This window comes from Streptomyces sp. NPDC086989 (assembly GCF_044745505.1).
Taxonomy (GTDB): domain Bacteria; phylum Actinomycetota; class Actinomycetes; order Streptomycetales; family Streptomycetaceae; genus Streptomyces.
Window position 1 is genome coordinate 342,037 of sequence record NZ_JBIVAL010000005.1, and the last position, 44,092, is coordinate 386,128.

The window sequence follows — 44,092 nt, forward strand, 5'->3', positions numbered from 1 at the left end:
GTCGAGCAGCCAGGCGGAGAGGTCCCGTACGTCGACGACCTGGGTCGGCGCCGCCGGTACGGCGGGAACCAGCATCGGCCCGTGCGGATCGCGTGCGGCGCGCGCCACCCAGTAGCCGGAGCGGTCGCTGTGGTCCCCCGGGCCGCCGATGAGGCCGGCGCGCGCGATGAGCAGGCGCTCGCCGAGCGCGGCCGCCGACGCCTGCTCGCAGGCCACCTTGGCCTCGCCGTACAGTTCGCGGTCGACGGTGCTCCGGTCCGTCGGAGGAAGGAGCTCGGCGGACTCGTCCGCCCCCGGTGCGGCGTGGGAGGCGTAGGCGCTGACCGAGGAGACGTAGGTCCAGTGCCGGGCCCTGCCGCCGAGCGCGTCGAGCGCGCCGCGGACGAAGCCCGGCTGCCATGACACCTCGACGACCGCGTCCCAGTCGCGGTCGAGCAGCGGCCCGTACGCCGCGGGGTCCTGCCGGTCGGCCGTCACCAGCCGTGCCCCGTCGGCGACTTCGCCGCTCTCGCCGCGGGCCAGGCACGTCACCCGATGGCCGCGCGCGATCGCCTGCCGGGACAGCTCCCGGCCCAGCCATGCCGTTCCACCCAATACCAAGATCTCCATACCGGCACCCAAGCACCGGGGCCCTCGAACATCCAGCCGGATTCGCGGACGGCGGACAGCGCAGCGAACGGTGGACGTGGACGGTGGACGCGAAAGGTGGACGTGGACGGTGGACGCGAACGGGCCGCGGCCCCGTGTACCGCCGGGCCGACCGGTCGGTGGCCGAGGGCCGTCCCGTGATCCCCGGCGGCCACGCGACGCCGGATGCGGCACCTCGCCGCGTTGTCGGAACGCCCGGACACGCCCGGTGTGCGGTCGCCCCTCCGCCGTGCGATCCACCGCATCCGACGCCGCGCGCTGATCCACCGGGGATCACGGGACAGCCCTTAGCCTGGGCTGCATGAACAGCTCCGCTGATTCCGGGCCCGCCCCCGACCGGTACACCGTCGTGCTGCGCCCGGGGCTCACCGAACCCGGCGCCGCCGCCTCCGCCCGCCGTGGCGTACTGCGTACGGCACTGGTCGAGGCCACCGGCGCGTACGGGGCGTCCGGCTACCCGCGGTACGAGGGCGAGGGCGTCCAAGCCGACATCGACCCCGAAACCCGGACCGTGGAGGCGGTGACGGTGGACGGCGCGGAACTCCCGTACGGCTGGGTGGCCCAGGTGACCGACCCCTGAGCCGCGGGGCGATCGCCGGACCCGCGTCCCCGACGGCCGTCCCGCGGCGGCGTCCCCCGGCGGCAGAGGCCCGGAACCGGGGCGGGCGCGCGGCATGCGTCGTGCGTGCGTCGTGCGTGCGGGGGGTGGGAGGGGCTGGTGGAATGGTCTCTTCGGCTGCCGGGCCGGGGAGGTGCCGTGTCGGAGCATGACGGGGGGTCCGCCGGGCCCCCTGGGGAGTACGGGGCGCTGCTCGCGCGACTGCGCGTGACGGAAGCCGCGGCCGAGCAGATCGGCACGGGGCTCGACGAGGGTGCCACCTGCCGCGAGCTGGCCGGCTTCCTCTTCCGGAACCTGTGCGACGCCGTCGCGGTGGACCTGCGTGCCGAGAACGGCCGCCTGGACCGTGTCGCGGCGGCCGGCGCGGTCGGCCTGTTGGAGGCGCGGGCCGAGGCCTCCCCCTCCGTGCGGGCCGTGGACGGGGGGCATCCGCTGTCCGAGTGGACGGCGCTGTCGGCAGGCACCCCCGTGCACCTGCTGTCCGTACCGTTCCAGGCCCGGAACCGGGTGCACGGCGCGGTGCTCGCCGTACGCGCCCGCGGCCGGTTCAGCGACCACGAGGCGGCGACGATCCACTTCACGGTCCGCCTCGCGGCGGTGCACCTGGGCCACGCCCGGGAGCTGGCCGCCACCGAGGAGACCGCGATGCACCTGCAGCGGGCCCTGGTGTCGGAGCCGGGCCGGCCGCACCCCAATCTGGAGACGGCCAGCCGCTATCTGCCGGTCGGTTCCGGGGCGCTGGTCGGCGGGGACTGGTTCGAGACGGTGCGGCTCCACTTCGGCCGCACCCTGCTGGTGGTCGGGGACGTGATGGGCCACGGGCTCGACGCCGCGGTGGACATGAACGCCTACCGCTCCACGCTGCGCGACGTGGCCGCCACGGACCTCGCCCCGCACCGCGTGCTGCGCCAGCTGGACGCCCTGGTGGCCGGGGACCCGGCCCGCCGGCCGGCCACCTGCCTGCTGGTACGGGTCGACCCCACGCGCGGCGTCGCGGACTTCGCCAGCGCCGGCCATCTGCCGCCGGCGGTCTTCGCAGGGGACGGCTCGGCCGCGCTGGCCGAGGTCCCCGTCGGCCCGCCGCTGGGAACCGGTATCGGCGGCTACGAGGGCGTCACCCGGCCGGTCACCACCGAGGAGACCCTGCTGATGTTCACCGACGGGCTGGTGGAGCGGCGCGGCGAGGACATCGACGTGTCGCTGGCCCGGCTGGCCGGGCTGCGGCTGCCGGTGGGCGCGGCGGTGGAGCAGCTGGTGGACGCGGTGGTGGCGGGCCTGGACGCCCGCCACGCCGAGGACGACGTCGCCGTCCTCGCGGCCCGCATCCGCCGGCGCAGGGCGTAGGCCCGCCGGCGTGCCCCCGGAGCCCGAGCCGGCCGAGCACCGCCCGCACCCGGACGTCCGGCCGACCGGGCTACGGGGCCCGCGGCCTTGACCTCAAGCCCACTTGAGGGCGCAGAGTGATCCGCATGCATACCGAAACCGAGGACATCGAGGCCATCGAGCGAGTCGTGGCCACCGTCGAGCGCACGCAGCGCACCAAGGACGTCGAGGGCTTCCTCGGGCTCTTCCATCCCGACGCCCTCTGGACCACCGCCCACGGCAAGGTCCTCATCGGCTTCGACGAGATCGCCGAGTTCACCCGCGCGGTCCTGCCGAACGCGAGCTGGGACGGCGAGGTCACGTACGAGACCGTGCACACGCAGTTCCTGGGACCGGACGTCGCGGCCGTCAAGGTCCGGCAGGTCTACCACGCGGCGGCCGGTGACACGGAGGGCGCCCCGCTCTACGTCATGACCCGGCAGCCGGACGGAACCTGGCTGCTCCACGCCTGCCAGAACACCGAAGTCCGGGTGGACTAGGTTCCGCGAGCGCGGGCTCCACGGTGGCTGGATCCGTCCGGTCCACGCCAGTTCCGGCGCGTAGCGGCCCCTGCGGCTGATCGCGGCAACGCAGCGCATCCGACCGGGTCATCGACGGCGTACGGGCGGCCGTGCTGCGACGGGACGCCCCGCGACCGCTCCCGGGACGTGCCGGGCCGGGGTGCGGCGGGCCGGGTGGTTCGGCGGTCGCAGGCCGGCCCCTCACTCGTACCGGTACTTCAGTGAATCCGCCTCCGCCCGCTCGATGTCGGCGAGCGTCAGCTCCGGCATCCGCAGCTGGGCCAGCGTCACCTCGGCCGAGGTCGGCTGGGCGTCCGCCGGCAGCCACTGCTCCGGCTTCCAGGCCGCGCTGCGCAGCAGCGACTTGGGGCAGTGCGGGTAGACCTCCTCGATCCCCAGCACCAGCGCACTGGCCGGTGGCCTGCCCACGGCGGTCAGCTGCGACAGCAGCTCCGGGCGGGTGGAGACGCAGGCCCGGCCGTTCACCCTGAGCGTGGTGGTGCGCCCCGGGATGACGAACAGCAGCCCGGCCCGTCCGGTGGCGACGACGTTCTGCAGGGTGTCCAGACGCTTGTTCCCGGTCGCGTCCGGTACCGCCACCGTCCGTTCGTCCAGGACGGCGACGAACCCGGCGGGGCCGCCGCGCGGGGAAACGTCACAGTTGCCCTCGGCGTCCGCGCTCGCGACCAGGACCAGGGACGAGCAGCCGATCAACCGCCGGGTCTGCTCGGTGAGTTCTGTCATCTGCTTGCGCACGGCGGCCTCGCCGGGGAGTGCGTAGGCCCGGCGCAGCGCCTCCTGGTCGGGCACGGCGTCGAGGCGGAGCGAGTCGAAGGCGCTGCCGGCGAGGGGTGTCGTCATGCCCCGACCCTAATGGGCGGCTCTGCCGTCGATCCCGGTCGGTGACCCAGGAGAACGCGTCCGCCCAGGCCGCGGCCGGGGGCGTCACGTCCACGGGCCGGTCGAGGTCCCGGCCGGTGAAGCCGGCCGCCTCGTACACTGCGTAGCCCGTGATCCTCGAACCGGGCCGTCCCGTCCCCGTACGGCCGGGGCCGGCCGCTCCGCCGCGGGCCGTGGCCCCGAGGCCGGCGGCATCAGGAGCCCGTCAGGGTTCGTGCGCCCGGCATCAGAGGACCGTCAGCGCGGCCGCCCGGGCCCCCGCGCCACCGTTCCATGGAGGCCCGGGTGAACAGAGCAGGAAGGCGGAACGGTGCCAGGACGAATCGTGGCGGGCACGTGCGGGTCCCTCGGCAGCCTCACGGCATTGCACCGGGCACGGGCCGAGGCGCGCGCACGCGAAGCCGAGCTGTGGGTCGTACTGGCCTGGCAGCCGCCGCTGGACGGCCCGGGCGCCCGGCGCGGCACGGGCGGTACGCCGCTGCTCGCCGCCACCAGGGACGCGGCGGTGGCGCGGCTGCAGGACGTGCTGGACGGCGCCTTCGGCACGGGCGCGCCCGGAGTGACGCTCACCGGACTGGCCGTCCGGGGCACTCCGGGCGCCGCGCTGCTGGAGGCGGTCCGCGACGCCGACGACCTGCTCGTCGTCGGTACGGGCGCGCGGCCGCCGCTGCTCCGGGTCCTGCGGCCCTCGGTGGCCCGGTACTGCCTGGCCCACGCCCCCTGCCCGGTCCTTGCCGTGCCGCCCAGCCCGCTCCGGGCCGATCTCGACGCCGTACGCCGGCGCATCGCGTGGCACAGGCCGCTCGACACCACGGGTCTGCCGTCCCCCGCACCACACCGGCCCGGTCCTCCGCGTTCCTCCCCGGCGCCGGCTCCCTACAGGCGGTCCGGCGGAACGGCGGCATAGGCCTCGCGCAGCGCGCCGACCACCGGGTCGTCCGTCCGGAACACGATGTCGTCGACCGCCGCCACCGCCCGCACACCGATGCCGGTGCTCGTCGCGAACGCCGCCCGCATGGAACGCAGTCGGCCGTCCGTCACGGGGGCGCTGACATGCCCGTCCCCGCCGGCCCGGAGCAGCCGCATCGTGATCCCGGGAAGCACCGGGGCCTGCGGCCAGACCACGGTCCCGGCTTCGTCGACGAATCCGATGTTCCACGTGCAGCCCTCGGAGACCAGCCCGTCCACCCCGGTGAACAGCACGTCGTCGAACCCGGCGAGCCGGGCCGCGCGCCGCAGCCGCAACTGCCCGAACAACGCCACGTGTTTCACCGACGGTGCCTCGCGGTGGAAGGCCAGCCGTTGCACGCGCAGCGCGGGCAGGGGCAGCCGGCCGGCACCCGGCGCGGGCCGGGTCGTCACCAGTACGCACGGCCGTCCCGCGCGGTCCGGAGCCGTAAGGTCCAGCTCCGGGTCGAAGACCGTGACGCGCACCATGAACGTCCCGGGCCGCCCCCCGGCTTCCCTGCGTACGCACTCCCGCACCCACTCGGGATCCAGCTCCGCCCCGAACACCGCACGGCAGTCGTCGGCCAGTCGGGCGAGGTGCAGGGCCAGCCCCCGCACCGCCCCGTCCTCCACCGCCATGGTGGTGAAATGGCCGTAGTTGGTCAGTGCGAGGGCCTGCAGGGCCGCGAGGGGGGCGGGGGAGCCGTTCAGAGTCGCCATACCCGCAGTCTGCACGCCCCGGACCGGCACGGCCCCCGTCGGTGGCGGTTCGTGCCGCACGGGGACGGCCGCGGCAGTCGCGGCGGCTACGCGGCAGGCGGGGCGGGGGTTGCGGGAGGATCGGGGGCGGCCGTCCGGGGCATGCGGCCGATCGGCGGGACCGCGGGGCCGGCCGGGAGGAGCCCGGAGATCACGAACGCGACGACGGAGGACAGGATCGCCACCGGCATCGTCGCGGTGCTCCCGAGCACCAGGACCACCAGCAGCACGCTGCTGACCGGCAGTCGCAGCGCGGCCGTGGTCGTGGCGGCCAGTCCGGCGGCCAGTCCGGCGCCGACGCCCAGTCCGGGCAGGGGTGAGAGGAGGACGCCCGCCGCCGCGCCGAGGAACAGCGACGGGAAGATGGGGCCGCCGCGCAGGCTGCCCAGGCACAGCGAGAAGGCGGCGCCCTTGCACAGCAGGACGGCGATCAGCGCGCCCACGCCCCAGGCGTGCGGATCCTTGGCCAGTTCGGCCAGCGTGGCCTGGCCCGACGAGGCGACGTCCACGGGTGAACGGCCGGTGCCCAGGGTGTAGGCGGCGGCGCACACACCCGCGGCGATCCCGCAGAGGGCCGTCATCGTGAGGGGCCGTCGGGCGACCCGGACGGCGGTCATCCGTCCCCCGCGCTGGACGAGGGTCATGGCGGCGCCGAGGACCGCGCCGATGAGGATCCCCCACACCACGTCACCGGCGTCCAGGCGGGGGAAGTCCGTGCCGGACTTCAGTGCCAGAGTGCCGGTCCCCAGGCCGGTCCACCGGCCGAAGCCGGTGAAGACGAGCGATCCTATGCCGCTCGCGAGCAGCGCGGGCAGCATGATGGCGAACAGCTGGAGCCCCCCCACGCCCGCCACCTCCATGAGCAGGATCGCGGCGATCAGCGGGTTCCCGAAGATGGCGGAGATCGCTGCTGCGGATCCGGCCGCGCCCAGCAGCGCCGTGCTCATCGGTGTCTCCGGAGTGCCGGTGAGGTGCCGGAAGGCTATCGCCAGGCCGCCGCCCAGCGCGATGAGCGGGGCCTCGGGGCCGAGGGTGGCGCCGAGCGGGAGACTGAACGCGGCCGCGAGCACCACTCCGGGCAGGGCGGCGGCCGTGGCACCGCCCGGATGCAGACCGGAGGCGGGGACGTGCCCGCCCGCCCCGGGGAACCGGGTGACGATCTGCCCCACGCAGATGCCCGAGACGAGCAGCAGCGGCAGCGGCAGCCACCAGGGCGGGGAGTCGTGGCCGAGGGCGTGCGGGAGGTCCGTCCACACCAGGCGCTGCAACTGCTGGAGACCGGCGAGGAACCAGAAGGCGGCCAGCGAGACCGGGATGCCTATGAGCCCGCAGAACAGCAGCGTCTTCAGGTATCCGGGAGTCCTGAGCAGCTCGCGGAGCTTCTGGGCCTCGCTGGGCTGCGCCGCTCCGGCCGGGCCGCCCGGGGCGGCGCCCGCGGAGGCGCCCGGGGGCGTGCCGGGCCGGCCGGGTTGCGGAGGCGGGCTCGGCTGCGTCGGCTGCGTCATGGGGCCGTTCCTTCCCGTCCCCCGTCCCTCACCGGTGCGTCCGGCGCCGGGTACTCGGTCAGCCGAGGAGCCGGCGCTTCTGTTCGGCGAACTCCTCCTCGGTCAGCACGCCCTGGTCCTTCAGGGTGCTGAGCTGCTTGAGCTGGTCGATCTTGGCGGTCATGTCGTCCGCGGCCGCGGCCGGGGCCGGTGCGGGCGGCGGCGGGGGAGGGGCCGCGACCGGCTGGGCGGCCTCCTGCTGGGCCCACCGGCCGGCCTGCCGCCGGGACACCCGGTTGGACACGGCGGTGGCGGTGCCGGCGACGACGGCGGTACGGGCGACTCCGCGAAGAAGTCCGGGCATGGTGCTCATCTCCAGGGTGTGGCGAAGGAGGTGCGGGAACGGGACTGCGGCCGTCCTCACGCGTCGGCGGGCGGTTCCTCCATGGCGTCCAGCGACGCGAGCAGCGCCTGGACCGGAATCCGGCCGGCCGCCACGAGCTGGGCGCCCCCGCGCCGCAGTTCACGGGCGAACGGCGCCGCCCACGTGTTCTCGTACACGATGATCCCCGCCGAGTTCCCCGGCTCCAGGGCGACGCCGGCTTCGTCGATGTCGCTCTGGTCCAGCAGACCGGACGAAGCCCCCTCGAAGACCGAGAGGTCGACCTCCGAGCCGAAGTCCTGGAGCTCGACCGCCGTCACCGTGCCGTCCAGGTCCTTGCGGACGAAGATCAGGTCGAAGATCCGGATGATGCCGCGGTCGACGAGATCGACGAGGAGGGGGAGTCCCCGGCCCGTCATCCGGTTGCCCGGGAACTCGATCACGACATAGTCCACGGGGCCCATGTCGTCGATGTCGCCGATCCCGAAGGATTCCTCGGCCTCGCTGCTCATGGCTTCTCCTGTCGGGCTGGGGAAGGAGGGACGTCGAGCCGGCCGCCGGTCCGCGGGTGCCGGGCTCCGGTGCACAGCAGCCGGAGCGGACATCACCTAAGCCCATTCCAGCACCGCGCCCGCGCGTTCGCACATCCGGAACCCCACCTGCCGGGACGGCTGACGGCCCGGCGGGCCGGACCGTCAGCCGCTCAGCTGGTAGAGGCTCTTGCCGGTCAGGTACAGGCCGAGCACCAGGCAGATGACGACGATCGCCTGCTGCGCGTGACCCTTCAGCCATCCGCGCAGGCGCAGCAGTCGGGCCTGGGCCATCTCGGGTGCGAACACGAGGTACAGCTCGGCGGCCAGCAGGCTGGCGGTCGCGAGCAGGCAGAAGCCGAAGAGGGCCGCGAACGTCGACGGCTGCGAGGCGTTCGCCTCCAGCACGGTCGTCGCACCGGCCGCCACCATCCCCCACGGCTGGACGAGCACGGCCAGTCCCGCCGCCGCCCAGACCGAACTCTCGTCCAGGCCCTTGGCCACCTCGTCGGCCCGCTCTTCGGGCGTGGCCGGGCCGGGGGGTGCCCCAGCGCCCGCCGGAGCCCCGTCGGCCCGCCGCATGAGGCGGCGGCGGTGCAACCCGTAGAACACGAGACCGATGCCGATGGCCAGCTTCGCGACGAGTCCCGCCACGCCGGGCGGGGAACGCGGCGGCAGGGGCTCACCGCCGGTCAGCAGGAGGACGGCGGCGATCACCGCGACGAAGCAGGCCAGCCAGGCCAGAATGAAGGCGAGGCCCTTCCACACGCCCCTGGCGGAGGACACCACGAGCGCGAACCCCATCAGAGGCAGCGGATCGAGGGTGATGGCCAGCGCGATCAGCATGAGGTCGAGAACCATGGCGCCCCCAGCGTGTGACGACGTACGACGTCGACCCTACGCAGGGAACCCCTCCCCGACACCTTTTCCCCTCCGTCCGCCGACGGCGGTTCGAGATGCCGCGCACCGCGGCATCCTCCAACCTGGACGCACACGAAGGAGAGACCCATGGCGACGACTGCACCGCCGGCGCTGTCATGGGTGTCCGGCCGTCCGCCCCCTTCGCCTTCCCCTTTCCCTTCCCCTTGCTCGCCGGTGCGCTGATGGCGTCCCGCAGGCGCGCGCGCGACGCCACGCATCCTTCGTGGTGGCGGACCCGGTCCCGTGAGGCGTCCGAGCGGGCCCGGCGCCTCCAGCGCGAGGCGGAGGCCCGCTTCCCCGTGATCACCCACGTGGCGGAGCGGATGGTGGAGGTGAACATCTTCGACTCCGCGACGCGGCTGGCCGCGCAGTGCTTCCTGACCGCCGTGCCGCTGGTCATCGTCGTCGCGTCGTTCGCCCCGAAGCCCGTCCAGGACCAACTGGCCGCATCCGTGCGCGCGGTGTTCGGGCTCAGCGGCGACACGAGCAAACAGCTCGACGACGTCTTCGGCGGCGCCGACACCGGCTTCCAGAACGCGGTGGGCCTGGTGGGCGCCCTGATGGTGCTGCTGTCCGCGACCGCCGTCAGCCGCGCCATGCAGCGGCTGTGCAAGCGCGCCTGGGAGATTCCCCGGTCGGGGGTCCACATCGCGATCTGGCGCTGGGTCGCCTGGATCGGCGTCTGGCTCTGCGTGCTGGTGCTGCTGGGACCGGTGCGGGAGGGGTTCGGCCTCGGACTGTGGCTGGGCGTGCCCCTCACCTTCGTCTTCCTGTCGCTGGCGTGGTGGTGGTCCCAGCACCTCCTGCTCGGCGGTCTGGTCGGCTGGCTCCCCCTGCTGCCGGGAGCAGTGCTCACCGCCTTCGGCTCCACCGCCCTGTCGCTCGTCGCCCGCTTCTACATGCCGCGCGCCCTGGAGCGCGCGCTGAGCGACTACGGGTCGGCCGGCTCGGTATTCGTCCTGCTGTCCTGGCTGATCGTGGTGTGCGTGGCCATCGCCATCGGCGTCACGACGGGCGCCGTCCTCGCTCAGGAGCCCTTCCTGGCCCGGCGGCTGGACAGCCCGGTTCCCAAGCGGCTGCGGGCGGAACAAGGCTGAGGTGTCCGGCTCCGGCGCCGTGCCGCACCGTACGGCGCCACCGGGCTGGGAGTGCCATGCTGGGCACCGGGGGCCCGAGCGCCCCGGAGGTGCAGCGATGGCGACACATGCCGCAGGCGGGGAGAACGGCACCCGCAGGCTGTCCGTGGAGGAGCGGGCCGAAGCGGGCCGCGCCGCCCGGCGCAGGACACCACGCTCCCGGAACGCCGAGTTCGAGCCGCCCGCAGACCGGCCCGATCCCCTGGACGTCCTCGAAGGCCAGTCGGCCGACCGGGTGCCGGAGCTGGTGCCGATCCGCTACGGGCGGATGGTGGAATCTCCGTTCCGCTTCTACCGGGGCGCCGCCGCCGTCATGGCCGGTGACCTGGCGAACACCCCCGACTCGGGCCTGCGGGTCCAACTGTGCGGCGACGCACACATGTTGAACTACGGGCTGCTCGGCTCCCCGGAGCGCAACCTGCTGTTCGACATCAACGACTTCGACGAGACGCTGCCCGGGCCGTGGGAATGGGACGTCAAACGGCTGGCCGTGAGCCTGGCCGTGGCGGGCAGGGAGAACGGCTTCAGCGACACCGAGCGCGCCGAGATCGTCCGGTCCACAGGCAGGTCCTACCGCGAGCAGATGCGCCGCTACGCCGGCATGAGCCACCTCGACGTCTGGTACGCGCGCATCGACGCGGAGCAGCTCCGCGCGCTCGCGGACAGCGAACTGCGCTCGCGCGGCCGCAAGCAGGTCGCCGAATCCCTGGCGAAGGCACGCGGACGCGACAGCCTCCAGGCCGCCGGGAAACTCACCGAGGTGGTCGACGGCGAACGCCGGTTCCGGTCGACGCCGCCGCTGGTCGAGCCGCTCTGGGCGATGCTGCCGGACGCGGAGCGCAGCACCCTGGAGGACCAGATCCGCGACATGGTCGACCACTACGGGCAGACCCTTCCGTCGGACCGGCGGTTCCTGCTGCGCCGGTTCACCCTCGTCGACGTGGCGCGCAAGGTGGTCGGCGTCGGCAGCGTGGGGACCCGGTGCTGGATCCTGCTGCTCGTGGGGCGCGACAGTGACGACCCGTTGATCCTCCAGGCCAAGGAGGCCGGCGAGTCGGTCCTCGCCCCGTACGCCGGCGCCGGCGAGTACTCCATGCAGGGCGAACGGGTCGTGGCCGGGCAGCGCCTGATGCAGGCGGCCAGTGACATCTTCCTGGGCTGGTACCGCGCGCAGGGCATCGACGGCCGCGAGCGGGACTTCTACGTCCGGCAGCTGCGGGACTGGAAGGGGAGCGTCGAGCCGGCGCTCATGGTGCCGCGCGGCATGCGGACGTACGGGGAGATCTGCGCCGCCACCCTGGCCCGCGCCCACGCCCGCTCCGGGGACCGGATCGCCATCGCCGCCTATCTGGGCGGCGGCGACGTGTTCGACCGGGCCCTGGTGCGGTTCGCGGAAGCCTATGCCGACGGCAACGAGCGCGACCACCGGGCGCTGGCGGACGCGGTGGCCGCGGGCCGGGTGGCCGCGCAGTCGGCGTGAGCGTGTCCGCGGCGCCAGTCGGCTGACCTGGACGGCGAGCCGACACGTGGTCCTCCGGAGCCGTGGGAGGCTCCGTCCATGACAGCCGAGGCACACCCGACACCCGCGGCCGGGGAGGCGAAGGACGCACGGCTCGTCCTGCTGACCCTGGCGGCCGGACAGTTCCTGATGGCCCTGGACAGCTCCGTCATGAACGTCTCGATCGCGACGGTGGCGGAGGACATCGGCACCACCGTCACCGGCCTGCAAGGCGCGATCACGGCCTACACGCTGGTCATGGCGATGCTGATGATCAGCGGTGGCAAGGTCGGCGCGCTCGTCGGCCGCAGACGCGCCTTCATGATCGGCTGCGTCGTCTACGGGTGCGGATCCCTCACCACGTCACTCGCCCCGAACCTCACCGTCCTGCTGCTGGGCTGGTCGTTCCTGGAGGGCGTGGGCGCGGCCCTGATCATGCCGGCGATCGTGGCGCTCGTCGCCTCCAACTTCGCCGTGGAGCGCAGGCCGGCCGCCTACGGGCTGGTCGCCGCCGCGGGAGCGGTGGCGATCGCGCTGGGACCGCTCATCGGCGGCGTGGCGACCACGTTCTTCTCCTGGCGCTGGGTGTTCGCCGGCGAGGTCGTGGTCGTGCTGGCCATCCTGCTGTTCGGCCGCCGGGTCGCCGACGCGCCCCCCGGCCCCCGACCGCACATCGACGTCCTGGGCGCGATCGTGTCCGCGCTGGGCATCGGGCTGTTCGTCTTCGCCGTGCTGCGCACGAGCGAATGGGGCTGGTTCCGCCCCAAGGCCGGCGCGCCGGCCTGGTTCAACCTCTCGCCGGTCGTCTGGCTGATGATGGCCGGCCTCCTCCTCGTCTGGCTGTTCTTCCGCTGGGAGCGGCGCCTGGCGGCACGCGGTGCCGAACCGCTGGTGGACCCGGACCTCGGGGGCAACCGGCAGCTCACCGGCGGCCTGACGATGTTCTTCTTCCAGTACCTCGTACAGATGGGCGTCTTCTTCGTCGTCCCGCTCTACCTGTCCGTCGCGCTGGGCCTGTCCGCCGTCAAGACGGGCCTGCTGATCCTGCCGCTGTCCGTCTCCCTGCTGGCCGCCGCGATCGGGATCCCCCGGTTCCGCCCCGACGCCTCACCGCGGCGCGTGGTGCGGACCGGGATCCTGCTGATGTTCGCGGGCGCGGTCGTGCTGCTGGCCAGCCTGGACGAGGACTCCGGGGCGGGCGTCGTCACCGTGCCGCTGCTGCTGATCGGACTGGGGATGGGGGCGCTGGCCTCCCAGCTCGGGGCGGTCACCGTCTCGGCGGTCCCGGACGAGCAGAGCGCCGAGATCGGCGGCATCCAGAACACCGTCACCAACCTCGGCGCCTCGATCGGCACGGCGGTCGCCGGGTCCATCCTCATCACCGTGCTGACCTCGTCGTTCCTCACGGCCATCGAGCAGAGCCCGGCGGTCCCCGCCGAGGTCAAGAGCCAGGCGAACGTCCAACTCGTGGGGGGAGCGCCCTTCCTGTCGGACGCCCAGCTCACCGAGGCGCTCGACGAGGCGGGTGTCGAATCCGGGGCGGCCCAGGCCGCACTCGACGCGAACGCCACCGCCCGGATCGACGGTCTGCGCGCCTCCCTCGGGATCCTCGCCCTGGCCGCGCTGCTGGCGCTCTTCTTCACCCAGCGCATCCCCGCGGCGCAGCCGGGGGCCGCGCGGCGGCCCTGACCGCGGTGGGCTACGGGTGATTCGGGGGGCTCGGGGGGCTCGGGGGGCCGCCCACGGTGGGGGTAGCCGGCTGCGCGAGCCCGGGATCCTCGGCGATGAAGTCCATCACCGCGAAGGCGAAGAGGAGCACGAGGGCGAGCCCCACGACGACCCAGCCCGTCGGGTACGGCCACAGGACGTAGGCCAGGACCGCGGCCGCCACCAGGATCCACGTGATCCAGGTGCGGTGGCGGCCCACGAAAGCGCCGACCGGGCCCGTACGCAGGCCCGCCCGGTCGGCCGCGGCCCGGGTGGCCGCGATGCCGGAGTGCCACATCTGGCGGACCACCGTGGCGTGCCGTCCCGGCCCCGAGAGCCAGGCGGCCAGTGCGAGCACCACGCCGAGGACCACGACCATGCGGACCGTGGTGCGCAAGAGCTTGATCATCGCGTCGTAGACGGCGCCGGCCGCCGGCTGGGACACGGTGTCGGGGAGCGCGTTGAGGTACACCGTGCGGAACACGGTCAGCGCGATCCCCAGGACGAGGGCCGCGACCGCGAAACCGAGGGCCGCCGCGACCAGGGTGCGCCGGCGGTGGACGGAGAGCAGGACACCGACGGCCGCGAGTACGACGGCGATGACCGGCAGCCACAGGCCCATGATCTCCAGCAGCCGGAAACCGGTCTTGACCCGGCCGATGTCGTCCGACTTGAGCACGGTGAAGTCGGTGTGGACCTCGGGAATCTTGGCGGCCACGCCGAGCCCGGCGTCCACCAGCTTGGTCTTCACCTGGTCGATCACGGGAGCGAGGTCGAGGGTCACCGAGTCGTTCTTGATCTGCACGGCTCCCTCGTCGCTGCCGGTCAGGGCGCGGACGAGTGAGGTGTGGACCGTGCGGTTCGCGTTCGTCCAGATGGTCTCGAAGGCGTTCGACTGGACGACGTCCAGTGCCTTCTCGTGCACGAAGCTGCGGACCGCGCCCTCCAGCCCGTTGCCCAGCTTCCCCAGTGCCTTCTGCAGCAGCGGCTTGTCTTCCGGCGCCACGCCCTCCAGCAGGTTGGGCAGGTCGATGTGCTCCATGACCGCGCCGGTGACCCGGTTCGCGGCGGCGGCCTGCACATCGGGGTTGGACGCCAGCGGGGCCACGGTGGTCACGTACCGGTCGGTGTCGCCCACGACGCTGGACGTCCAGGCCGCGACGATGCCCAGCGGGGCCAGGACACAGCCGATGATGATCAGCAGCGCGGACAGGAACGCGCGCAGCCGGTGCCAGCGTGGCAGGCGTTGCGAGGCCTGCGCCTCGAGCGTGGCGACCCGAGCCCGCAGCGCGGCGAGCTCGCCCTGGTTTTCGTCGTCCGGCATACAGCCCTCCTACGGGTCGTACCCAGGGGACCGCGGCCCGGGGGACCGGGCGAGCCGGGGCGGGCCGACCGGGTGAGGGGACCCGCTCGACGTGCGGAGGGCGGTGAGCGGGCCAATACTGCTGATCGCGGGCATTCGGCCCGCCGCAAGGAGGCATCCATGGACGACTACCCCGCACTCTCCGTGTTCTGGTCCATGCTCTGGTTCTTTCTGTGGATCATGTGGCTGTTCCTGCTGTTCAAGATCATCACGGATATCTTCCGTGACCATGAGATGAGCGGCTGGGGCAAGGCGGGCTGGCTGATCTTCGTGATCGTGCTGCCCTTCCTGGGAGTGCTCGTCTACGTCATCGCCCGCGGCAAGGGCATGACCCAGCGGGACGTGAAGGCCGCCAAGCAGAGCGAGGCCGCGTTCCAGGACTACATCCGCCAGACGGCGGGCACCGCCCCGGCCGGTGGAGCGGGCGCGGACGAACTGGCCAAGCTCGCCGACCTGAAGGCCCGCGGCGTGCTCAGCGAGGAAGAGTTCCAGCAGGCCAAGACGAAGCTCCTGACCTGACCCGGCGGGCGCGCCCGGTGGTGGTCTCCGAGCCGGTCCGCACGTTGCGGACCGGCGGGAGGCCGCGGTCGGCGCGCCGCGTGCAGCGGGCCCGGGGTCCCGGACCGGCCGGGCGCGTACCGGACGAGGGCCGGCTCCGGGGTGCGGCGCCGGGGTGCCTGCGGCTCTTCCGCCGTGGTCCGGCGGTCAGCCGAGGCGGGTCGGGGAGGAGGCCGCCGGGGTCAGGATGCGGGGAGCCCCCGATCCGTCCGCGGGGACCGTCCAGAGGTCGGTGGTGTCCGGCGCGCCCTCGGTGGGCAGGGCGTAGGCCACCGTGCGGTCGTCGAGCCACAGGGCCTGGTCGTCCACGCTGCGCTTCTCTGAGAGCGGCTGCTCCCGCAGCGTCCTCAGGTCCAGGACGTGCTCGCGCCACAGCGAAGCGCCGCGCATGACGCGCTTCTTGTACGCGACCCGGGTCTCGTCCGGGGACAGGGACGGGCACTCCACGTTCCGGGCGAGGGTGGTGACGGTGCGGCGCGAGAGCGAGCCCTTCACCAGGTACGTCTGACCGGCGGTCCCGAGCGTGGCGTAGAAGGTGTCGTCGTCCTTGGAGAAGGTGACGCCCCAGAAGTTCACGTCCCCCGAGCTGTAGGGGCGGTCGTCCAACGCGATGGAGAACTTCTCCAGGTCCGGTTCGACGGCCCAGGTACGGGTGTCGACGATCGTCGTACGGGTGGAGAAGAACGCGGCGCCGTAGGACTCGCCGGCCACGAACACCGTCCAGGCGGCGAAGTGGCCGGTCGGCGAGACCCGGGCCCGCGAGGGGGTCCCGGCGAGCGGGAAGCCGTGCAGGGTGCGCAGATCGGCGTCGACGATCAGGGCCTTGTTGTCCTGGGCGAGCGCCCCGGGGCTGGAGTTCAGGCACACGCCGGTCCCGGCGGCCGCGTGGAAGCGCTGACAGGTGAGTCCCGAGGCGGTCCGGCCGCCCTCGGGGTCCTGCCCCGGGACCGATACGAGGGCCCCGCGGTGCGGCCCCTTCGCGCCGTTGAGGAAGGCCAGCCGGTCCTGCGGCCCGAGCGTGACCCGGCCCGCGGCGACCGTCGGGTCGCCCTCCCGCGTCTGCTCGGCGCGGGCGGCGGCGCGCAGCACCAGGGCGGCGGCGAGGCCCCCGAGGAGCAGCACGGCCACGGCGAGTACGAGCAGCCGGCGTGAGCGGGTCATCGGGTTCCTCGCGGGAGTCGGGCCGGGTCCGGAGCGGAGCCCGGGGCCGCCGGGCGGAGTACGAGGCCTGCGACGGCCGCGCAGCAGCACAGGCCGGCCGCTGCGGCGGCGAGCGCCGGACCGGCGCCCCAGAGCGTCCAGGCGGCGCCGAAGGCGAGCGAGCAGCCGAAGCGGGCGAGCGCCTGGCCGGTGCCGACGAGGGCGATGCCGGTGGCCCGCAGTTGCGCGGGCACGGTCGCCCCGACGGCCGCCGGCAGCACCCCGTCGGTGGCGGCGTAGAACACGCCGTGCAGGACGAGGACCAGCCACGGCAGGGCGGGCCAGTGCGGGGCCCAGAGCAGCAGCCCGTACCCGGCCAGCAGGAGGGCGTGCCCGGTGAGGAACACGGTCCGGCGGCCGATCCTGTCGGCCAGGGCGCCGGCCGGCACGGCCAGCAGCAGGAAGACGGCGGCGGTGCCGAGGGGGAGCAGCGGGAACCACTGCTCGCGGATGCCGCTGCGGTCCTGGAGCAGCAGGTAGAGGAAGGCGTCGCTGACGGTGGTCAGGCCCAGCAGTACGGCGCAGACCGCCAGGGCGCGCAGCCGGGGCAGCCGCAGCAGGGCGAGCGCTTCGCGCACGTTCACCGCGTCGGGCTTCACCGTGTGGGGCTTCACCGTGTGGGGCTTCCCGGCGTCGGGCTTCACCGCGGCTGCCTTCGCCGGACCGGACTCCGGGCCGGTCGGGCCCGGGGCCGCGCCCGACGGGACGAACAGCACGAGCACCACGACGCCGAGCACGGCTATGCAGGCGCTGACTCCGAACACGGCGTCGTATCCGCCCACTGCCGCATTCAGGATGAAGAAGGCGGCGAGCGGGCCGAGCAGGGCCCCGGTCGTGTCCATGGCGCGGTGCACCCCGAACGCCCGGCCCTGTGACTCGGCAGGTGTGGACAGGGAGATGAGTGCGTCGCGCGGTGCGGTGCGCAGGCCCTTGCCGGTGCGTTCCAGGGCGAGGACCACACCCACCGGTCCGAGACTGTGCGCGAGCAGCAGCAGCGGTTTGCACAGGGCGGACAGGCCGTAGCCGATCCCGGCGATCAGCTTGTGGTTGCGGACCCGGTCGGCGAGGTGCCCGCCGGTCAGCTGCACGAGCGCGCTCACCCCGTTGTAGACGCCGTCGAGCGCACCGAAGCCGAGCGGGCTCAGCCCCAGGCCGGCGACCAGGTACAGCGGCAGCACGGCGGTGACCATCTCGGAGGAGACGTCGGTGACCAGGCTGACCGCGCCGAGCGCGAGAACGGTCGAGGCGACCGCGGGGGCCCGGCCGGGCCCGCCGTCCGGTGCGGTCTGCGCGCCCGCGGGCGCGGGCGCGGGCGCGGAGCGGTCGGCGAGGTACATGCTTCCGAACTCCCGGTGCCGGCGGTCTGAAGTCAGTCGAACGTACGGGTGGAACTCTGATGGTGGTACGGGCCAACTGGGCTGCGTAAGCCCCGATCCGGCGGCATGCAGCACGCGGCAGCTCGGCGCCGTTCAGCCCTGCCGGCTGCTCTCGTCGCGGAGCCATGTGGAGAAGTCCCCGCTGCGGACGGCCCTGCGGGCACCCCGGCGGGCGGCGAGGGCCGCGACGACGAACACCACGACTCCGGGCAGCAGGCTCGGCCGGGCCAGCAGCAGGGCGCGCAGATCGCCCGTCCCGGTCCGGGCGGAGGGGGCCGCCGATGCGCCCGCCCCGCCGGATGCCTGGAAGCGCTCCAGCTCGGCGGACGAGGTCGCCGCCCTGACCCGCCGCCTGATCAGGTCCGCCCAGGTGCGCGGCGGATGCACCACGACCCGGGCCGCCTCGACCACGCGCCGCTCCTGCGGGGCGAACGCGAGGGACGCCGCCAGGTCGTCGGCCATCAGCGGGGGCAGGGCGGCGATCCGCGCGTGCCCCCGCTCGGTCACCGCGATGACCCCCCGCCCGAACAGGCCCTCGCGGACGGCCGGGAGCCGCTGCCAGACCCGGTAGTACGCGCGGACCGGCCAGGCGGACCCGGAGAGGGGGATGTCGCGCCCGGGGGCGGCGGCGAGGAGGCCGGGACCGGAGACCAGGGCCCCGGCCAGCGCCCGTACGTCCGCCGCCCCGAACTCGACGTCGGCGTCCACGTACAGCCGGGGGAAGCCCCGCGCGTGTTCGTCCCCGACCCGCAGTGCCGTGTGTTTGGAGGGAGTCGGTATCTCCACCACCCGGACGCGGGGGCCCCGCGCGCCCGCCACCGCGGCGGTGTCGTCCGTACAGCCGTTGCAGACCACGACGATGTCGGGCCCGGATTCCGGGGCGCCGGCGAGGAGCGCGTCGAGGAGTCGGCCGATGACCCGGCCCTCGTTGTGCGCCGGGATCACGATGCTGGTCACCCCGGAAGTATGCACGCTCGAACACCCGCGCCGACCGTTTCCTCCAACTCCCCCCGGGGGTAGTCCCGGTGGTCTAGATTGAACGCAGCCGACCGGATTCGGCGTGCTTCGGCGACGCTGCAATCCAACCGGAGCTAGGCAGTTGAGGTGTGTGCGGGTGCGGTGGCCTGTGGGGAACAGGCCGCGCGCCCGTGGCCGGACCGGCGCGAGGGGCGCCGGGCGGCCGGGGGGCGGAAAGTACGTCGAAACACGTAGGCATCGGTTGTGGGGGGCCATCACCGTTGGGCGGGCATGCACGGATCGCGCACGCGATCCGGCCGGCCGTCGGCGGCACCCCCTTCCTTCGCACGCGTCCCCGCCATGGGTTGCCGACACGCCCGAGGGCGTGCGTGGAAGGAAGGGGAACGCTGTGAACGACACCGGCAAGGACACCGCGAAGGACACCGTGAAATTCGCGGGGCGCGCCGCAGGGGCCGCGAGCCCGGGGCGGATGGAGCCGTTAGGCGTCGCCGTCGTCGGCGCGGGCTACTGGGGGCCCAATCTCGTCCGCAACTTCCAGTCGAGTCCGGAGTTCCGGCTCCGCTGGCTCTGTGATCTGAACATCGACCGGGCCCGGAAGGTGCTCGGCGGATACTCCACCGTGCAGGCGACCTCCGACTACACGGCGGTCCTGGCCGACCCGGCCGTCGAGGCCGTCGCCGTGGCGACCCCGGCCGGCACCCACCTCGACGTGGCGCTGGCCGCACTGCGGGCCGGCAAGCACGTCCTCGTGGAGAAGCCCCTCGCCGCCACGTACGAGGACGGCCTGCGCCTGGTGACCGAGGCGGAGTCGCGCGGTCTCACCCTCATGTGCGACCACACCTACTGCTACACCCCGGCCGTCGGCCGCATCCGCGAGATGGTCCGCGCCGGCGACCTCGGCGAGATCCAGTTCTTCGACTCCGTCAGGATCAACCTGGGGCTCGTCCAGAAGGACGTCGACGTCCTGTGGGACCTGGCCCCCCACGACCTCTCGGTCCTCGACTTCATCCTCCCGGAGAACGTCCGGCCCGTCGCCGTCGCCGCGCACGGGGCCGACCCGATCGGTGCCGGCCAGTCCTGCGTCGCCTACCTGACGCTCACGCTCAACACCGGCGCCATCGCGCACGTGCACGTCAACTGGCTGTCCCCGGTCAAGGTCCGCACCACGATGGTCGGCGGCTCCAAGCGCACTCTCGTGTGGGACGACCTCAACCCCACCCAGCGCATCGCGGTGTTCGACCGCGGGGTGGACATGACCGCTCCGCAGGAGATCGGCGCGGACGAGCGCCGCGACATGCTCGTCTCCTACCGCAGCGGCGACATGGTGGCGCCCGCGCTCGGCGAGAAGGAGGCCCTGCGCAGCATGGTCGAGGAGTTCGCCGCCGCCGTCCGGACGCGCCGGCCGGCGCTGACCGACGGCCGCTCGGGACTCCAGGTCCTCGACATCCTCGAAGCGGCCTCCCGCAGCCTGGAGTTCCGGGGCGCGGTCGTCGGACTGCGCACCGGCCGTTGACCGTTCGCGCAGCCGCGGGCGCTACCGCCCGCCCGGCCGATCCCGGCACCACCGCGCCCGCAGCCGCGCACACCGCGCCGGGCGCAGCAGGACACACCACGACCGACTCAGTAGGGGCAGGGCGTTGAGCAGCGTACGAGGCAAGAGGATTCTGGTCACCGGAGGGGCGGGCACGATCGGCTCGCACGTGGTCGACCTGCTGGTGGACAACGGGGCCCGCGAGATCGTGGTGCTCGACAACTTCGTGCGGGGGCGCGCCGCGAACCTGGCCCGCGCCCTGCAGAGCGGCGTGGTCGACGTCGTCGACGGCGACATCCGTGACACGTCCGCCGTCCGCAAGGCGACCGAGGGCGCCGACCTGGTGTTCCACCTGGCCGCCATCCGGATCACCCAGTGTGCGGAGGAGCCCCGGCTGGCGAACGAGGTACTGGTCGACGGCACGTTCAACGTGCTGGAGGCGGCGGTCGCCGCCGGAGTGGGCAAGGTCGTCGCCTCGTCCTCGGCCTCCGTCTACGGCCTCGCCGAGACCTTCCCCACCACCGAGCGCCACCACCCGTACAACAACGACACCTTCTACGGGGCGGCGAAGGCCTTCAACGAAGGCGTGCTGCGCAGCTTCCACGCCATGTACGGGCTGGACTACATCGCCCTGCGCTACTTCAACGTGTACGGGCCCCGCATGGACATCCACGGGCTGTACACCGAGGTGCTCATCCGCTGGATGGAACGGATCACCGCGGGCGAACCGCCGCTGATCCTCGGCGACGGCACCCAGACCATGGACTTCGCCGACGTCAGGGACATCGCGCGGGCCAACCTGCTCGCCGCCGAATCCGACCTGACCGACGAGGTGTTCAACGTCGCCAGCGGGTCCGAGACCAGCCTGCGCGACCTGGCCGTCGGACTGCTGGAGGCCATGGGCGCCGAAGGCATGGTGCCGGAACACGGACCGGCCCGAGCCGTGAACGGCGTCACCCGGCGCCTCGCCGACACCTCACGGGCCACGGAGCGCCTCGGCTTCACCACCGAGATCGACATGCGCCGCGGTCTGCGGGACCTGGTCGACTGGTGGCGGGCCGAGCGCGCGGCGGACGCGGAGGCCGCCCGATGAGCACGCCGCACCCGGCCGGGGCCCCGGGGCCCACGGCCGGCCGCATCCCCGTCATGGTCCCCTGGCTCGGCGAGGAGGAGGCGAGGGCGGCCGCCGACGCGGTGCTCTCCGGCTGGGTCGCCCAGGGCCCCCGCGTAGCCGCGTTCGAGCGGGCCTTCGCGGCACGGGTGGGCGCCGAGCACGGCATCGCCGTGAGCTCGTGCACCACCGCCCTGCACCTGGCGCTGATCGCTCTGCACCTCGGGCCCGGCGACGAGGTGGTCGTACCCTCGCTGTCCTTCATCGCCACCGCCAACGCGGTGCGCTACGTCGGCGCGCACCCGGTGTTCGCCGACGTCGAGGAGGCCACCGGGAACCTGACCCCCGACACCGTGGACGCCGTGCGCACACCGCGGACCAGGGCCGTCCTCGCCGTCCACCAGGGCGGCGTGCCGGCGGACGTGCACGCCCTGCGGGCGGCCTGCGCCGACTGGGGCGTCCCCCTCGTCGAGGACGCGGCCTGCGGGATCGGCGCGACCGTGGGCGGCAAGTCCGTCGGTCACGGAGCCCTGCTGGCCGCCTGGTCCTTCCACCCCCGCAAGGTGATCACCACCGGCGAGGGCGGCATGGTGACCACGGACGACGCCGAGTGGGCCGAGCGCCTGCGCCGGCTGCGCGAGCACGGCATGAACGTGTCCGCGGCGCAGCGGCACGCCAGCAGCAAGCCGATCGCCGAGGCCTACCTGGAGGTCGGCTACAACTACCGGATGACCGACATCCAGGCCGCGGTCGGCCTGGTGCAGCTCGGCAAACTGGACGCGATCGTGGCCCGCCGCCGCGAACTCGCCGCACGCTACGAGCAGTTGCTCGCCGACATCCCCGGCCTGCGCCCGGTCCGCGACCCCGGTCACGGCGAGGGCAACTTCCAGTCGTACTGGGTGCTGCTGACCGGGGACCACCCCGTCGGCCGGGACGAGCTCCTCGCGGTGCTGGCCGAGGCCGGCATCTCGGCCCGGCGCGGGATCATGGCCTCGCACCTGGAACCGGCCTACGCCGGGCACGCGGCGGCGCCGCTGCCCGTGACTGAGCGGATCAGCCGCGACTCGCTGATCCTGCCGCTGTTCCACACGATGACGCACGACCAGCAGGACCGCGTGGTCGCGGTGCTGCGCGCACGGGCGGCCCGATGACCGCCCCGGACGGCCCGCCGCCCCGCGAGCTCCTGATCGTCGGCGCGGGCGGATTCGCCCGCGAGACCGCCCAGGCCGTACGGGACGCGGCCGCCGCCGACCTGGCGCGCGGCCGCGCCCCGCGGTGGCGGCTCGCCGGTCACCTGGACGACGACCCGGCCCTGCACGGCCGGGACGTCGACGGGGTGCCGGTGCTCGGCGGCAGCGACCTGGTGCACCGGCGGCCCCACACCGGGGTCGTGGTCTGCGTGGGCAGCCCGCGCGACTACGCGGTACGGGCCCGCCTGGTCCGGCGCCTGGCCCTGCCCGAGCGCCGGTACGCGACCGTGGTCCACCCGACGGCCGCGGTCTCCGCGTCCTCGGTGCTCGGCGCGGGCTCCGTCCTGCTCGCGCACTGCGTCCTGACCGCGGCCGTACGGGTGGGGGCCCACGTCGCGGTGATGCCGCACGCGGTCCTCACCCACGACGACACGGTCGGGGACTTCGCCACGCTCGCCTCGGGGGTCCGCCTCGGCGGCGGGGTGCGGCTGGGGCGGGGTGCGTACGTGGGCGCGGGCGCCCTCGTACGGGAGTACACGACGGTCGGCGCCTGGTCGCTGACCGGTATGGGAAGCACGGTCCTGGCCGACGTGCCGCCCGGCGAGGTGTGGGCCGGAAGCCCGGCCCGCCGGCTGCGCGAGGCGGGGGGCCCGGCGCTCGACGAGCTGCGGGCCGATGGCGAGCACAGCGGCCGCAGGCCGCAGACACCGATGGGGAGCACAGCCGGATGAACCAGATACCGCTCGTGGACCTGAAGGCCGCGCACGCCGAGGTCGCCCAGGAGATACGCGAAGGATTCGACCGGGTGCTGGCCGACACCGCCTTCATCGGCGGTGAGGAGGTCCGTGCCTTCGAGCGCGAGTACGCCGACTTCGCCGGCGTCGGCCACTGCGTCGGCGTGGCCAACGGCACCGACGCACTCGAACTCGCCCTGCGCGCAAGCGGGGTGGGCGTCGGTGACGAGGTGGTGCTGCCCGCCAACACGTTCATCGCCACCGCCGGGGCCGTCGCCCGCATCGGCGCCCGGCCGGTCCTCGTCGACTGCCTCCCGGACACCCTGCTCATGGACCCGCAGGCCGCACTGGACGCCGTCGGCAAGGCCACGCGCGCCGTGGTCCCGGTCCACCTCTACGGGCAGTGCGCCGCGGCGGCGGAGCTGGCCGCGCAGCTGCCCGGACACGTCAAGGTCGTCGAGGACGGCGCGCAGAGCCAGGGCGCCACCCGCGCCGGCCGCACTCCCGGCAGCGGCGGGATCGCCGCCACCAGCTTCTACCCGGGCAAGAACCTGGGCGCGTACGGCGACGCGGGCGCGGTCGTGACCGACGACGAGGAGACGGCCGGCCTCGTGCGCGCCCTGGCCAACCACGGTGGCACCGCCAAGTACCGGCACGACGTCGCCGGGTTCAACAGCCGGCTCGACGGCCTCCAGGCCGTCGTACTGCGCGCCAAACTCGCCCGCCTCGCCGACGGCAACGCAGCCCGCCGCACCGCAGCCGCCCGCTACGACGGACTGCTGGGCGACCTGGCGGCCGCCGGACGCCTGACCCTGCCGGTCACGGCGCAGGACAACGTCCACGTATGGCACCTCTACGTCGTCCGGGTCGGCGACGCCGACCGCGACGCCGTCGTCGGCAAGCTCAACGCGGAAGGCATCGGGGCCGGGGTGCACTACCCGGCCCCGGTCCACCTCACCCCGGCCTTCGGCCACCTGGGCCACGGCCGCGGGGACTTCCCCCACGCCGAGCAGGCCGCGGACCGGATGCTCTCCCTCCCGCTCTTCCCGCAGATCACCGCCGCCCAACAGGAGCGGGTCGTGGACGCCCTCGCCGCCGCCCTGCTCTGACGCAGAACAAATGAGGTACAGATGAACAGACGGACAAGGCTGATCCGGTACGGCCTCTACAGCGTGGTCGCGGCGCTCATGACCGCGCTCTTACCCCCGGCGGTGGCGAGAGCCGTGGACCCGTGCGGTCCCGGCACCAACGCGATCGTGTGCGAGAACTCCAAACCGGGCACACCGATGTCCGACTGGTTCGCGCCCGGCGCCTACGGCGACATCAAGGGCTTCAGCACCCAGATGAGCGTCCAGGCGGGCGACACCGTGCAGTTCAAGGTGCAGTCGTCGACCCCGTACCACGTGTCGGTCTACCGGCTGGGCTACTACGGGGGCGCCGGGGCCCGACTGCTGTCGACCGCGGCACAGGCGGCGCAGACCTACCCGGCGAACTTCCTGCCGGGCGCCGGCCCGCGCAGCTGCACCACCAAACCCGCCACCGGCCTCGTCGACTGCGGCAACTGGCCCGTCACCGCGACGTGGACCGTGCCGTCCGACGCCGTATCCGGCCTGTACATCGCCAACTTCGACCAGGCGGACGGCAACGGGGTCATGCCGTACCCGTTCGTCGTCCGCAACGACTCGAGCCACTCCGACATCGTCGTCCAGACCAGCGACCAGACCTGGCAGGCGTACAACGACTACGGCGGCCAGGACCTCTACGGAGGCGGCGGCCCCGCCCCCGACGGCCGGGCCTACGAGGTCAGCTACAACCGGCCCATGGACATCGGCGGCGAGAACGGCATCTACGGCTCCGAGTACCAGATGCTGTCGTGGCTGGAGCGCAACGGCTACGACGTCAGCTACGTCTCCGGCATCGACGTGTCGACCCGGGGCGCCGCCCCGCTGCAGAACCACAAGGTCTTCATGTCCTCCGGGCACGACGAGTACTGGACGCAGGACCAGTTCACCAACGCCCTCACCGCCCGCCGGGCCGGGGTCAACCAGACGTACTTCAGCGGCAACGAGGTCTTCTGGAAGACCCGGCTGGCCCCCAGCAACGACGGCACCGGCACCGCCAACCGGACCCTGGTCTGCTACAAGGAGACCAAGCTCTCCTTCCCCCAGCCCAACGGCGTCCCCGACCCGAGCGGGATCTGGACCGGCACCTTCATGGACCCGGCCAGCTCCACGAACGGAAGGCCCTACCAGCCGCAGAACCAGCTGACCGGATCGCTGTTCAGCGTCAACGGCTACCGCAGCGACGCCATCACCGTCCCCGGCTCCTTCGCCAGGATGAGGCTGTGGCGGGGCACCACCGTCGCCGGCCTGACCCCCTCCCAGACCGCCACCTTCCCCGTCGGCACCCTCGGGTACGAGTGGGACAGCGACGTGGAGGACGCGGCCCGCCCGCCCGGCCAGATCCAGCTGTCGTCCACCACCGTCGACATCAACGACGGCAAACTGCGCCTCGACTACGGCAACACCTACGGGAACGGCACCGCCACCCACAGCCTGGTCGCCTTCCGCGACCAGACCTCGCACGCCCTCGTCTTCGGCACGGGCACCGTCCAGTGGTCCTGGGGCCTGACCAACATGCCCACGGGCAACCCGGACGACACCGTGGTCACCGAGGACAAGCGGATGCAGCAGGCCACCGTGAACGTCTTCGCCGACATGGGCGTCCAGCCCAAGTCCCTGCAGGGCAACCTGGTCACGGCCACCGCCTCCACGGACACCAGCGGCCCGGCCATCACCGTCACCAGCCCCGCGGCCGGCGCCACCGTACCCGCACTGCGCCCCGTGACCCTCACGGGCACCGCGACCGACAGCGGCGGCGGCGTGGTGGCCCGCGTGGAGGTCTCCACCGACGGCGGGACCACCTGGAAGGCCACCACCGGCATCGGGTCCTGGAGCTACAAGTGGACCCCGACGGCCCCGGGATCCGTGCAGATCAAGGTCCGCGCGGTGGACGACAGCGTCAACATCGGCGCCACCACCACCGTGCCCCTGACCGTGGGCCCCCAGCAGTGCCCCTGCACCGTCTGGCCGGCCGCGGCCGTCCCCGGAACCGTCAACGCGGGCGACGGCAGCTCCGTCGAACTCGGCGTGAAGATCCGCTCCTCGGCGCCCGGCTCGATCACGGGCGTCCGCTTCTACAAGTCCCCGGCCAACACCGGCACCCACACGGGCAGCCTGTGGAGCAGCACCGGCCAGCGCCTGGCCACCGGCACCTTCACCAACGAGACGGCGTCCGGCTGGCAACAGCTGAACTTCTCCTCGCCGGTCCCGGTCAAGGCCAACACCACTTACGTCGCCTCCTACTTCGCCCCCAACGGCGGGTACTCCTTCGACAACACCTTCGCCACCGCCGACGCGGGGCTCGCCCCGCTGACCGCGCTGAAGAGCGGCACCGACGGGGGCAACGGCGTGTACCGCTACAGCTCCACGGGCGGCTTCCCGTCCACGGCCTCGTCCGGCAGCAACTACTGGGTCGACGCCGTCCTGGACACCGCCACGGCGAGCACCACGCCGCCGTCCGTCACCTCCACCACCCCGCAGTCCGCGGCCGTCGGCACCTCGATCACCACCCAGCTGGGCGCCACCTTCAACGAGGGCATCGACGCCGACACCCTCGCCTTCACCCTCAAGGACGCCTCGGGGGCCACCGTCCCCGGCAACAAGGTCCTCAGCGCCTCCAACAGCGCCACCTTCACCCCGTCCACGGAACTCGGGCTGAACACCACCTACACGGCCTCCGTGCAGGCGGCCGACCTGTGGGGCAACACCATGGCGGCCCCCGTCAACTGGACGTTCACCACCAGCACCAGCCCGCCCACCGTCAACTGCCCCTGCACCCTGTGGGGGCCTTCGACCGTGCCCAGCACCCCGAGCGTCGCCGACGACACCAACTCCGTCGAACTGGGCACCCGCTTCCAGTCCGCCGTCAGCGGCTACGTCACCGGCATCACCTTCTACAAGGGCCCCGGGAACACCGGCACGCACACCGGCAGCCTGTGGTCGTCCACCGGCACGCTCCTGGCCACCGGCACCTTCGGCAGCGAGACCTTGTCCGGCTGGCAGCAGCTCCGCTTCGCCACTCCCGTACCCATCACCGCGGGCACCGGCTACGTGGCCTCCTACCACGCCCCGAACGGCAAGTACGCCGTGGACGGCGGCTACTTCACGGCCGCGCACCGCTCCTACCCGCTGGTCGCCCCGGCCGACGGCGGCAGCGGCGCCAACGGCCTCTACAAGTACGGTGCCTCCGCAGCCTTCCCGAACAACACCTTCGGCTCCGTGAACTACTGGGTCGGCCCGGTGTTCACCACCACGGCGCCGGCCGCTCTCGCGGCGGAGGGCTCGACGGAGGTGACCGCGCAGTGAGCACCGTCAGCGTGGTCATCCCCTGCTACAAGTACGGCCATTTCCTGGCCGACTGCGTCAAGAGCGTCCTGGACGAACAGCCCGGCGTCGACGTACGCGTACTGATCATCGACGACGCGTCGCCCGACGACTCCGCGGACGTCGCACGCGCCCTCGCGGCCGCCGACCCCCGCATCGAGGTCCGGGTCCACGAACGGAACCGGGGCCACATCGCCACCTACAACGAGGGCCTGCTGGAGTGGGCCGACGGGGACTACGTCGCCCTGCTCTCGGCCGACGACCGGCTCGTCCCCGGGGCCCTGGTGCGCGCCGCGGCCCTGCTCGACGCCCACCCCGAGGCCGGCTTCGCCTACGGCCGGCCGCTGCGGTTCCGGCACGGCGGGCCGCTGCCCGCCGCCCGCACCCGCGGTACCGGATCCGTGGTCTACCCGGGCCGGTGGTGGCTGGAGCGGCGCTTCCGGGAAGGCACCGGATGCATCACCTCACCCGAGGTGGTCGTCCGCACCAGCCTCCAGCGCAAGGTCGGCGGCTACGACCCGGACCTCCCGCACGCCGGCGACATCGAGATGTGGATGCGGCTGGCGGCCCACGCCGACGTCGGCTACGTCCGCGGAGCCGACCAGGCCTTCTACCGCGTCCACGGCGACAACATGTCCACGACGGACTTCGGCGGGCAGCTCGACGACCTGCGCCAGCGCCTCGTCGCCTTCGACTCGGTCCTGGACAAGTGCGGCGGGCTGCTCCCGGACGCCGGCCGGCTGTCGGACCTGGCGCGGACCCGCCTCGCCCGGTACGCGCTGCGCCGCGCCTACCGCGCGTACGACCGGGGGCGCACCGGCGTGGTGCCGGTCGACGAGCTGGAGGCCTTCGCGGCGCGGTGCCTGCCGGGCTACACCTCGCTCGCCGAGTACCGGGCGCTGCAGCGGCGCCGGCGCATCGGGGCCCGCGTGATGCCGTACCTCCAGCCGCTGGTGCTCTCGGCCGTCGCCGACCGGGGACGCGAGTGGCTGTGGTGGCAGTCCTGGAAACGCCGAGGGATTTGATGAACCAGCAGCACCAAGTGCACCACCTGCACCACCGCCCCGTCCCCGGGGCACCGCCGGCCCGGCGGGCCGCCGTCTCAGCGGGCCGCCGCGGCCACGGCCGGGGGCATCCTGCCCCCGGCCCGGGCACCCTCCTTCGGACCGGCGTCGGCGCTCTCGCGCCGGCGCCGGTTCCGGCGCGTCACCAGCTGATCGGTCCACAGGGCCGCCGCCACGCCGCACACCCCGGCGAGCAGCGCCGTCCCGGCCAGCGCGCGGCTCTTGGTCCCCGTCTGCGCCACGGCGGTCGGCGGCACCAGCAGGGTCACGCTCATCCGCGCCCGCTCGGGGATCTGCTGCTCGGCCTGCATCGCCGCGACGCGCTTGGTGTAGGCCTCGACGACCTTCAGCACGGCCAGGTTCGCCGCGGCGGGCTCCGCGTGCTCCGCCTGCACCTGGAGCGAGGGGATCAGATAGCGGGGGGTGACGCTGGTACCGCTGTTGCGCGGGATCAGCCGATAGGTTCCGGTCACCCCCGCAAGGCTCAGCTCGGCGGTACCGGCGGGCGATTCCAGCTGCTGCACCGCCGCGTAGGACACCGCGGCGAGCGGTGGCTGCAGATTGGCGAGCTGGTTGGGCTGGCTGCCGGTCACCGGCGGCTTGAGCACCACGATCGCCGAACTCACATAGGTCTGTTCGGGGCGGAGCACCTGCAGGGCCCCGGCGGCCGCGAGCACCGCCACCAGGAGCAGGACGTACCAGCGGCGGCGAAGCGTACGGAACAACTCACCAGGCGACACAGCATTCCTTCCGTCGCGTGCGATCTTTCCAGGACGCGGGTCGGCCCGCCATCGGTTCCGGCAGTCACGGGCAGGGGGCGTTCATGAGCATCGGTGAGATGGCGGCCGTGCTCCGGCGCCGCTGGTACGTGATGGTCCCCCTGACGGTGATCGGACTCCTCGCGGGCCTGCACCTGTACCGGTCGGTGCCCGTGGCGTACCAGTCGCAGAGCTCGGTGGCCCTGCTCGACTCCACGGCGGTGGCGGAACTGGCCCCGGCCTTCGGCAACCCCATCTCCAACGCGGGCGGTTCACTGGTCGTGACCGCCGACGTGCTGATCAGGACCCTCTCCGGCGCCGACGCGGCACGCGACCTGCAGGGGCTCGGCGTCACCGACCCCTACACGGTCGGCTTCGCCGCGAACACCTCCGGCCCCATGCTCACCCTGACCGTCACGGGCACCGACCGGGCGAAGGTCCTCAAGGAGACCAGCACCCTGACCACGTTCGCCGGCGAGCAGCTCAACGCGCTCCAGGCGGCGGCCAAGGTGCAGCCCGCGTACTTCGTGCAGACGGCGCCCGTGGTGCTCCCGCAGACCCCGGTGCCCCAGCTCAAGAGCCGCTACCAGCAGGTGCTGGGCGTCGTCATCGCGGGCGTGACCGCCGGCTTCACCCTCTCGTTCGTCACGGAGACCCTGCTGGTGGCCCGCCGGCGCCGGCGCGAGGCCGCCGCCCAGGCCGGCGCACCGAGGACGCGCCTGCGCAGGAGGCTGCCCGGCCGGACGCCGGACGCCGCCGCACTGCTCAGCGGCTACCTGGGCCTCGCCTTCTTCATCCCGTCGAACCTGACCCTGCCCGGCATGGGCGGGGTGGGCACCCCCGCCAACGTGTTCGCCCTCCTCGGCCTGTTCTGGTACCTGGCGACCTGGCTCACGGGCCGGATCCGCGCGGCCCCCGGCACCCGGCTGCCGCGCGTCGTGATGTGGCTGCTCGCCCTCTCGGTCCTGGCCTCGTACCTCGCCGACGCCACCCGGGGCAGCACGCACAAGGAGGTGCTCGGCGCGGACCGGGGCCTGATCGGCCTGCTCGTCTGGGTGTCGATCGTGGTGCTGGTCTCGGCCGGCATCCAGGACCGGGCCCGCCTCGACGTCCTGCTGCGCCGGGCCGTGGTGATGGCCTCGGTGGTGGCCGCCATCGGCTACTACGACTTCTTCACCGCGACGAACATCGCCGAACACATCAGCATCCCGGGACTCCACTCCAGCGTCGCGCAGATCACCACGCTCGACCGCGGGGCGTTCACCCGGCCGCGCTCCACCACGGCCCAGCCGCTGGAGTTCGGCGGCATGCTCGCCCTGCTGCTGCCCTTCGCCGTACAGCAGGCCTTCGACCCCGTCCGCAGCCACCTCAGCCGGTGGCGGCGCTGGGGGCCCGTGGTCCTGATGGGCGGGGCTCTGCCGCTGACGGTGTCCCGGACCTCCATCATCGGGGCGCTCATCGTGGTGCTCGTGATGGTGCCGCGCTGGAAACCGCAGCGGCGCTGGACCGCCATCGGCCTGCTGCTGGGCTCGGTGGCCTGCTTCAAGGTCCTGGTGCCCGGCCTGATCGGCACCATCACCACCCTGTTCGGGTCCTTCCTGTCGAACTCCGACAGCAGCACCCAGGCCCGCACCGTCAAGTACAGCGCGATCGTCCCCTACCTGCAGGAGCGCCCGCTGTTCGGGCGCGGCCTGGGGACCTTCACCCCGGACCTCTACTTCTTCACCGACAACCAGTACATGCTCACCCTGGCGGAGATGGGCCTGTTCGGCCTGCTCGCCCTCCTGGCGCTGTTCCTCACCGGCATCCATCAGGGCGGTGCCATCCGCCGCCTCGCCGCCGGCGAATCCGACCGGGAACTCGGCCAGGCGTTCTTCGCCTCGGCGCTCGTCGCCCTCGTCAGCAGCGCCACCTTCGACGCCCTCAGCTTCCCGATGTTCGCCGGGATGTTCTTCCTGACGATCGCCGCCGGAGGCAGTTACCTCGGCTTCATCCGGCGCAGCGCGCCGAAGCCCCGAACCGTGGAGTCCCCATGTCCTCCCGCCGCCACCCGGCCCCGCCGGCCCGAACCGGCGCAGCCGGTCCCGTAGCCGTCGTCGTCGTCACCTGGAACAGTGCCCGGGTGCTGCCCGGGTTCCTCGCCTCCCTGCCCGACGGCATGGCGGGACTCGACTGGCGCCTGGTCGTCGCCGACAACGACTCCGCCGACGACACCGTCGACGTCGTCCGCTCGCTGGCCCCCGACGCGACCGTCGTCCAGACCGGCCGCAACGCCGGCTACGCGGCCGGGGTGAACGCCGCCCTGGAGGCCGCCGCCACGTGGGAGAACGGCTTGCGCGCCGCCCTCGTGTGCAATCCGGACATCCGGATGCGGCGGGGCTGCGCCGCACTCCTCGTCGACGCGCTCGACGCCCCCCTCGCCGGCGGCCGCCGGGTCGGGATCAGCGTCCCGCTGCTGTACGAGGAGGACGGCGCCCTCCAGCACTCGCTGCGCCGCGAATCGCGCGTGACGCGGGCCCTGGGCGAAGCGGTGATCGGCAACCGGCGGGCCGGCCGCTTCCCGCGGTGGAGCGAGCTGGTCACCGACCCGGCCGCGTACGCGCGGGCGACCGTCGCCGACTGGGCTACCGGCGCCCTCATGGCCCTCTCCCGGGACTGCCTGGACGCCTGCGGCACCTGGGACGAGTCCTTCTTCCTCTACTCGGAGGAGACCGAGTACTGCCTGCGGGCCCGGGACCGGGGCTTCGCGACCCGTCTCGAACCCGCCGCCTCGGCCGTCCACCTCGGCGGCGACTCTCAGGTCTCGCCGCACCTGTGGACGCTGCTGACCCTCAACCGGGTGCGGCTATACGGCCGCCGGCACGGGGCGGCGGCGACCGCCGCCTTCCGTGGGGCCGTACTGCTGCGCGAGACCTCGCGGGCGGTCCTCGGCCGCCCGGCGAGCCTGGCCGCGGCCCGGGCCCTGGCCAGCCCGTCCGCGCTGCGGGCCACGCCCGGGCCCTGACCGGACGCGGCGCGGCCACCCGTCACCCGGAAGCCGCCGGACCGTCCCAGGCGGTGTAGAAGCTCTCCGGGTTGACCAGGTAGCGGACCGTGGCACGGGGCACGTGGCGCACCTCGTGCCGGCGGGCGTAGCGGCGTACGAGCTCCCAGTCCTCCCGCGGCAGCACCTCGGGGGTGCGCCGCAGCCGGCTGAAGTACAGGGACCGGGTGCGGCGGGCCACGAAGGCGTTGGTGTCGAGGAAGGCCTCGTGCGCGGCCCGGCGGCGGTCGAACGGCACCGACAGCACGTCCCGTTCGGAGCCGTCGGGGAGCACCCGGCGCAGCGCGGTGTACACGGCATCGGGCCCGCCGGGCGGCTCCAGCACCGCGAGGGCCTGCTCCAAGTGGTCGGGCTCCCACAGGTTGTCGTCGTCCAGGAACGCCGCGTACCGCGACCGGGTCAGCCGCAGGCCGACGTTGCGCACGACTCCCGCCGTGGCTGTGTTGCGGGCCAGCGACACGGCGAACAGCCGTGGATCAGAAGGTAGTTCGGGAAGACCGGCGCCGTCGTCGACGACGATGACCACCTGGTCGGCCACCGTCTGCGCCAGGGCCGAGCGGACCGCCGCGCGCAGCGCGTCCGGGCGCCGGTGGGTGGCGATCACGGTGGCCACCAGGGCGGCCGGCGGGCTGCCCAGGAGGGCGGCGAGCCGCGCGGTCTCCGCGTCCTCGAAGCGGCGCAGCCGCACCGCCGAGGGTGCGAGCAGGACCTTGTTCCTGGCCTCGAAGAGCACCAGCCAGCCGAAGGCCCGCTTGAGCAGCTCCCAGGGTGCCCGGGCGATGCGGCGCATGATGTCCTTTCGGTCCGGTCGTCAGGGGCACGCCGGTCAGGAGGCGGGGGCGGGGACGACGGGCCGGCCGTCGGCCGTGCGGTTGCCGCGCCACACGTTCCCGGCGCCGCCCTCGTTCCAGGCGGTGACATGTCCGTAGGCGCCGCCGTTGACGTGGTATTGGGTGGAGAACACGTTGTCCGTGACCTGGATGCCGGTGGCGCCGGGCCCGCCGCCGTAGAGGGCGTACGCCCCGCCGGCCAGCCAGTTGCCGTCCACTACCACGGACGAGACGCTGCCCGTGTCCGCGAAGAGCCCGATGGCCGCGCTGGCCCCCTGGTCCACGGGGACCGAGTTCAGCAGGGTGTTGTGGCGGACGGTCAGCCGGCCCTTGTTGCCGCCGCCGCTGATGACGGCGTCGGTGTGCTGCCATTCGCCGCCCTGGTTGCGGAAGGCGACGATGTCGTGCACGTAGTTGTCGTGCAGGTCGCCCTGGCCCATCGACAGGGCGTTGCCGAACACCGAGACGTCGCACCAGCCGACCTCGATCGGGCTGCCGCCCATGTTGGAGACCGCGTAGTCGACGCCTCCGTTGTCGGGGCCCTTGCCCGGTACGGCCGTGATGGTGGTGTGCAGCACGCGCAGGCCGCTGTAGCCGGGGCGCAGGTTGATCCCCCACCAGTTCCCGGAGGTGATCCGGCTGTCGATGACCGTCACGTCGTTGGCGTAGACGTCGAGCGAACCGTGGATGTCCCATCCCCTGATGACCGTGCCGTCGGTCTTCACCGACATGTTGCCCGTGTCGTGCCGCTCCAGCCCGATCCGCGGGCCGGTCGTGCGCGCGTCGGGGAATCCGCAGGCGCCGGGGGAGGCGCAGGGGCCCGTGGGGGGTGCCCCGCCGGTCCCCATCCCCGGAGCGGGCGGCGAGGAGGGGGAGGCGGAGGGCGGAGCCGGGCTCGCGGAGGGGCTCGGGCCGCCCGGGGCGGACGGGTCCGCGGAGGACGGGGAGTCCGAGGGTGACGACGCGGGGTGCGGTCCGGGGCCGTGGCCGGGCTCGGGGCACTGCAGGGCGCTGTCCGGGCACGGCCCGGCCGACGGCTCGCCCACGCCGGTCCGGTCGGCCTCGTACAGGGCCAGGACGACGGCCAGGACGAGCCCGGCCAGCAGCCAGGCCCTCAGGCGCCTTCGGTCGCGTGCCACCGGGCCTAGCCCCCTGCCTGCGGGGAGCCGCGCAGGAAGCCGCGGCTGGGCAGGACGCACAGCATGTAGCAGAGGGTTCCGGCGGCCCCGGTCGCGAGGAGGGCGAGGACCCCGTCGCCGAGGAGCCGTTCCAGACCGAGGACCACCGCGGCCATCACGGCGCCGCCGAGGAACGGCCAGGCGCAGGCCCGTGCCACGGTCCGCAGGCCGACGCCGCCGCGGTGCAGCGCGACGAGGAACACGGGCACCACGACGAGGCAGGCCACCAGGACGTGCCCCTGGGCCACCCCCACGATCCCGCCGGCCCCCGCCCCGACCACCAGGGCGGGGACCAGGACGGCGAGCCAGAGCCCCTGGACACCGATCAGGGAGCGGCGCCGGCCGATGGCCACCAGGCAGTCGTAGGCCAGCTCACAGCCGATCCGGACCAGGCCGAGCGCCATCAGCCAGGGCAGCGCGGCGGCCGCCGGCAGCCAGCGGTCCCCGTACACGAGCCCGATGACCGGCGAGGCCAGGACGGCCAGCAGCACGCACAGCGGGACGGTGCCCGTCATCACCACGCCCAGGGCGCGGCCGAACCCGCCGGCCAGCGCCCCCGGCGCGTCGGCCAGCCGGGAGAACCCGGCGAACGAGACCCGCCGGGCCGCCTCGGAGATGATCCGCACGGGCCAGCCGGAGATGTTGAAGGCGAGTACGTAGAAGCCGAGGGCGAGCTGGTCGAGGGCGGACCCGACCACCATGGTGTCCACGTTGACGACGCCGAGGGCGAGCATGCTGGCCCCGGCGAGCGGAAGCCCGAACCGCAGCAGCTCCCGGGCCTGTTCCCGGTCCCAGCCGAACCGCAGCGTGCCGGGCGCGGCGAGGCAGCACCCGGCGAGGGCGGCCGCGTTCCCGGCGACGGAGCCCCAGGCGAAGCTCATCGCCCCCCATCCCTCGACGGCCAGCAGCAGGGTCACGCCGGTGCTGAGGAGGAAGTTGACGGCGTCGATGGCCATCCGCCGGCCCTGGGCGAACTCCCGGGTGAGGAACCCGGCGGGCACCTGCGAGAGGCCGTCGAGGACCACGCACACGCACATCACCCGCAGGATGCCGGAGGCCTCGGGCGAGCCCAGCACCCGGGCGACCGCGGGGGCCGCCGCGAACAGCACGGCGTACAGCAGGCAGCTGGAGGTGACGCTGAGGGTCAGCACCGTCGGGGCGAAGCGGCGCGGGTCGCCCTCCCAGCGCACGATGGCGAGGGAGACGCCGAGCTCGTTCGCGGAGAGCAGGACCAGCAGCACGGTCTGGGCGATCCCGTACACGCCCCAGGCCTCGGGACCGAGGAAGAAGCGGGCCAGGACGATGCCGGTGACGAAGTTGCCGAGGCGCATGACCACGGTGTTGACCAGGCTCCACCGGGCGGCGGAACCGACCTTGCGGCCCAGCGAGGGCGGCGCGGGCGGCGCCTGCACACCGGTGTCGCTTCCGGTGTCGGTCCCCGGGCCGGTCACGGTGTTCCGGCGGAGGCTCGGGCGGTACGGTCACTGCCGTCCCCGGGGTCCGGCGCGCCGGGCAGGGTGGTGGACCCGGTGGTCGCGGACGCCGGCGCGTCGGACGGCGCGGGCCGGTGCCGGCCCGGCTTGTCCGACCTGCGGCGCCGGGCCTCCACGAAGAAGGTGGCCACCAGGCTCAGTACGAAGCCCAGCACCCCCGCCATGATCAGGTACTGCAGCCGGGTCTTGGTCTGCGCCTCCGGCTTCTGGGGCGGGACGATCGTCGCCATCCGGATCATGGCTTCGGGTGTCACCGACTGCTGGGCCTGGAACTCCTGGAGCCGCTTCTCGGCGTAGGCGGTGAACACCTCGTCCGACTTCAGGACGGCGGCCGGATCGGTTCCGGTGACGCTCAGCCACATGAAGGGCCCCTGGGCGTTGTCGGCGATCTTCGCCTCGTACTCCTGGGTGACGCCGCGGGACCTGAGGTCGCGTCGGGAGTCGTCGGAGTTGAGGTTGCGCGCCAGGCCGTCGGCCATGCCGGTGAGCGAGGCCTGGGTGCTGAGGAAGGGGTTGCCGTCGAAGGCCACCGTGGCCTTCTTCGAGTTCAGGAGCGTCACCGTGCTCTGTGACCGGTACTCCACCGGGACCAGCACGTAGACGCCTGCGACGAGCGCGGCCGTGAGCAGCAGTCCGGGCAGCAGCACGTACCAGCGCCTGCGCATGACCCGCCAGATCTCCGCGAGATCCATGGTCTTCCCCCTCGCGGCGGCGTCGTGTCCTGTACGCGCCGCCGCCCTTTCATTGCGGTGGTTACGGTTGTCGCGTTCTTGCCGTGGCGTGTGGTCGCCGGTGTCACGGGGCGAGGTCGGTGGGCCTCGGCCGGGTCCGTGCGGAACCGCCGTCCAGCAGGACCCGGGCGATCCGCTCGCTCGCGCGGCCGTCCCACAGCTCGGGGCAGCGCGGGGCCGGCGGATCGTCCAGCACCCGGTGCACCGTGGCCGTGATGTGCGCCGGATCGGTGCCCGCCAGGACGTTGGTGCCCTCCTCGACGGTGATCGGCCGCTCGGTGTTCTCCCGCAGCGTCACGCAGGGCACACCGAGCGCCGTGGTCTCCTCCTGGACGCCCCCCGAGTCGGTGAGCACCACCCGGGCGGAGTCCTGGAGCGCGATGAAGTCCAGGTATCCGGCCGCCGGTACGACCCGGATCCCGGCGGGGACCCCGATCTCCGCCAGCCGCTGTGCCGCCCGCGGGTGCACGGGCAGCAGCAGCGGGCAGCGGTCGGCGGTCTCGCCCAGCGCCTTCAGCAGCCCGCGCAGCGCCGCGGGGTCGTCGACGTTGGCCGGCCGGTGCAGGGTGACCAGGCCGTATCCGCCCCGGGTGAGCCCGTACCGGTCCAGGACGTCGGAGGCCCGGGCCCGTTCGAGGTTGGCGAGCAGGGTGTCGATCATGACGTTGCCGACGACGTGGATCTGGTCCTCCCGGTACCCCTCCGACCGCAGGTTCGCGGCGGCGTCGGGGGAGGGGGCCAGCAGGTAGTCGCTGACCCGGTCGGTGGCGACCCGGTTGACCTCCTCCGGCATGCTCCAGTCCCGGCTGCGCAGGCCCGCCTCCACATGGGCCAGCAGCGGTCCGGCCTTCGCGGTGACCAGGGCGCAGGCCAGCGTGGAGTTGATGTCGCCGACCACCACCACCGCGTCCGGGGCCAGCTCGTCGACGAGCGGCTCGAAGGCCGCCATCACCCGGCCGGTCTGCTGGGCGTGGGTGCCGGACCCGGCGCCCAGGTACCGGTCCGGGGGACGGATGCCGAGGTCGCGGAAGAACACGTCGTTCATGGACTCGTCGTAGTGCTGTCCGGTGTGGACGAGGACCACCTCGGCGCCGTGGCGCTCCAGCGCGTCCATCACCGGCTTGATCTTCATGTAGTTGGGCCGTGCTCCGGCCACGCAGATGATCCTGGGCATGGTGTCAGAGCACCTCCACGCCGGGTCCGGAGAGCCGGTTGCGGCAGTCGAGCACGAAGGAGGCGTGCTCGGTGACCATCGCGTAGTCGAAGGAGTCGTGGTCGGTGAGCAGGACGACCACGTCGGCCGCCGTGAGCTCCTTGCGGGTCGGTTCGACCCGCACCAGGCGGGAGTCGACCTTGATGCCCTCCACCACGTGCGGATCGGCCGCGCGCACCTTGGCGCCCATGTCCAGGAGCAGCTGCGCGACGCGTACCGCCGGCGACTCCCGGGCGTCGCCGGTGTTCTTCTTGTACGCCAGCCCGAGCAGCAGGATCTTGGACCCGTTCACCGAGCGGCGCTTCGTGTTGAGCGCGTCCATGACACGGCGGGCCACGTACTCGGGCATGTGACTGTTGATGTCGTTGGCCAGCTCGACGAAGCGGAAGCTCTGGCCGAGCTCGCGCTGCACCCGCCAGGACAGGTACGACGGGTCGATCGGCAGGCAGTGGCCGCCGACCCCGGGGCCCGGGGTGAACTTCATGAAGCCGAACGGCTTGCTGGAGGCGGCCTCGATGGCCTGCCACACGTCGATGTCGAGGTGGCGGGCGAACATGGCTATCTCGTTGACCAGGGCGATGTTCACGTGCCGGAAGGTGTTCTCCAGCAGCTTGGCCAGTTCGGCCTCCTTGGGGGAGCGCACCGGCACCGTCTTGTCGACGAGCTGTGCGTAGAAGGACTCCACGGCCTTGAGGGAGGCGGCGTCCACTCCGGAGACGACCTTGGGCGTCTGCTGGAAACCCCAGACGGTGTTGCCCGGGTCGATGCGCTCGGGGCTGTAGCCGAGGTGGAAGTCGACGCCGGCGGTGAGGCCCGAACCGTCCTCCAGGATCGGGCCGAACAACTCCTCGGTGGTGCCCGGGTAGGTGGTGGATTCGAGGACGACGGTCGCCCCGGGCCGCAGGTAGCGGGCCAGGGTGTGCGCCGACTCCTCGATGTAGCGCAGGTCGGGGGCACCGTCCTGTAAGGGGGTGGGGACCGTGACGACCGCGACGTCGAACCCGCCGCAGTCGCGCGCGAGTTCACTCGGCGTGTAGGTCCCGCGCTCCAGCGCCCGGGTCAGCCGTTCGGAGGAGACGTCCTCCACGTACGACTCGCCGGCGGTGAGGCTCTTGACCCGCCGGGCGTCCACGTCGTACCCGGTCACCTGGTGCCCGACCTCGGCGGCCCTGATGGCCAGCGGGAGGCCGACGTATCCCTGTCCCACGACGACGACGCGCATCAGTGACTCCTGTTCGCGGAACCGGCAGACGGTGTACGGCGGATGAGTTCCCGCACCGTCATGAGGAGGAAGGCGGTGTTGGTGGTGAGGTAGCGCTTGCCGAGGCGGCGCGGCTCCTGCAGGGCGCGGTAGAACCATTCGAGGCCCATGCGCTGCCAGACCGCGGGGGCCCGCTTGGTGACGCCGGCCAGGATGTCGAAGGAGCCTCCGACGCCGTGCACGACGTGGGCTCCGGTGCGCCTGCCGTAGCCGGCGGTGAAGATCTCCTTCTTGGGCGAGGTCATGCCGAGGAACAGCAGCCGGGCGCCGCTGTCCGCGACGGCGTCGGCGATCGGGCCCTGGTCGGCGTCGTCGAAGTAGCCGTTGCGGCTGCCGGCCACGCGCAGGGCCGGGAAGCGCTCGGCGATCCGGGCGAGCATCAGCTCCAGTACGTCCTGCCGGGCGCCGAGCAGGTAGACGGGGACGTCCGCGGTCTCTGCGGCGGCCAGCAGCCGCATGAACAGGTCGATTCCCGCGACCCGTTCGGGGAGCCGCACGCCCAGGACCCGGCCGGCCCACACCACGGCCTGGCCGTCGGCCAGGACGAGGTCGCAGCCGGAGACGGCTGCCGCGAGGCGCGGATCGCGGCGCATGTTGACCAGTTTGGCGGCGTTGACCATGCCGATCTCGATCTGTTCGCCGCGCCGCACCGCCTCCAGGCAGCGCTGCACGGTCTCGTCCATGGTCAGGGCGTCGAGGGTGACCCCGAACAGGGTCTGGCGCGGGGGTGCTTGCAGGTTCATCTCCGCGGTCCCCCGAGCCAGGCGTGAAGCAGCCAGCCGAACTCGTACGGACGGCACTCGCGGTCGATCACGACGGGGCGGAACATCCGGTCGAGCGGGGCGAGCCGGGCCTGCGGCGCCACCTTGGTGGTGAGCCCGCGGGCGGCGCGTACGGCCTTGGCGGGGTCGCCGCGGTGGACCTTGCGCCAGGTGACGCCGTACTTTTCGAGGATCATGGGCTCGCGCGGCGTGCCGTCGGGCCCGCTGATCTCCGGGACGTCCGTCATCCAGCGCAGCCCCCGGCGGACGGCGGCGCCGAAGTCGGTGCCGCCCGCGTCGGCGAGGTCGAAGAGCGCCGTCGGGGCCATGGCGTGCTGGTGAACGCTGTAGACGGGGTACCCCTCCACCACGCCGCCCGTGCGGGCGTCGTAGTGCCACCACCACTGTCCGCCGTCGCCCTGCAGTGCGCAGATCCGCGCGGCGCAGGCGTCGGCGGCCGCGAGGGCCTCCGGGTCCGAACCGCTCGCGTGCAGCCGGGCCAGTGCCTGCAGCGGATACGTCTGGTCGGCGAAGCAGGCCACGTGCGAGCGGTATCCGGGGACCAGCCCCGGCCCGGTGGCGTGCGGGAACAGCGGGCCGCCCTCCGCCCTGGCCGAGAGGAGGCGGTCGCGGGCCGCCGCCAGGCGGTCCTCCACGTCCACCGCGGTGCGGGCCGCGGTGAGGGCGGAGAGCACCCACGCGGCCTCGACGGTGTACTGCGGACGTTCGGGGACGTCCAGAGCGGCCACCCGGGCGAGGGCGTCCGCCAGCTTGGGGTGGCCGGTCTCGGCCGCGGCCCAGGCGATGAGCGCCGCGTCGCCGAGGTTGGTCACCGCGGGGAGCTGTTCCACCAGCAGGCCCGTGTACTCCTCGACGGTGTGTCCGCCGAACAGCGGGCGCTGCCGGTCCTCGGGCAGGAACCGCGCCCCCAGCGCGGTGATGGCCGCGTACCGCGTGCTGGTTCCGCGCGACTGCGTCCGGCGGACGCCGTCGGAGGTGACCGTGCCCACCCGGGTGAAGACGAAGGTGTCGGCTTCCGGCAGGTACATCGCGGGCAGTCCCGCCTCGGCCAGCGCGAGCAGCCGTTCGGCGAGCGCGTGCAGCGACGGGTCCTCGTGGGCCAGTGCCTCTAATCGTGTGGTGTTCACCGGGTCCCCACCCCGGTTCCCCCTGTGCTGCGCGCACTTCGTATGTCCGAGCTGTACGGCTCCAACACACCTACCCCCTCTGATCGCTCCTCGGACAGACCTGGCGGTCGTCGTTCCGCGGAAGGGAGTGCGCATGACGGCGCACGTGCCGGCGGTGTGTTCCCCCCGATGGCACGAACCGTCCGGGGCCGCCCACTGGATCCCCCCAGCGATGCCCCGGACCGGAGCACGCGGACGGCAGCGTCGGGCGGGCGCGTAGCGCGCCGTCCGTCACCTGGTCCGCGATGCCCTCGTCGTGTACAACCCCCCACTGAACAAAGCCTGTTGCCTGCTCAGATCCCGTGTACAGGGACAAGGTATGCCCAAGGGTGTTCGCTGATTGCGGTTTTGAGGAAATGCCACCGACCCAAATTTGTCGACGAACCGTCAGTTCCGCTCCAGCAGGCCGCCGTCCTTCTCGTCGTGCAGCGCCCCGGTGCGCGGGCACTGCCACACCCCCGGTTCACCCTCCCGTTCCACCAGGCGCACCCCGGCCCGGCCCACCCACCCGATACGGCGCGCCGGTACGCCTGCGACCAGTGCGAAGTCCGGTACGTCCCGGGACACGACCGCGCCGGCCGCGACCAGTGCCCACCGTCCGATGCGTACCCCGGCCACGCACACGGACCGGGCCCCCAGCGAGGCCCCCTCGTCCACCACGACACCGGCGGCCTCCCAGTCGCCGCCGCGCTTGAGCCGGCCGTCCGGATCGACCGCCCGCGGGTAGAAGTCGTTGGTGAGCACGGCCGCCGGCCCGATGAACACGCCGTCGCCGAGTACGGCGGGTTCGTAGACGAGGGCGTGGTTCTGGAGCTTCACGTTGTCGCCGATCCGCACACCGGGTCCGACGTACGCCCCCCGCCCCACGATGCAGTCGCGGCCGAGCCGCGCGTCCTCCCGTACCTGCGCCAGATCCCAGACCGTGGTCCCGTCACCGAGTTCGGCGCTCTCGTCGACCTGGGAGGAGGGTTGAATGCGGATGCTCACGCGGTGGTCCCCTTACGGCTTGAGGTGCGGACGTAAGGGGGGAGCATATGTGCCGCGGGAGTCGCCCACCCGGGAGATCAACCGACTGTTCACGCACCGGACCCGGGGTGGACGACGAGGGTGCCGTAGGCCGACAGGGCCGTGGCGGGGTCGGCCGGGCCGCCCGTGCTCCCCGGGCCGTCCGCGTGGTGGCGCAGGGTGCTGTCGAGGAAGACGAGGCTGGCGGCGGCGGTGATGCGCAGCCCCTCCGTGCGGTCCGGGGAGCCGACGAGGGAGGGGACGGGCGGCAGGTAGAGCGGCGCGTCGGTGAAGGTGAGGTGCGCGGCTCCGGGGACGGTCAGCCGGTAGCTCGTCGCGCTGCTGAGCGCGAGGACACGGGTGAGGGCGGGCAGGTAATCCGGGTCGGTGTCCGGACCGATGGCCTGGGTGAGCGCGAGCACCGGCTGCCGGAAGGGCTGGGGACCGGGGTCGTGGGGGTACCCGTCCAGGTCGATGACGGCGGCGAACCCGGGGTCCTGGCGGGCCGCCTGCAGGGCCGCACCCCCGCCGATCGAGTGGCCGGCCACCGCGACGCGGCCGGTGTCGAGGCGCCCCGCGAGGGGACCGGCGATCGCGCCGCCGTCCACGCGCTCCAACCGGGCCCGCACGAAGCTCAGATCGGCGGCGCGCACCGCCGTCCACGCGGCCGCCCGCCTCTCGTCCTCCACCGCGTCACCGGTCGCCGAGACCTCCGTACGGACCGTGCGGCCGTCCGAGAGGACCACCGCCGCCGAGTCGTAGGGGTGGTCGAGGCCGACGACGACGTAGCCGTGGCTCGCCAGCTCCTCCGCCCAGGCGGTGTTCTGGGCCCGCACGCCGCCCAGCCCGGGGGAGAACAGCACGACGGGGAACCTCTCCCCGTCGCCCGCCGCCGCGGCGTCGTACACCGCATGCGTACGGGCGCGCGGCAGGCCGTCCAGCAGCATGCCGGGAAGTCCGGCGTACTCGGCGAGCGCCCCGGAGACCACGCGCGACTCGCGCTCCGTGCGTCCCAGGTACGGGGCGCGCCGACTGCCCGGGGGGCTCTGCCGGGCGGGATACCAGAACTGTGCGACGACCGTACGCCGGTCCTCGGGCGCGGCGGTGGCGGTCTCGGGGCGCGCCGGGTCGGTCAGTTCCAGCACGCTGGTGCCCACCGCGAACCGGCCGGTCGGCTCGGGGAACACCGGCGTGGGCAGCGCCCAGGCCGCTGCCGCACCGGCGGCGACCAGGGCGAGGCCCGTCACCGACCCCGGCAGCGCCAGCCACCACGGAGCCCGGCGCGTACGCTGCCGCAGCAGCGGCGCCAGCGCGAAGGGGAGGGCGACGGCCGCGCCGGCCAGCACCGGCACCATCTGCCACCGCATCCCGAGGACGCCCAGCACGGCCCCCGCCACCGCGACGACGGCCACCGCGCCCACGGTGACGGGCCGCCGCGGACGCGGCGGAAGCCACCGCGCCAGCACCAGCGCGACGGCAGCGAGCACCAGAAGCCATTCCCACGGGTTCATCATCTTCACCTCGCCATGGTCTTGGCCCGCCCGGACCGGGGCGTGCCCCCCCGGGGGGGGGGGGCCCCCACAAACAAACAGCCGCGGGCCCCCCCCCCCCCGGGGGGCCCCCCCCCGCGGTGGGGGGTAGTGTTTGATTTTGAGGGGGGGCCCCCC

The 44,092-nt window shown here is 73.4% G+C and carries 39 protein-coding genes (1 of these 39 cut by a window edge); 17 read left to right on the top strand and 22 right to left on the bottom strand.

The window, feature by feature from the left end:
* A protein-coding gene (locus tag ACIPK4_RS14315) for an NAD-dependent epimerase/dehydratase family protein (protein ID WP_402312459.1) crosses the window boundary here: on the bottom strand, nt 1-609 show its 5' portion. The gene continues 378 nt to the left of window position 1, outside the view; 609 of the gene's 987 nt are visible here — the first part of the coding sequence; it begins with the start codon at nt 607-609; its stop codon lies off the left edge, out of view.
* Between the two features lie 340 nt (nt 610-949).
* Between ACIPK4_RS14315 and ACIPK4_RS14320 the strand changes: the two genes are divergently transcribed.
* From ACIPK4_RS14320 to ACIPK4_RS14330, 3 genes are all read left to right on the top strand, one after another.
* Nucleotides 950-1,228, top strand: a complete 279-nt coding sequence (locus tag ACIPK4_RS14320; protein WP_402312462.1) for a hypothetical protein — start codon at nt 950-952, stop codon at nt 1,226-1,228.
* 177 nt (nt 1,229-1,405) lie between these two features.
* Nucleotides 1,406-2,611, top strand: coding sequence for a PP2C family protein-serine/threonine phosphatase (locus ACIPK4_RS14325; RefSeq protein ID WP_402312465.1), 1,206 nt, complete (start codon nt 1,406-1,408; stop codon nt 2,609-2,611).
* A 125-nt stretch (nt 2,612-2,736) separates the two neighbouring features.
* Nucleotides 2,737-3,129: an SgcJ/EcaC family oxidoreductase gene (locus tag ACIPK4_RS14330; protein ID WP_402312468.1), complete on the top strand. Its 393-nt coding sequence runs from the start codon at nt 2,737-2,739 to the stop codon at nt 3,127-3,129.
* Nucleotides 3,130-3,351: 222 nt separating this feature from the next.
* Here ACIPK4_RS14330 and ACIPK4_RS14335 read toward each other — a convergent pair whose 3' ends face one another.
* Nucleotides 3,352-4,011 (bottom strand): MSMEG_1061 family FMN-dependent PPOX-type flavoprotein, encoded by a 660-nt coding sequence (locus ACIPK4_RS14335; protein ID WP_402312471.1) that lies wholly within the window; start codon nt 4,009-4,011, stop codon nt 3,352-3,354.
* A gap of 349 nt (nt 4,012-4,360) precedes the next feature.
* Between ACIPK4_RS14335 and ACIPK4_RS14340 the strand changes: the two genes are divergently transcribed.
* Nucleotides 4,361-4,957 (top strand): universal stress protein, encoded by a 597-nt coding sequence (locus ACIPK4_RS14340; RefSeq protein WP_402312473.1) that lies wholly within the window; start codon nt 4,361-4,363, stop codon nt 4,955-4,957.
* Here the strand turns inward: ACIPK4_RS14340 and ACIPK4_RS14345 are convergent.
* From ACIPK4_RS14345 to ACIPK4_RS14365, 5 genes are all read right to left on the bottom strand, one after another.
* A complete protein-coding gene (locus ACIPK4_RS14345) occupies nt 4,927-5,718 on the bottom strand; it encodes an aminotransferase class IV (RefSeq protein WP_402312475.1) in 792 nt (263 codons plus the stop codon). The two genes, ACIPK4_RS14340 and ACIPK4_RS14345, sit on opposite strands and share 31 nt — an antisense overlap.
* Nucleotides 5,719-5,804: 86 nt before the next feature.
* Entirely contained in the window at nt 5,805-7,262 is a 1,458-nt protein-coding gene (locus tag ACIPK4_RS14350) for a chloride channel protein (protein ID WP_402312477.1), read from the bottom strand.
* A gap of 58 nt (nt 7,263-7,320) precedes the next feature.
* Nucleotides 7,321-7,605, bottom strand: coding sequence for an SHOCT domain-containing protein (locus ACIPK4_RS14355; RefSeq protein WP_402312480.1), 285 nt, complete (start codon nt 7,603-7,605; stop codon nt 7,321-7,323).
* A gap of 56 nt (nt 7,606-7,661) precedes the next feature.
* Nucleotides 7,662-8,135 carry a DUF6325 family protein gene (locus tag ACIPK4_RS14360; protein ID WP_402312483.1) on the bottom strand — a complete coding sequence of 158 codons (474 nt, stop codon included), beginning with the start codon at nt 8,133-8,135 and terminating at the stop codon, nt 7,662-7,664.
* A gap of 183 nt (nt 8,136-8,318) precedes the next feature.
* The gene (locus ACIPK4_RS14365; protein ID WP_402312486.1) at nt 8,319-9,014 is read right to left on the bottom strand and encodes a GAP family protein; all 696 of its coding nucleotides are present in this window, start codon (nt 9,012-9,014) and stop codon (nt 8,319-8,321) included.
* Nucleotides 9,015-9,109: 95 nt separating this feature from the next.
* Here ACIPK4_RS14365 and ACIPK4_RS14370 point away from each other — a divergent pair, with 95 nt between their 5' ends.
* From ACIPK4_RS14370 to ACIPK4_RS14380, 3 genes are all read left to right on the top strand, one after another.
* Nucleotides 9,110-10,171 carry a YhjD/YihY/BrkB family envelope integrity protein gene (locus ACIPK4_RS14370; RefSeq protein ID WP_402312488.1) on the top strand — a complete coding sequence of 354 codons (1,062 nt, stop codon included), beginning with the start codon at nt 9,110-9,112 and terminating at the stop codon, nt 10,169-10,171.
* A 97-nt stretch (nt 10,172-10,268) separates the two neighbouring features.
* The gene (locus ACIPK4_RS14375) at nt 10,269-11,690 is read left to right on the top strand and encodes a DUF2252 domain-containing protein (RefSeq protein ID WP_402312491.1); all 1,422 of its coding nucleotides are present in this window, start codon (nt 10,269-10,271) and stop codon (nt 11,688-11,690) included.
* Nucleotides 11,691-11,768: 78 nt separating this feature from the next.
* A complete protein-coding gene (locus tag ACIPK4_RS14380) occupies nt 11,769-13,397 on the top strand; it encodes an MFS transporter (RefSeq protein WP_402312493.1) in 1,629 nt (542 codons plus the stop codon).
* A 10-nt stretch (nt 13,398-13,407) separates the two neighbouring features.
* On the opposite strand, the gene ACIPK4_RS14385 is transcribed toward ACIPK4_RS14380, so the two are convergent.
* Nucleotides 13,408-14,739, bottom strand: coding sequence for a hypothetical protein (locus ACIPK4_RS14385; RefSeq protein WP_402312496.1), 1,332 nt, complete (start codon nt 14,737-14,739; stop codon nt 13,408-13,410).
* A 159-nt stretch (nt 14,740-14,898) separates the two neighbouring features.
* On the opposite strand from ACIPK4_RS14385, the gene ACIPK4_RS14390 reads away from it, so the two are divergent.
* On the top strand, nt 14,899-15,297 hold the full coding sequence (locus tag ACIPK4_RS14390) for an SHOCT domain-containing protein (protein ID WP_054221918.1): 399 nt from the start codon (nt 14,899-14,901) through the stop codon (nt 15,295-15,297).
* A 186-nt stretch (nt 15,298-15,483) separates the two neighbouring features.
* Here ACIPK4_RS14390 and ACIPK4_RS14395 read toward each other — a convergent pair whose 3' ends face one another.
* The 3 genes from ACIPK4_RS14395 to ACIPK4_RS14405 form a co-directional block, all read right to left on the bottom strand.
* The gene (locus ACIPK4_RS14395) at nt 15,484-16,497 is read right to left on the bottom strand and encodes a TolB-like translocation protein (protein WP_402312498.1); all 1,014 of its coding nucleotides are present in this window, start codon (nt 16,495-16,497) and stop codon (nt 15,484-15,486) included.
* Nucleotides 16,494-17,873 carry an MFS transporter gene (locus ACIPK4_RS14400; RefSeq protein ID WP_402312500.1) on the bottom strand — a complete coding sequence of 460 codons (1,380 nt, stop codon included), beginning with the start codon at nt 17,871-17,873 and terminating at the stop codon, nt 16,494-16,496. The genes ACIPK4_RS14395 and ACIPK4_RS14400 overlap by 4 nt, the downstream gene beginning before the upstream one ends.
* A 132-nt stretch (nt 17,874-18,005) precedes the next feature.
* Nucleotides 18,006-18,869, bottom strand: coding sequence for a glycosyltransferase family 2 protein (locus tag ACIPK4_RS14405; protein ID WP_402312503.1), 864 nt, complete (start codon nt 18,867-18,869; stop codon nt 18,006-18,008).
* 409 nt (nt 18,870-19,278) lie between these two features.
* Between ACIPK4_RS14405 and ACIPK4_RS14410 the strand changes: the two genes are divergently transcribed.
* From ACIPK4_RS14410 to ACIPK4_RS14440, 7 genes are all read left to right on the top strand, one after another.
* Entirely contained in the window at nt 19,279-20,403 is a 1,125-nt protein-coding gene (locus ACIPK4_RS14410) for a Gfo/Idh/MocA family protein (protein WP_402312506.1), read from the top strand.
* A 124-nt stretch (nt 20,404-20,527) separates the two neighbouring features.
* Nucleotides 20,528-21,514, top strand: coding sequence for an NAD-dependent epimerase/dehydratase family protein (locus tag ACIPK4_RS14415; protein ID WP_402312509.1), 987 nt, complete (start codon nt 20,528-20,530; stop codon nt 21,512-21,514).
* On the top strand, nt 21,511-22,683 hold the full coding sequence (locus tag ACIPK4_RS14420; RefSeq protein WP_402312512.1) for a DegT/DnrJ/EryC1/StrS family aminotransferase: 1,173 nt from the start codon (nt 21,511-21,513) through the stop codon (nt 22,681-22,683). The genes ACIPK4_RS14415 and ACIPK4_RS14420 overlap by 4 nt, the downstream gene beginning before the upstream one ends.
* The gene (locus tag ACIPK4_RS14425; protein ID WP_402312515.1) at nt 22,680-23,453 is read left to right on the top strand and encodes a NeuD/PglB/VioB family sugar acetyltransferase; all 774 of its coding nucleotides are present in this window, start codon (nt 22,680-22,682) and stop codon (nt 23,451-23,453) included. Before ACIPK4_RS14420 ends, ACIPK4_RS14425 begins: the two co-directional genes overlap by 4 nt.
* On the top strand, nt 23,450-24,565 hold the full coding sequence (locus ACIPK4_RS14430; protein ID WP_402312518.1) for a DegT/DnrJ/EryC1/StrS family aminotransferase: 1,116 nt from the start codon (nt 23,450-23,452) through the stop codon (nt 24,563-24,565). Before ACIPK4_RS14425 ends, ACIPK4_RS14430 begins: the two co-directional genes overlap by 4 nt.
* Before the next feature lie 21 nt (nt 24,566-24,586).
* Entirely contained in the window at nt 24,587-27,883 is a 3,297-nt protein-coding gene (locus ACIPK4_RS14435) for a DUF4082 domain-containing protein (RefSeq protein WP_402312521.1), read from the top strand.
* Nucleotides 27,880-28,926: a glycosyltransferase gene (locus ACIPK4_RS14440; RefSeq protein WP_402312524.1), complete on the top strand. Its 1,047-nt coding sequence runs from the start codon at nt 27,880-27,882 to the stop codon at nt 28,924-28,926. Before ACIPK4_RS14435 ends, ACIPK4_RS14440 begins: the two co-directional genes overlap by 4 nt.
* Nucleotides 28,927-29,003: 77 nt before the next feature.
* Here the strand turns inward: ACIPK4_RS14440 and ACIPK4_RS14445 are convergent, their stop codons facing one another.
* Nucleotides 29,004-29,690 carry a hypothetical protein gene (locus tag ACIPK4_RS14445; protein WP_402312526.1) on the bottom strand — a complete coding sequence of 229 codons (687 nt, stop codon included), beginning with the start codon at nt 29,688-29,690 and terminating at the stop codon, nt 29,004-29,006.
* 98 nt (nt 29,691-29,788) lie between these two features.
* On the opposite strand from ACIPK4_RS14445, the gene ACIPK4_RS14450 reads away from it, so the two are divergent.
* Complete coding sequence (locus ACIPK4_RS14450) at nt 29,789-31,813, top strand: O-antigen ligase family protein (RefSeq protein WP_402312528.1); 2,025 nt, start codon at nt 29,789-29,791, stop codon at nt 31,811-31,813.
* Entirely contained in the window at nt 31,756-32,727 is a 972-nt protein-coding gene (locus tag ACIPK4_RS14455; RefSeq protein ID WP_054221907.1) for a glycosyltransferase, read from the top strand. Before ACIPK4_RS14450 ends, ACIPK4_RS14455 begins: the two co-directional genes overlap by 58 nt.
* Nucleotides 32,728-32,749: 22 nt before the next feature.
* On the opposite strand, the gene ACIPK4_RS14460 is transcribed toward ACIPK4_RS14455, so the two are convergent.
* From ACIPK4_RS14460 to ACIPK4_RS14505, 10 genes are all read right to left on the bottom strand, one after another.
* Complete coding sequence (locus tag ACIPK4_RS14460; RefSeq protein ID WP_402312531.1) at nt 32,750-33,556, bottom strand: glycosyltransferase family 2 protein; 807 nt, start codon at nt 33,554-33,556, stop codon at nt 32,750-32,752.
* A gap of 36 nt (nt 33,557-33,592) precedes the next feature.
* Nucleotides 33,593-34,735, bottom strand: coding sequence for a hypothetical protein (locus ACIPK4_RS14465; RefSeq protein WP_402312532.1), 1,143 nt, complete (start codon nt 34,733-34,735; stop codon nt 33,593-33,595).
* Nucleotides 34,736-34,740: 5 nt separating this feature from the next.
* Nucleotides 34,741-36,225, bottom strand: coding sequence for an oligosaccharide flippase family protein (locus ACIPK4_RS14470; RefSeq protein ID WP_402312535.1), 1,485 nt, complete (start codon nt 36,223-36,225; stop codon nt 34,741-34,743).
* The gene (locus ACIPK4_RS14475) at nt 36,222-36,959 is read right to left on the bottom strand and encodes a chain length determinant protein (protein WP_402312538.1); all 738 of its coding nucleotides are present in this window, start codon (nt 36,957-36,959) and stop codon (nt 36,222-36,224) included. Before ACIPK4_RS14475 ends, ACIPK4_RS14470 begins: the two co-directional genes overlap by 4 nt.
* Before the next feature lie 103 nt (nt 36,960-37,062).
* Nucleotides 37,063-38,172, bottom strand: a complete 1,110-nt coding sequence (gene wecB / locus ACIPK4_RS14480) for a non-hydrolyzing UDP-N-acetylglucosamine 2-epimerase (protein WP_402312541.1) — start codon at nt 38,170-38,172, stop codon at nt 37,063-37,065.
* 4 nt (nt 38,173-38,176) lie between these two features.
* On the bottom strand, nt 38,177-39,433 hold the full coding sequence (locus tag ACIPK4_RS14485) for a nucleotide sugar dehydrogenase (RefSeq protein WP_402312543.1): 1,257 nt from the start codon (nt 39,431-39,433) through the stop codon (nt 38,177-38,179).
* Nucleotides 39,433-40,215 carry a WecB/TagA/CpsF family glycosyltransferase gene (locus tag ACIPK4_RS14490; protein WP_402312545.1) on the bottom strand — a complete coding sequence of 261 codons (783 nt, stop codon included), beginning with the start codon at nt 40,213-40,215 and terminating at the stop codon, nt 39,433-39,435. Before ACIPK4_RS14490 ends, ACIPK4_RS14485 begins: the two co-directional genes overlap by 1 nt.
* On the bottom strand, nt 40,212-41,381 hold the full coding sequence (locus tag ACIPK4_RS14495; RefSeq protein WP_402312547.1) for a hypothetical protein: 1,170 nt from the start codon (nt 41,379-41,381) through the stop codon (nt 40,212-40,214). Before ACIPK4_RS14495 ends, ACIPK4_RS14490 begins: the two co-directional genes overlap by 4 nt.
* Nucleotides 41,382-41,807: 426 nt before the next feature.
* Complete coding sequence (locus tag ACIPK4_RS14500; RefSeq protein WP_054221899.1) at nt 41,808-42,407, bottom strand: acyltransferase; 600 nt, start codon at nt 42,405-42,407, stop codon at nt 41,808-41,810.
* An 89-nt stretch (nt 42,408-42,496) separates the two neighbouring features.
* A complete protein-coding gene (locus tag ACIPK4_RS14505) occupies nt 42,497-43,939 on the bottom strand; it encodes an alpha/beta hydrolase family protein (RefSeq protein ID WP_402312962.1) in 1,443 nt (480 codons plus the stop codon).
* Nucleotides 43,940-44,092: the final 153 nt, after the last annotated feature.

Coding starts and splice junctions, on each gene's coding strand:
- ACIPK4_RS14320 (WP_402312462.1), top strand. CDS start 950: ATGAACAGCTCCGCTGATTCCGGGCCCGCCCCCGACCGGTACACCGTC.
- ACIPK4_RS14330 (WP_402312468.1), top strand. CDS start 2,737: ATGCATACCGAAACCGAGGACATCGAGGCCATCGAGCGAGTCGTGGCC.
- ACIPK4_RS14335 (WP_402312471.1), bottom strand. CDS start 4,011: ATGACGACACCCCTCGCCGGCAGCGCCTTCGACTCGCTCCGCCTCGAC.
- ACIPK4_RS14345 (WP_402312475.1), bottom strand. CDS start 5,718: ATGGCGACTCTGAACGGCTCCCCCGCCCCCCTCGCGGCCCTGCAGGCC.
- ACIPK4_RS14350 (WP_402312477.1), bottom strand. CDS start 7,262: ATGACGCAGCCGACGCAGCCGAGCCCGCCTCCGCAACCCGGCCGGCCC.
- ACIPK4_RS14355 (WP_402312480.1), bottom strand. CDS start 7,605: ATGCCCGGACTTCTTCGCGGAGTCGCCCGTACCGCCGTCGTCGCCGGC.
- ACIPK4_RS14360 (WP_402312483.1), bottom strand. CDS start 8,135: ATGAGCAGCGAGGCCGAGGAATCCTTCGGGATCGGCGACATCGACGAC.
- ACIPK4_RS14365 (WP_402312486.1), bottom strand. CDS start 9,014: ATGGTTCTCGACCTCATGCTGATCGCGCTGGCCATCACCCTCGATCCG.
- ACIPK4_RS14370 (WP_402312488.1), top strand. CDS start 9,110: ATGCCGCGCACCGCGGCATCCTCCAACCTGGACGCACACGAAGGAGAG.
- ACIPK4_RS14375 (WP_402312491.1), top strand. CDS start 10,269: ATGGCGACACATGCCGCAGGCGGGGAGAACGGCACCCGCAGGCTGTCC.
- ACIPK4_RS14380 (WP_402312493.1), top strand. CDS start 11,769: ATGACAGCCGAGGCACACCCGACACCCGCGGCCGGGGAGGCGAAGGAC.
- ACIPK4_RS14385 (WP_402312496.1), bottom strand. CDS start 14,739: ATGCCGGACGACGAAAACCAGGGCGAGCTCGCCGCGCTGCGGGCTCGG.
- ACIPK4_RS14390 (WP_054221918.1), top strand. CDS start 14,899: ATGGACGACTACCCCGCACTCTCCGTGTTCTGGTCCATGCTCTGGTTC.
- ACIPK4_RS14395 (WP_402312498.1), bottom strand. CDS start 16,497: ATGACCCGCTCACGCCGGCTGCTCGTACTCGCCGTGGCCGTGCTGCTC.
- ACIPK4_RS14400 (WP_402312500.1), bottom strand. CDS start 17,873: ATGTACCTCGCCGACCGCTCCGCGCCCGCGCCCGCGCCCGCGGGCGCG.
- ACIPK4_RS14420 (WP_402312512.1), top strand. CDS start 21,511: ATGAGCACGCCGCACCCGGCCGGGGCCCCGGGGCCCACGGCCGGCCGC.
- ACIPK4_RS14425 (WP_402312515.1), top strand. CDS start 22,680: ATGACCGCCCCGGACGGCCCGCCGCCCCGCGAGCTCCTGATCGTCGGC.
- ACIPK4_RS14430 (WP_402312518.1), top strand. CDS start 23,450: ATGAACCAGATACCGCTCGTGGACCTGAAGGCCGCGCACGCCGAGGTC.
- ACIPK4_RS14435 (WP_402312521.1), top strand. CDS start 24,587: ATGAACAGACGGACAAGGCTGATCCGGTACGGCCTCTACAGCGTGGTC.
- ACIPK4_RS14450 (WP_402312528.1), top strand. CDS start 29,789: ATGAGCATCGGTGAGATGGCGGCCGTGCTCCGGCGCCGCTGGTACGTG.
- ACIPK4_RS14455 (WP_054221907.1), top strand. CDS start 31,756: ATGTCCTCCCGCCGCCACCCGGCCCCGCCGGCCCGAACCGGCGCAGCC.
- ACIPK4_RS14460 (WP_402312531.1), bottom strand. CDS start 33,556: ATGCGCCGCATCGCCCGGGCACCCTGGGAGCTGCTCAAGCGGGCCTTC.
- ACIPK4_RS14475 (WP_402312538.1), bottom strand. CDS start 36,959: ATGGATCTCGCGGAGATCTGGCGGGTCATGCGCAGGCGCTGGTACGTG.
- wecB (WP_402312541.1), bottom strand. CDS start 38,172: ATGCCCAGGATCATCTGCGTGGCCGGAGCACGGCCCAACTACATGAAG.
- ACIPK4_RS14485 (WP_402312543.1), bottom strand. CDS start 39,433: ATGCGCGTCGTCGTCGTGGGACAGGGATACGTCGGCCTCCCGCTGGCC.
- ACIPK4_RS14490 (WP_402312545.1), bottom strand. CDS start 40,215: ATGAACCTGCAAGCACCCCCGCGCCAGACCCTGTTCGGGGTCACCCTC.
- ACIPK4_RS14505 (WP_402312962.1), bottom strand. CDS start 43,939: ATGATGAACCCGTGGGAATGGCTTCTGGTGCTCGCTGCCGTCGCGCTG.